The 57,671-nt window shown below is 38.7% G+C and carries 60 protein-coding genes and 1 tRNA gene (1 of these 61 running past the window's edge); 32 read left to right on the top strand and 29 right to left on the bottom strand.

Annotation, left to right across the window (positions count from 1 at the left end; translation table 11 throughout):
• From AWW67_RS06750 to aspS, 6 genes are all read right to left on the bottom strand, one after another.
• Nucleotides 1–287, bottom strand: the start of a protein-coding gene (locus tag AWW67_RS06750) for a peptidylprolyl isomerase (protein ID WP_053222190.1). Its footprint begins 589 nt before the window's first position; 287 of the gene's 876 nt are visible here — the first part of the coding sequence; its start codon is at nt 285–287; its stop codon lies off the left edge, out of view.
• Nucleotides 274–2,190, bottom strand: coding sequence for a peptidylprolyl isomerase (locus AWW67_RS06745; RefSeq protein ID WP_082793994.1), 1,917 nt, complete (start codon nt 2,188–2,190; stop codon nt 274–276). The genes AWW67_RS06750 and AWW67_RS06745 overlap by 14 nt, the downstream gene beginning before the upstream one ends.
• A 7-nt stretch (nt 2,191–2,197) precedes the next feature.
• The gene (locus tag AWW67_RS06740) at nt 2,198–2,617 is read right to left on the bottom strand and encodes an ATP-binding protein (RefSeq protein WP_071387068.1); all 420 of its coding nucleotides are present in this window, start codon (nt 2,615–2,617) and stop codon (nt 2,198–2,200) included.
• Nucleotides 2,607–2,951 carry an STAS domain-containing protein gene (locus AWW67_RS06735; RefSeq protein ID WP_062300797.1) on the bottom strand — a complete coding sequence of 115 codons (345 nt, stop codon included), beginning with the start codon at nt 2,949–2,951 and terminating at the stop codon, nt 2,607–2,609. The genes AWW67_RS06740 and AWW67_RS06735 overlap by 11 nt, the downstream gene beginning before the upstream one ends.
• A gap of 17 nt (nt 2,952–2,968) precedes the next feature.
• A complete protein-coding gene (locus tag AWW67_RS06730; RefSeq protein ID WP_071387086.1) occupies nt 2,969–5,011 on the bottom strand; it encodes a GAF domain-containing SpoIIE family protein phosphatase in 2,043 nt (680 codons plus the stop codon).
• 105 nt (nt 5,012–5,116) lie between these two features.
• On the bottom strand, nt 5,117–6,862 hold the full coding sequence (gene aspS, locus AWW67_RS06725; RefSeq protein WP_062300795.1) for an aspartate--tRNA ligase: 1,746 nt from the start codon (nt 6,860–6,862) through the stop codon (nt 5,117–5,119).
• Nucleotides 6,863–7,016: 154 nt separating this feature from the next.
• On the opposite strand from aspS, the gene AWW67_RS06720 reads away from it, so the two are divergent.
• Complete coding sequence (locus AWW67_RS06720; protein ID WP_260311354.1) at nt 7,017–7,466, top strand: nucleoside deaminase; 450 nt, start codon at nt 7,017–7,019, stop codon at nt 7,464–7,466.
• A 31-nt stretch (nt 7,467–7,497) separates the two neighbouring features.
• On the top strand, nt 7,498–8,103 hold the full coding sequence (locus AWW67_RS06715; protein ID WP_053222184.1) for a superoxide dismutase: 606 nt from the start codon (nt 7,498–7,500) through the stop codon (nt 8,101–8,103).
• 126 nt (nt 8,104–8,229) lie between these two features.
• On the opposite strand, the gene AWW67_RS06710 is transcribed toward AWW67_RS06715, so the two are convergent.
• The 14 genes from AWW67_RS06710 to rfbC all read right to left on the bottom strand — a co-directional run bounded on the left by AWW67_RS06710 (nt 8,230) and on the right by rfbC (nt 21,200).
• Entirely contained in the window at nt 8,230–9,465 is a 1,236-nt protein-coding gene (locus AWW67_RS06710; RefSeq protein ID WP_062300793.1) for a cysteine desulfurase-like protein, read from the bottom strand.
• An 85-nt stretch (nt 9,466–9,550) separates the two neighbouring features.
• Nucleotides 9,551–9,976 carry a DoxX family membrane protein gene (locus tag AWW67_RS06705; RefSeq protein WP_062300792.1) on the bottom strand — a complete coding sequence of 142 codons (426 nt, stop codon included), beginning with the start codon at nt 9,974–9,976 and terminating at the stop codon, nt 9,551–9,553.
• A gap of 1 nt (nt 9,977) precedes the next feature.
• On the bottom strand, nt 9,978–10,433 hold the full coding sequence (locus tag AWW67_RS06700; RefSeq protein ID WP_062300791.1) for a carboxymuconolactone decarboxylase family protein: 456 nt from the start codon (nt 10,431–10,433) through the stop codon (nt 9,978–9,980).
• A gap of 80 nt (nt 10,434–10,513) precedes the next feature.
• Entirely contained in the window at nt 10,514–11,119 is a 606-nt protein-coding gene (locus tag AWW67_RS06695) for a Crp/Fnr family transcriptional regulator (RefSeq protein ID WP_062300790.1), read from the bottom strand.
• 90 nt (nt 11,120–11,209) lie between these two features.
• Complete coding sequence (locus tag AWW67_RS06690; protein WP_062300789.1) at nt 11,210–11,980, bottom strand: hypothetical protein; 771 nt, start codon at nt 11,978–11,980, stop codon at nt 11,210–11,212.
• A 98-nt stretch (nt 11,981–12,078) separates the two neighbouring features.
• Nucleotides 12,079–14,100: an excinuclease ABC subunit UvrB gene (gene uvrB, locus AWW67_RS06685; RefSeq protein WP_062300788.1), complete on the bottom strand. Its 2,022-nt coding sequence runs from the start codon at nt 14,098–14,100 to the stop codon at nt 12,079–12,081.
• Nucleotides 14,101–14,175: 75 nt separating this feature from the next.
• A complete protein-coding gene (locus tag AWW67_RS06680) occupies nt 14,176–14,865 on the bottom strand; it encodes a hypothetical protein (RefSeq protein ID WP_062300787.1) in 690 nt (229 codons plus the stop codon).
• Between the two features lie 96 nt (nt 14,866–14,961).
• Nucleotides 14,962–15,729 carry a shikimate dehydrogenase family protein gene (locus AWW67_RS06675; RefSeq protein WP_062300786.1) on the bottom strand — a complete coding sequence of 256 codons (768 nt, stop codon included), beginning with the start codon at nt 15,727–15,729 and terminating at the stop codon, nt 14,962–14,964.
• On the bottom strand, nt 15,730–16,668 hold the full coding sequence (locus tag AWW67_RS06670) for a polyprenyl-phosphate transporter (RefSeq protein WP_053222174.1): 939 nt from the start codon (nt 16,666–16,668) through the stop codon (nt 15,730–15,732). It lies immediately after the preceding gene.
• Nucleotides 16,669–16,670: 2 nt separating this feature from the next.
• Nucleotides 16,671–17,432 (bottom strand): phosphosulfolactate synthase, encoded by a 762-nt coding sequence (locus AWW67_RS06665; protein ID WP_053222173.1) that lies wholly within the window; start codon nt 17,430–17,432, stop codon nt 16,671–16,673.
• The gene (locus AWW67_RS06660) at nt 17,433–18,836 is read right to left on the bottom strand and encodes a tetratricopeptide repeat protein (protein ID WP_062300785.1); all 1,404 of its coding nucleotides are present in this window, start codon (nt 18,834–18,836) and stop codon (nt 17,433–17,435) included. It lies immediately after the preceding gene.
• A gap of 96 nt (nt 18,837–18,932) precedes the next feature.
• Nucleotides 18,933–19,913: an SDR family NAD(P)-dependent oxidoreductase gene (locus AWW67_RS06655; RefSeq protein ID WP_062300784.1), complete on the bottom strand. Its 981-nt coding sequence runs from the start codon at nt 19,911–19,913 to the stop codon at nt 18,933–18,935.
• A gap of 4 nt (nt 19,914–19,917) precedes the next feature.
• Nucleotides 19,918–20,658, bottom strand: a complete 741-nt coding sequence (locus AWW67_RS06650; protein ID WP_071387067.1) for a tyrosine-protein phosphatase — start codon at nt 20,656–20,658, stop codon at nt 19,918–19,920.
• Nucleotides 20,655–21,200: a dTDP-4-dehydrorhamnose 3,5-epimerase gene (gene rfbC / locus AWW67_RS06645; RefSeq protein ID WP_062301509.1), complete on the bottom strand. Its 546-nt coding sequence runs from the start codon at nt 21,198–21,200 to the stop codon at nt 20,655–20,657. The genes AWW67_RS06650 and rfbC overlap by 4 nt, the downstream gene beginning before the upstream one ends.
• A 167-nt stretch (nt 21,201–21,367) precedes the next feature.
• On the opposite strand from rfbC, the gene hflX reads away from it, so the two are divergent.
• The 3 genes from hflX (at nt 21,368) to AWW67_RS06630 (ending at nt 23,987) form a co-directional block, all read left to right on the top strand.
• On the top strand, nt 21,368–22,567 hold the full coding sequence (gene hflX, locus AWW67_RS06640) for a GTPase HflX (RefSeq protein ID WP_062300783.1): 1,200 nt from the start codon (nt 21,368–21,370) through the stop codon (nt 22,565–22,567).
• 29 nt (nt 22,568–22,596) lie between these two features.
• A tRNA-Arg gene (locus AWW67_RS06635) sits at nt 22,597–22,668 on the top strand.
• A gap of 137 nt (nt 22,669–22,805) precedes the next feature.
• Nucleotides 22,806–23,987, top strand: coding sequence for a site-specific integrase (locus AWW67_RS06630; RefSeq protein ID WP_062300782.1), 1,182 nt, complete (start codon nt 22,806–22,808; stop codon nt 23,985–23,987).
• 24 nt (nt 23,988–24,011) lie between these two features.
• Here the strand turns inward: AWW67_RS06630 and AWW67_RS06625 are convergent, their stop codons facing one another.
• The 3 genes from AWW67_RS06625 to AWW67_RS06615 form a co-directional block, all read right to left on the bottom strand.
• Nucleotides 24,012–25,058, bottom strand: coding sequence for a DUF2806 domain-containing protein (locus tag AWW67_RS06625; RefSeq protein WP_062300781.1), 1,047 nt, complete (start codon nt 25,056–25,058; stop codon nt 24,012–24,014).
• Nucleotides 25,059–25,181: 123 nt separating this feature from the next.
• Nucleotides 25,182–25,646 carry a hypothetical protein gene (locus tag AWW67_RS06620; protein ID WP_062300780.1) on the bottom strand — a complete coding sequence of 155 codons (465 nt, stop codon included), beginning with the start codon at nt 25,644–25,646 and terminating at the stop codon, nt 25,182–25,184.
• Nucleotides 25,647–25,776: 130 nt separating this feature from the next.
• The gene (locus tag AWW67_RS06615) at nt 25,777–26,415 is read right to left on the bottom strand and encodes a helix-turn-helix domain-containing protein (RefSeq protein WP_062300779.1); all 639 of its coding nucleotides are present in this window, start codon (nt 26,413–26,415) and stop codon (nt 25,777–25,779) included.
• 126 nt (nt 26,416–26,541) lie between these two features.
• Here AWW67_RS06615 and AWW67_RS06610 point away from each other — a divergent pair, with 126 nt between their 5' ends.
• From AWW67_RS06610 to AWW67_RS06560, 12 genes are all read left to right on the top strand, one after another.
• On the top strand, nt 26,542–26,820 hold the full coding sequence (locus tag AWW67_RS06610; protein WP_062300778.1) for a helix-turn-helix transcriptional regulator: 279 nt from the start codon (nt 26,542–26,544) through the stop codon (nt 26,818–26,820).
• A gap of 61 nt (nt 26,821–26,881) precedes the next feature.
• The gene (locus AWW67_RS06605) at nt 26,882–27,238 is read left to right on the top strand and encodes a hypothetical protein (protein ID WP_062300777.1); all 357 of its coding nucleotides are present in this window, start codon (nt 26,882–26,884) and stop codon (nt 27,236–27,238) included.
• Between the two features lie 107 nt (nt 27,239–27,345).
• A complete protein-coding gene (locus tag AWW67_RS06600) occupies nt 27,346–28,752 on the top strand; it encodes a DUF3987 domain-containing protein (protein ID WP_062300776.1) in 1,407 nt (468 codons plus the stop codon).
• Nucleotides 28,749–28,880, top strand: a complete 132-nt coding sequence (locus AWW67_RS19190; protein WP_260311351.1) for a hypothetical protein — start codon at nt 28,749–28,751, stop codon at nt 28,878–28,880. Before AWW67_RS06600 ends, AWW67_RS19190 begins: the two co-directional genes overlap by 4 nt.
• Nucleotides 28,864–30,318: a DUF6965 family protein gene (locus AWW67_RS06595; RefSeq protein ID WP_071387066.1), complete on the top strand. Its 1,455-nt coding sequence runs from the start codon at nt 28,864–28,866 to the stop codon at nt 30,316–30,318. The genes AWW67_RS19190 and AWW67_RS06595 overlap by 17 nt, the downstream gene beginning before the upstream one ends.
• Entirely contained in the window at nt 30,315–30,539 is a 225-nt protein-coding gene (locus AWW67_RS06590; RefSeq protein WP_053222164.1) for a hypothetical protein, read from the top strand. The genes AWW67_RS06595 and AWW67_RS06590 overlap by 4 nt, the downstream gene beginning before the upstream one ends.
• A 19-nt stretch (nt 30,540–30,558) precedes the next feature.
• Nucleotides 30,559–30,795: a hypothetical protein gene (locus AWW67_RS06585; protein WP_062300775.1), complete on the top strand. Its 237-nt coding sequence runs from the start codon at nt 30,559–30,561 to the stop codon at nt 30,793–30,795.
• A gap of 108 nt (nt 30,796–30,903) precedes the next feature.
• Complete coding sequence (locus AWW67_RS06580; protein WP_062300774.1) at nt 30,904–31,557, top strand: hypothetical protein; 654 nt, start codon at nt 30,904–30,906, stop codon at nt 31,555–31,557.
• 3 nt (nt 31,558–31,560) lie between these two features.
• On the top strand, nt 31,561–31,950 hold the full coding sequence (locus AWW67_RS06575; RefSeq protein ID WP_062300773.1) for a hypothetical protein: 390 nt from the start codon (nt 31,561–31,563) through the stop codon (nt 31,948–31,950).
• A 98-nt stretch (nt 31,951–32,048) separates the two neighbouring features.
• Complete coding sequence (locus AWW67_RS06570; RefSeq protein WP_062300772.1) at nt 32,049–32,264, top strand: hypothetical protein; 216 nt, start codon at nt 32,049–32,051, stop codon at nt 32,262–32,264.
• Between the two features lie 106 nt (nt 32,265–32,370).
• Nucleotides 32,371–32,613, top strand: a complete 243-nt coding sequence (locus AWW67_RS06565; RefSeq protein ID WP_062300771.1) for a hypothetical protein — start codon at nt 32,371–32,373, stop codon at nt 32,611–32,613.
• Nucleotides 32,614–32,624: 11 nt separating this feature from the next.
• On the top strand, nt 32,625–32,876 hold the full coding sequence (locus AWW67_RS06560) for a hypothetical protein (protein WP_062300770.1): 252 nt from the start codon (nt 32,625–32,627) through the stop codon (nt 32,874–32,876).
• Between the two features lie 112 nt (nt 32,877–32,988).
• Here the strand turns inward: AWW67_RS06560 and AWW67_RS06555 are convergent, their stop codons facing one another.
• From AWW67_RS06555 to AWW67_RS18680, 3 genes are all read right to left on the bottom strand, one after another.
• On the bottom strand, nt 32,989–33,696 hold the full coding sequence (locus AWW67_RS06555) for a hypothetical protein (RefSeq protein WP_053222158.1): 708 nt from the start codon (nt 33,694–33,696) through the stop codon (nt 32,989–32,991).
• A 270-nt stretch (nt 33,697–33,966) separates the two neighbouring features.
• The gene (locus tag AWW67_RS18990; protein WP_176700003.1) at nt 33,967–34,119 is read right to left on the bottom strand and encodes a hypothetical protein; all 153 of its coding nucleotides are present in this window, start codon (nt 34,117–34,119) and stop codon (nt 33,967–33,969) included.
• Between the two features lie 31 nt (nt 34,120–34,150).
• The gene (locus AWW67_RS18680) at nt 34,151–35,314 is read right to left on the bottom strand and encodes an AbiH family protein (RefSeq protein WP_260311403.1); all 1,164 of its coding nucleotides are present in this window, start codon (nt 35,312–35,314) and stop codon (nt 34,151–34,153) included.
• Nucleotides 35,315–35,771: 457 nt separating this feature from the next.
• On the opposite strand from AWW67_RS18680, the gene AWW67_RS06545 reads away from it, so the two are divergent.
• From AWW67_RS06545 to qatD, 5 genes are read left to right on the top strand one after another with little or no spacing between them, the layout of a single operon-like run.
• Nucleotides 35,772–36,167, top strand: coding sequence for an SH3 domain-containing protein (locus AWW67_RS06545; protein ID WP_082793993.1), 396 nt, complete (start codon nt 35,772–35,774; stop codon nt 36,165–36,167).
• 8 nt (nt 36,168–36,175) lie between these two features.
• Complete coding sequence (locus AWW67_RS06540; protein WP_062300767.1) at nt 36,176–38,050, top strand: KAP family P-loop NTPase fold protein; 1,875 nt, start codon at nt 36,176–36,178, stop codon at nt 38,048–38,050.
• A gap of 3 nt (nt 38,051–38,053) precedes the next feature.
• Nucleotides 38,054–38,800 (top strand): Qat anti-phage system associated protein QatB, encoded by a 747-nt coding sequence (locus AWW67_RS06535; RefSeq protein WP_062300766.1) that lies wholly within the window; start codon nt 38,054–38,056, stop codon nt 38,798–38,800.
• Nucleotides 38,790–40,169, top strand: a complete 1,380-nt coding sequence (gene qatC / locus AWW67_RS06530; RefSeq protein ID WP_062300765.1) for a Qat anti-phage system QueC-like protein QatC — start codon at nt 38,790–38,792, stop codon at nt 40,167–40,169. The genes AWW67_RS06535 and qatC overlap by 11 nt, the downstream gene beginning before the upstream one ends.
• Nucleotides 40,169–40,897: a Qat anti-phage system TatD family nuclease QatD gene (qatD, locus tag AWW67_RS06525; RefSeq protein ID WP_062300764.1), complete on the top strand. Its 729-nt coding sequence runs from the start codon at nt 40,169–40,171 to the stop codon at nt 40,895–40,897. The genes qatC and qatD overlap by 1 nt, the downstream gene beginning before the upstream one ends.
• Before the next feature lie 124 nt (nt 40,898–41,021).
• Here the strand turns inward: qatD and AWW67_RS06520 are convergent, their stop codons facing one another.
• Nucleotides 41,022–41,921, bottom strand: a complete 900-nt coding sequence (locus AWW67_RS06520; protein WP_062300763.1) for a nucleotidyl transferase AbiEii/AbiGii toxin family protein — start codon at nt 41,919–41,921, stop codon at nt 41,022–41,024.
• On the bottom strand, nt 41,902–42,684 hold the full coding sequence (locus tag AWW67_RS06515; RefSeq protein ID WP_062300762.1) for a type IV toxin-antitoxin system AbiEi family antitoxin: 783 nt from the start codon (nt 42,682–42,684) through the stop codon (nt 41,902–41,904). The genes AWW67_RS06520 and AWW67_RS06515 overlap by 20 nt, the downstream gene beginning before the upstream one ends.
• 322 nt (nt 42,685–43,006) lie before the next feature.
• Here AWW67_RS06515 and dinB point away from each other — a divergent pair, with 322 nt between their 5' ends.
• From dinB to trhA, 6 genes are all read left to right on the top strand, one after another.
• Nucleotides 43,007–44,218 carry a DNA polymerase IV gene (gene dinB / locus AWW67_RS06510; RefSeq protein WP_062300761.1) on the top strand — a complete coding sequence of 404 codons (1,212 nt, stop codon included), beginning with the start codon at nt 43,007–43,009 and terminating at the stop codon, nt 44,216–44,218.
• A 24-nt stretch (nt 44,219–44,242) separates the two neighbouring features.
• Nucleotides 44,243–47,248 (top strand): DNA polymerase III subunit alpha, encoded by a 3,006-nt coding sequence (locus tag AWW67_RS06505; RefSeq protein ID WP_062300760.1) that lies wholly within the window; start codon nt 44,243–44,245, stop codon nt 47,246–47,248.
• A gap of 765 nt (nt 47,249–48,013) precedes the next feature.
• Complete coding sequence (locus AWW67_RS06500; RefSeq protein ID WP_062300759.1) at nt 48,014–48,463, top strand: hypothetical protein; 450 nt, start codon at nt 48,014–48,016, stop codon at nt 48,461–48,463.
• Nucleotides 48,463–48,864, top strand: a complete 402-nt coding sequence (locus AWW67_RS06495) for a hypothetical protein (protein ID WP_062300758.1) — start codon at nt 48,463–48,465, stop codon at nt 48,862–48,864. The genes AWW67_RS06500 and AWW67_RS06495 overlap by 1 nt, the downstream gene beginning before the upstream one ends.
• Before the next feature lie 200 nt (nt 48,865–49,064).
• Complete coding sequence (locus AWW67_RS06490; protein WP_062300757.1) at nt 49,065–49,883, top strand: ion transporter; 819 nt, start codon at nt 49,065–49,067, stop codon at nt 49,881–49,883.
• Nucleotides 49,873–50,532: a PAQR family membrane homeostasis protein TrhA gene (gene trhA / locus AWW67_RS06485; protein ID WP_062300756.1), complete on the top strand. Its 660-nt coding sequence runs from the start codon at nt 49,873–49,875 to the stop codon at nt 50,530–50,532. The genes AWW67_RS06490 and trhA overlap by 11 nt, the downstream gene beginning before the upstream one ends.
• On the opposite strand, the gene AWW67_RS06480 is transcribed toward trhA, so the two are convergent.
• Nucleotides 50,529–51,071 carry a 2'-5' RNA ligase family protein gene (locus AWW67_RS06480; RefSeq protein ID WP_053224003.1) on the bottom strand — a complete coding sequence of 181 codons (543 nt, stop codon included), beginning with the start codon at nt 51,069–51,071 and terminating at the stop codon, nt 50,529–50,531. The two genes, trhA and AWW67_RS06480, sit on opposite strands and share 4 nt — an antisense overlap.
• A 154-nt stretch (nt 51,072–51,225) precedes the next feature.
• On the opposite strand from AWW67_RS06480, the gene AWW67_RS06475 reads away from it, so the two are divergent.
• The 4 genes from AWW67_RS06475 to AWW67_RS06460 form a co-directional block, all read left to right on the top strand.
• Nucleotides 51,226–51,723, top strand: a complete 498-nt coding sequence (locus AWW67_RS06475; RefSeq protein WP_062300755.1) for a hypothetical protein — start codon at nt 51,226–51,228, stop codon at nt 51,721–51,723.
• Nucleotides 51,724–51,877: 154 nt separating this feature from the next.
• Entirely contained in the window at nt 51,878–54,412 is a 2,535-nt protein-coding gene (locus tag AWW67_RS06470; RefSeq protein WP_062300754.1) for a M14 family metallopeptidase, read from the top strand.
• Between the two features lie 138 nt (nt 54,413–54,550).
• Nucleotides 54,551–56,323, top strand: a complete 1,773-nt coding sequence (locus AWW67_RS06465; RefSeq protein WP_062300753.1) for a tetratricopeptide repeat protein — start codon at nt 54,551–54,553, stop codon at nt 56,321–56,323.
• Between the two features lie 134 nt (nt 56,324–56,457).
• Nucleotides 56,458–57,671 (top strand): hypothetical protein (locus AWW67_RS06460; protein ID WP_221405252.1); only part of this gene is annotated, 1,214 nt, incomplete at its 3' end.

Below are 57,671 nucleotides of genomic sequence, written 5' to 3'. Positions count from 1 at the left end.
TGAATTTCAGTCTGATCAATTTTGCTGTTGCTGGATGCTTCTCTAACAAACAATTCCTTCTTTATCCAAGTATCAATAAATCGCTCAGTGATTCTAGCACTGTCTTCTTCAGACATACTGGGGTCGGTTAAATCACTAATGTCTGTTTTATATAAAAAGGTATTGCCCACCCTTGCCACAAGGTTTTCGGTGTTGTCCATTTTGCTTTCAGATTCCATACCAAGAAACTCGCATGAGCTAACGGCAAGTAAAATGATAAGCAATATGTAGTATTTACCTTTTTTCATCAGAAGCAATTTGCTTCAATAGTTTTGTGTCAATTTCAATCCTATTGGCCTTTCTTAGAGATTTCACCCATTCTTTTTCTAACCAATCCTGATAGTCGGCCATAACAAGGCCTTTTATTTCTTCTAAACGATATAAACCTTTAGGGATTATTTCTTCAATGGCGTAAACTCGCTTTTCAGAAAGCTGACTGAAAAGAACATGTTCTTTCCAGTTTTGTGCGAAATTAGGTAAATCCTTTCGTTGATAAGTTCTTTTAGCAATTTTTAACGCACTAAATACTTCAGGCTCAAGCTGAGCTTTAAGTGCGTTTTCAAACGGAGTACTCTGATCCCATTTGAAAGTATCAACCACCTTTTCAAGACTTTCTGAATTGGCTGACTCAATAACCCAAACCGAAGCCCTTTCTGGAGCAACATAGTTTTTTTGGTTTGAGTTGAAATAGGAGTTAAGGCCGATGCTATCTTCTGCAGCTTTATTCCAAACCTCTTTTTCCATGATTTCGAAAAGCATTAAACCTTCTTTATACTCGTTGAGTAAAAATCCGTATTCTGGATATTTTTCTGGAGCGAGGCTGTCTTCGTAAAGAATGATTTGCTCGCGTTCAAACAACTTATAGCGGTTCCAAAGTGTGGTAACGGTAATTTGGTTTGCATTGCCCAACGATCTAAAGAATTCAGAATACAGGATTTCTTTATTGCCGATTTTAAAAACAGTTTGATTGTTGAGGCTGGCTAAATCTAAATTAGGTAAACCAACAGCAGCAATTTGGGCTATGGTATTTTGGAGTTTAGGTAAGTCTTGTTCAAACCCGTTTTCGTTTTTGAGTTTATTGACCAATACCTCTGGTGATAATTGATTTCTACCCGAACGTCTTATATTTTCAGAAATTTTCGTTCTCATTTCTTCCAATGAAGGCATTTCTTCTACGGCATCAAGGCGGATAATGTGCCAGCCATATGATGCCTCTAAAGGCGGAGCAATATCGCCAGGGGTTTCAATGCTGTAAGCAACTTTTAAAAATTCATCTGGTAATTCTCCAGTTCCCGCATAAGGTAGAGAACCTCCATTGAGCCGCGTTTGGCTATCATCTGTGTATTGTTTGCAAAGCGCTTTCCAGTCGCCTCCGTTTTGAATAGAATCGTAAATCGTTTTAATCAATTGGTTTCCACTTTCTCTTGAGCGGCCATTTTTAGTCAGAAAAATGTGTGAAGTTTTTACCCTGCCTTTGGCTAACCTCTTGTCGTTTACTTTAATGATATGATAACCGAACTGCGAACGGATAATTTTCGAAATACCACCTACGGGCGTTTCATAAGCCCCATTTTCAAAAGGGTAAACCATAGACATGGCAGTAAACCAGCCTAGGCTTCCACCATTTTTGGCCGATCCATCTTGTGAGTTGGTTTTAGCCAAGAGCGCAAAATCAGCTCCGTTTAGGGCTAAACTTCTTAGGCTGTCTGTTTTCTGATAAGCAGCCAAGGTATCCATAGGGTTGGATTCGTTGGCTATTCTGATAAGGATATGTGAAGCATTAACCTCATATTTTAGCCTATCATACACTTCTAAAATAAGCCCTTCTTCAGATACCGGGTTTTGTAAATAAGGCTTTTGAATTTGGGCGATGTATCCATTGTATTCATTCTGAAATGTTTCTGAATTACCAATACCAGCTTTTTTAGCCGCCAATACTTTCAGCTTAAAGTCAATATATTGGTTTAAATACTTTTCAAGCGAATCGTAAACTAAAGGTGTATTTGCCTTATGGTTTTTATTAAACTCATAAAGAAATTCGGCTTTAGAAATAGAAACACCATTGAGCTTAGCTATGCTTTGGCTTTCTTGAAAAGCCATAATTGGGGCAAAGGAATAGAAAAAGAAAGTGAATATTGCTAGAAAACGCATGACAGGGTTACTTTTCGAAAGTCACATTTTTGAACAAGCGCAAGGTGTTTTGATTCGGGCTTGAATCAAATTCTATTTTGTCCATGATTTTCTTCACCAACATAATGCCTACACCTCCCTTTTGTTTGGTACGGATTAAATCGCCCAAAATAGGTTCGTTGTATTTTATAATGTCGAAGGCAGCACCTTTGTCGATAATATCAAACCAAACACCTTCTTTATTAAAGCTGATGGAAATTTTGACGTAATCTTCAAGGTCTGAACATTGGCCATGGATAATAATGTTTGCACATACCTCATCCACTGCCAACACCATCATATTGGTTTCAATATCAGGCACAGAATGCTCATGTAACACTTTGGTTACAAATTTCCGCATTAACCTGAGTTTGTTTTTGCTGTAAGGTATGTTAAAACTATAAGCCATTTATTTCCGCTAAAGCTTCTTCTTTTGTTTTTCTAATTATAAGCAATTGGTCTAAGCCGAGTATGCCAAAAACTTTGAGCACTTTTTCGGATAGGCCGTAAATAATAAAGGTGGTATTGGTTTGATTAATTTCTTCGATGTAGGACATGAATACGCCCAGCCCAGCAGAAGAAATATAGTTAAGGTTAGTGCAATCTACTATGATATTACTATGGCTTTCGTCAAAAGCCGAGCGAAGCCCCTTGTCCAACTTTATGGAAGAACTGGCATCTGCATCTCCTGTTACGGCAATAGAGATATAATTGTTTTCATTGGTCTGTACAATTTCTAACATAAGCTTTTATACGTTCTTTATTTGAACTTGATCACCACCATAGTGTAGTCATCATTTAAATTTTTATCCTCGCAAAACTCAAAGAGCTTTTTAATAAATGTTTTTTGAATTGAAACCGCATCGTATTTGGCGTTTTCGGTCAATATTTTTTTCATCCTCTCGTATCCAAATTCCTCTCCAGAATGATTGGAAGCTTCAGAAATGCCATCGGTGTATAATACTATGATGTCATCTTTTTGGAAAGTCATTCTATTAACGAATACATAGTTTTTAAAACTGTCGTTACGTAAAATTCCTAACCCAAGTCCTTTGTTTTCAAGGAATTCGGCACTTGCGTTTTGGCTAGAATAGAAGAGCGTTGGGCAATGGCCAGCCCTAGAATATTCAACCGATCTACGCTCGGTATCAATCACAAAATAGGAAAGTGTGATGAATGAGGTTTTTTCTAAACAGCCACTCAAGGCTTTGTTGGCCTTTACCAAAAACTCATCGGGGGCAAGATCTAACTGAACCAAGCTTTGAAAAATGCCCTTCATTTGCGACATGTGGAAAGCGGCTGAGGTTCCTTTTCCAGAAACATCTCCAATAACCACAACAAACTTATGATCGCTCAGCTTAAAGGTATCATAATAATCACCCCCAACTTCATCTGGAGCCTGAGTATAAGCATGAATCTGGAAACAAGAATCGTGATCTAAGTTCTCGGGCAAAAGTGCTCGTTGTACTTTTTTGGCAATGTTAAGCTCTTTTTTATAACGTTCGTTTTCTAACGCTTCGCCTAATAGGCGGAAGTTTTCAATAGAAATGCTCGCTTGGCTGGCAAAAGTATTGATGATGTTAATCATCTCTTTGTTAAAGCCATCGCTCAGTTCGTTAAGCAAATACATGTGGCCTGCCACTTTTTCTTGAATTACTAAAGGAACAATAAGAACTGACCTGAAATTGGATTTCTTGAAAACAACTAAAGTTTGGTCTTGCTCTGTGGCCTTTGAAAGCGGGTTTTTAAGTACCGATTTTTGCTTACTTGTTTTGATTTGTTCTATTACCTCTAGTCGGTTTGTAGGGCTCAGATTTTTTCTTCTGATTTCTAACTCTTCAGTTTCTTGCTTGTTCCGATTGATTTCTAACCAGCCTGCATCAGCGTATACCGCACTCATTGAGCTGGTTAAGAGAATATCGAAAATCTGGTTTTCGTTCTCTCCTTGTTGAATAGATTGGCTTAAGCGCTGGAAGTTGATGGCTTCTTCCATCTTCTTCTCAAAAACAGATGAGGTAGGAAGGTTGAAAAGAATTACGAGAAGTGAGAAAATGCTATAAAAAAGCAAGAACACAAACAACGAAATAACAAAGAGGTTATCAATGGATTTTAGATTATCCATTGTGTCCTCACCGGGCACATAAATTGAGGTAAAGAAATAGCCAAGGTAAATCGTAATCAGTAAAATGAGCAAAATGCTTTTCCACTTTTGCTTAAAATTTAGGTAAGCTACCCACTTTAAGTTGGCCGATAGAATAAGGGCCATTAGCGTAATTATACCGAATAGAACTTTGAACAAATCACTGGTTTGAAGTTCTGCACCTGTGAGGTCGAAAAATATGGAAAGCAACACGATTCCTTCGAACACATTCCACCATAACACCAATCTTTTAGATTTTTGGTAGAGAATAAGCTTTTTCCATACAGTAAAAGTGGAAATCAGAAAAACAGAAACCATCCCAAACCTGAGGCTAAAAAGTACCTCCTCTAAGAATGGGTTTTTGGAAAGTGCAGAATCGGCAATAGAGCTGTTGAATAGTCCAATAGCAACGGAAACCAATGTGGCTACCAAGCCTATAGCAAACACTCGCCAGAGGTAATCTATAAAGTCTGTGCTTTCTAATCTTGTGATTCTAAGGCGGTAATACAGCACCAGAAAAACAAAAAAGAAGTCCATAATAAGGACAGGGACGACAGGGGAAATACCTAAATCGACATCGCTTCTGAAGGCCAAAACCTGCAAAACATCCAACAGCGTCATGATTAGCCAGAGCAGCAGGGCTACCACTAGGCTAATACGCATGTAGAATTTTTTTGTAAGCTTGGTTTTCATCAGTTTTTAGACGCGCCCGAATTTACGAATTTAACGCTACGGCCAAATCTTAAAACTAAACTTTAAGTAAACGGCTTATCTCAGGTTTATACCTAACTCTTTGAGTTGTGCTTCATCAATAGTAGAAGGCGAATCAATCATTACATCTCTGCCCGAAGTGTTTTTAGGGAAGGCAATGTAATCTCTGATGCTGTCTGAACCACCAAACATGGCGCACAGTCGATCGAAACCAAAGGCAATCCCACCGTGTGGAGGTGCACCATATTCGAAAGCGTCCATTAAAAAGCCGAACTGGGCTTTGGCTTCTTCCTCAGTAAAACCTAAGTGTTTAAACATCAGCTGCTGCGTTGCTCTGTCGTGAATTCTGATTGAACCACCACCAATTTCAACACCGTTAATGACTAAATCGTAAGCATTGGCTCTTACTTTTCCGGGGTCGGTATCGAGCAAAGCCATGTCTTCCGCTTTTGGCGAAGTGAATGGGTGGTGCATGGCGTGGAAACGCTCGGTTTCTTCATCCCATTCCAATAGAGGGAAATCGATTACCCAAAGTGGCTGAAAAGTATTTTTATCGCGTAAGCCCAATTCTTTACCCATGTGCAAACGCAATTCGCTCATTTGTTTACGGGTTTCGTTTGCGGTTCCGCTAAGTACTAAAATTAAGTCGCCAGCTTTTGCTCCAGCTTTATCTGCCCAAGCTTTTAAGTCTTCTTCAGAATAAAATTTATCTACTGAAGATTTGAAAGTGCCATCGGCATTGCATTTTACATACACCAAACCCTTGGCACCAATTTGTGGTCTTTTCACGAAATCAGTCAGGGCGTCTAATTGCTTACGGGTGTATTCGGCACAACCTTCGGCACAAATTCCAACCACCAATTCTGCCTGATCGAAAATGCTAAAACCTTTGTTTTGTGCTAGCTCGTTCAGTTCAACAAACTCCATCCCAAAACGGATGTCGGGTTTGTCGTTGCCGTATTTGCGCATGGCATCGGCATAAGTCATGTGAGGGAAGTCGCCCAACTCTACACCTCTTACGGCAGAGAACATGTGGCGGGTCATGCCTTCGAATGTATTCAGAATGTCTTCTTGATTTACGAAAGACATTTCGCAGTCTATTTGAGTAAACTCAGGCTGACGATCGGCCCTAAGGTCTTCGTCTCTAAAGCATTTTACGATTTGAAAATACCTGTCGAAACCAGAAACCATCAGCAATTGCTTAAAGGTTTGTGGCGATTGAGGCAGCGCATAAAATTCGCCTTGGTTCATTCTAGAAGGCACCACAAAATCACGAGCTCCTTCTGGCGTAGACTTGATTAAAACAGGCGTTTCAACCTCAATAAAGTCTTGTTCGGCTAAGTAATTACGAACAGCCATGGCCAGTTTAGAGCGCAATTGCAGTTTGCTGCGCACTTCGTTTCTTCGTAAATCCAAATAGCGGTATTTCATTCTGAGTTCTTCACCTCCATCGGTGTCGTCTTCAATAATGAAAGGAGGTACTTTTGAACCATTCAAAATTTCTAGGCTTTCTACTTTAATTTCGATGCTTCCTGTAGGAATGTTATCGTTTTTAGAATAGCGTTCCACCACGGTTCCTGTTGCTTTCACAACGAATTCGCGCCCTAGTTTTCTGGCTGTTTCCAACACTTCGGCAGGTGTACTTCCTTCTTCAAAAGAAAGCTGAGTAATTCCGTATCGGTCTCTTAAGTCGGTCCACATAAGGCCGCCTTTATCGCGCGACCGCTGTACCCAACCACAAAGTGTAACTTGCTCGTTGCAATTGCTTTCTCTTAATTCGCCACAGGTATGCGTTCTTAACATGGTATGCTTTCGTAAAATTGAGCCGCAAATTTAGTAATTGTTTTAGCAAATGGGGCTAATATTAGGCTTCAATCGAAAGAGACTTTTAATCTTTACTTATTCTGAAAAGATTTTCGCTTTCAATAGCCCTTTGGCTAAATAAAACGTTTGAACTTTGGAACTATCAGTACATAAAGACGAGTTTTTCATGGGTGAGGCTTTAAAGCAAGCCCAAATGGCTTTCGACAGGGGAGAAGTCCCTGTTGGAGCGGTGGTAGTCGCTGAAAAACGAATAATTGCTCGAGCGTATAATCAAACTGAGCAATTGAATGATGTTACTGCCCATGCAGAAATGCTGGCACTTACTTCGGCCTTTAATTATTTGGGGGCAAAATACTTAAAAGAGTGTACTTTGTATGTTACGTTAGAGCCTTGTGTAATGTGTGCTGGAGCTCAATATTGGGCGCAACTTGGCAAATTGGTATACGGAGCCAAGGATATTCGAAGAGGATACAGTATTCATGACAGAAACTTGCTACATCCTAAAACAGAAGTGGTAGGTGGCTTGTTTGCTTTAGAGAGCGAAGCGCTTATGAAATCGTTTTTCGCTAAATTGAGACCATAAATTTTTGTTCAACATATAATCATAAATAAACATGGCATTTAAACTTCCAGATTTACCATATGCATTTGACGCGCTTGAACCGCACGTAGATGCAAGAACGATGGAAATTCATCACGATAAACATCATGCAGGTTATACTAACAACCTGAATGCAGCAATTGAAGGTACTGAAATGGAGGGCAAAAGTATTGAAGAGCTTTTGGCCAATCATATGGACAATGCAGCAGTAAGAAATAACGGTGGTGGTTATTATAACCACGATCTTTTTTGGAAAGTAATGTCTCCAAATGGTGGAGGTAAGCCTTCTGGCGATTTAGCCGCAGCAATCGATTCAGCTTTTGGTTCTTTCGATGGCTTTAAAGATGCTTTCTCAAAAGCAGCAGCGACAAGATTTGGTTCTGGCTGGGCTTGGCTTTGTGTTCACCCAGGAGGCAAAGTAGAAGTTTGCTCTTCTCCTAACCAAGATAACCCAATGATGCCAAATGTAGGCTGTGGTGGAAAACCAATTTTAGGCCTTGATGTTTGGGAACACGCTTATTACTTGAACTACCAAAACAGAAGACCTGATTATATTAGTGCTTTCTTTAACGTAATTAACTGGGACGAAGTAACCAGAAGATACAACGAAGGAAAGTAAAATTCTAAAATCTTGATGAATTCAAAACCACCTCTGAAAAGGGGTGGTTTTTTGTTTTATTGCAAACCTTCTTGAATTTTAAAGTGGTCAAATTCCACCACTTTAAAATTTTGAGCAATTCATTTTTTATAAAACCACTTCCAAAACCCCAATCAATCTATCCACTTCTTCCAGTGTATTGTAATGCACAAAGCTGACGCGAACTGGGCCGCCTTTGGCTTCTAAGTTGAGAGATTGCACCAGTTTTTTGGCATAGAAATCACCGAAACGAATACCGATACGGTGCGGGTCAACTTGCTTAACAATGGCTTCGCTTTTTAAAGTATCATGATGAAAAGCAATGGTGGACACTCTTCTTTTCTGATCCCCATTTTGTACGCCAAGAATGGTAACCGAGTCTTTGGTTTTTAGAAAATCCATAAAACGATTGGCCAACGCTTCTTCATGGGCGGCAAACAAATCGAAGCTTTTCTGAAATTTCAATTGGTCATCTGCCTTGGTGTCATTTGTATAATGATGGTCGTGAACATCTCTCAAATATTCCGTAAGCCCAGCCATGCTGTAGGTCAGTTCAAAATTCTTATTGCCAGGCTGAAGTTTGTAGGGTACTTCTTTAATAAAGTAGTGGTTAATTCCTGCCATAGCCTCCAGAATTTCTAGTTTTCCATACATCAAAGCGCAATGTGGGCCATACACTTTATAGCAACTGAATACATAAAAATCGACATCCAAAGCCTGCACATCTACCAAACGATGAGGGGCCAGGGCAACGCCATCCACACAGAATAAAGCACCTGCTTGATGCACCACTTTGGCTACTTCGGCAATTGGGTTAATAGTGCCCAAAATATTCGAGGCATGCACCATGGTCACCAGTTTCGTTTTGGCAGAAAGCAATTGCTTTAAGTCTTCAATTTCAAACTCTAGGCTTTCTGGGTTTACCTCCCAAATTTTGACGACAATGCCTTTTTCTTGTAAATCCATCCAAGGAGAACAGTTAGATTCATGTTCGGAATTGGTGGTGATTACCTCGTCTCCAGCTTTCCATGCTTTTGAAAGCGTTAGGCTCAAAAGCCTGAACATCATGGTGGAGGAATGCCCCATCACGATTTCTTTAGGGTCTTTGGCATTCACAAGCTTGGCCATTTCGTTGGTAGCGAAACCCACTTTCTCTCCCGCTAGGCGCGAAATTTCATAAGAAGCTCCGTGCTGTACATCGTAGTTCAGCAGGTATTCAGAAATTCTTTCCACAACAGGTTTTAGGGTTTGAGAACCACCTGCGTTATCCATATAGACAAAACCACTGCTAAGCGCAGGGAAGTAACTTCTAACAAAATCGAGATCGAGTTGAGGATTGTTCATAGACTGGCAATTAAATCGATAATATAACAAAGGGTAGCGATCTCTGCTACCCTTTGTTTTTAAATGGCGAACAAGTTGAAACCTTTTACTTTTTCCCAGTTAATTGGTCTATTTCTAAAAAGGGTTCTTTGATTAAAGAAAGCCCAAATGCAGCAGCAGCGGCTGAAAACACTGAATAGTCAAGCGGGGCTTTTAGACCAAATGAAAAGACCATGGATAACCCAAAAACCAGAAGCAGAACACCACTCAATTGAGCAGTAAGCTTGGTTTTAAAACCTAGGATAAGAAGTATTGCAAATATGACTTCTAGAATAGTGGCGCTCCAACCCATAAAGGGCACTAAACTTTCGGGTGCCCATGGAACCATACTTCCTGTATAAGCCAAAAAAGCCTCCATATTTCCCCAAGTTGAAATTTCTTCAGGCCAAAACCCAAACCTGTCGGCTACTGCGGAAAGGAATGCCATGCTTAAGGCAAGTCTCAAGAATACTTTTATCCAGTGTGCTTTCATACTATTTTTGGTTTACTCGGTGTTTTCCAGGCTCAAACCTAAAAGCATCCATCAGTCTATTCCATGTATTGATCTGAGCAATGGCTAAGGTAAGGTTAGCAATCTCTTTTCTGGAGAAAAATTTTCCCAAGTTTTCAATATCCTCATCACTTACTTCATTCTTACTCAGCAGTGTTAGTTTTTCCGCATAGCTTAATACCGCCCTTTCTTTATTAGAATAATATGGAGCTTCTCTCCATGCCGAAATTGAATAGAGCTTGAGTTCTGTTTCGCCAGCGGCAATAGCTTCTTTGTAATGCATATCCAAACAGTATACACAATGGTTAATTTGAGAAACCCGGAATTTCATTAAGCCTAAAAGCTTCTGGTCAAAACCACATGATTTTAGATACTCTTCTATTCCAAATACTGATTCGTACAGCCCTTGGGGTAATTCTGAATGTGAAAATCGTTGCATAATTTCTAGCGTTTTGTGATAACACAAATCTCGCAACGGTGAGCTGGCTAATACTTAAACCAGTTTAAGAAAATAGATTTTCACTCTCCCTTCTTCTTTTTCTTGGCTTTAATCATGCTGAAGAACTCTGGGGTAAAGCCCAAATAGGAAGCCAGCATTTTTTGAGGTACTCGTTGAGCAAAAGGCCCAGTGGCATTATTAAAATTGTCGAGCATTTCTTCCCTACTCAGGTTGAAAATCAATTGTAAGCGATTAAGAGATGCAATCAATGTTTTTTCGGCTATAATCCTAAATAGCCTTTCTACTTTTGGCACTTTTAGGTAGAGTGCTTCCATTTTGGCTTTATCTAGTTTTAGAAGTTCGGCATCTTCTAATGCCTGAATATAATGTTGGGAAGGCTTTTCGTTCACAAAACTATCGTGCTCAGTAATCCACCAGTTTTCAATGGCAAAAAGAAGGGTTTGTTCAATGCCCTTTTCATTAAAATAGAAGGTTCTTAAACAGCCACTAAGAATAAAATATTGAGCGCGACAAACTTGATCGGGCTCCAAAAGAAACTTCTTTTTCTCGATTGTGACCTTTTCTAAATGCTTCAGAAATATTTCGAACTCATTTTCATCGAAAACTACATAGCGGTTAAGGTAGTTTTTGAGGGCTTCTTTTTCTGCTTCTGAAATGGAGTTCATGCCAACAAATTAAACAGAGTTTGGGTCGAAAAAAACAAAAAAAGGGATGCTTTTGACACCCCTTTCTCTCAAACAAAAATTCAAAACCTATCAGTGTAATTTCTTAGCTATCAAATCGATTTTGGGCTTTGCATCTTCTCTACCCAATTCCAGTGCTTTTTGATAATTTTCTAAAGCCTGTTTGTAGGTAGATTTTTTCTTGCTAGGCGCCAATTTTGTTCTCTGTGCGGCAAGAGCATAAGCCTCGCCTCTGGTGAAATAGGAGTCTGCCTCACTAATTTGGAAGGCCGATTTCATGGCTGAAATTTGCTGATCCAAAAGTTCTAATTCCATTGTTTTTGCTTCAATCATTTCATCTTGGCTTAAGATGGTTTCCGCCTGAATACTATTCAATGCTACCAACTTTTGATTGTTATTGGTTTCTGTATCTAATCTAGCCTCTAAAAGAGCAATGTCATTCTTTTGCGATTCAAACTCGGCCTTTAGCTTTTTTAAGCTATTGGCATAATTGTTTTGAGCCGTTGTCGAGTTTTTTAATGACTTTTCTAAACTTGAAATCTGCAAAGAGGTTTGCGCTATGTAAGATTTCAGTTCAGTTAAATGAGCAATGAAGTCTTCTTGAGAATCACTATTCTCTAAAGTTACTCTGAGCATTTTTCTACCCAAATCAATTGAATCCATTAATGTCATGGCCTTGAATAGAGTAGCAGATGTTTTTTGACTACTTTTTATTTCTAAAGAAAGGCTGTCTATTTTGGCAATAAGGCTTGAGTTTTCATTCATCAATACTTCTTTCTCTTTTTCATTAGAGCAACTGAACAATGTCAAGATGAATACTCCAATGATAATATGCTGTTTCATGTTTTATTTTCTGTGTTTGAGCCATTTGACGTGGATTTTACAAAAGGTCACAGAAAGAGAATGGAAATATTTTTGAATGAGAAGATGGCTGGAAATGATTATTTCTTTCTAAGTAATTCCTTCAGTTCAGCAAGTTCATCGCGCAATCTGGCAGCCTCAATAAAATCAAGTTCTTTGGCAGCCTTTTCCATCGATTTTTGGGTTTTCTGAATCATTTTTTCCAAACCTTCTTTGCCCATATAAGCCACGACAGGGTCGGCAGCTACTGAAATACTTTCGCTTTCAGCATAGTAGTTCTTTTTCTGTTTTCTTGAATCGGCCACCGAAGTTTGATTCATAATGGCTTCTTTCGATTTCTTGACGGTGGTTGGAGTAATTCCGTGTTCCTCATTATAAGCTTGCTGAATCGCCCTTCTTCTTCGGGTTTCGTCAATAGCGCGCTGCATGGAAACCGTGGTTCGGTCGGCATACATGATTACCATGCCATTTTGGTTTCGGGCCGCACGGCCAATGGTTTGCACTAAAGAGCGTTCGTTTCGCAAAAAGCCTTCTTTATCGGCATCTAAAATGGCCACCAATGAAACCTCTGGTAAATCAAGCCCTTCCCTTAATAAGTTTACGCCTACCAGTACATCGAAAATGCCTAGCCTTAATTCACGAAGAATTTCAACCCGGTCCAGTGAACTTACTTCTGAGTGAATATAACGCACCTTTACGTTGGCCCTTTCCAAGTATTTGGACAGTTCTTCTGCCATTCTTTTGGTTAAAGTTGTAATGAGTACGCGCTCTTCTTTCTTAACTCTAATATCAATTTCTTCCAGAATATCATCGATCTGGTTAGGGCTTGGCCTCACTTCAATGATAGGATCAAGTAAGCCCGTTGGACGAATTACCTGCTCTACTACTTCGCCTTGGGTTAGGTTGAGCTCATAATCGGCAGGGGTAGCGCTTACGTAAATGGTTTGCTTGGCCAGCCCTTCAAATTCGTCAAATTTTAGCGGGCGATTGTCCATGGCTGATGGTAGTCTGAAGCCGTATTCCACCAAGTTTTCTTTTCTAGACCTATCGCCTCCCCACATGGCACGCACCTGAGGTAAGGTTACATGGCTTTCGTCAATTACCATCAGGAAGTCTTCTGGAAAGTAATCGAGCAAACAGAAAGGCCGTTGCCCCCTTTGGCGTCTGTCGAAATAGCGTGAGTAATTTTCTACCCCAGAACAATAACCCAATTCCCTCATCATTTCCAGATCAAATTCAGTACGCTCTTTTAGGCGCTTGGCCTCTAAAAATTTACCGTCATCTTCAAACTGGTGGAGGCGCTCTACCAAGTCATTCTGAATTTCATGAATGGCTTGATTCAACACATCTTTTCCTGTTACAAAAAGGTTAGCAGGAAAAATAGTGATGATTTTTTCGTCCGAAATTTTCATTCCAGATACTGGGTCAATCATTTGAATGGCCTCAATTTCATCGCCCCAGAAGTAAATTCGATAAGCGAAATCACCATAAGCAATGAAAATATCTACCGTATCGCCCTTTACACGGAATGTGCCTCGCTTAAATTCCGCTTCGGTTCGGCTATACAGAATGTCAACAAAAGCAAAAAGGAGTTTGTTGCGCGAAATTGTATCACCTACTTGTAGTGTAATTACATTTTTACCAAACTCTTCTGGATTTCCTATACCATAGATGCATGAAACGGAAGCCACCACAATTACATCTCTTCGACCAGTAAGTAAAGATGAAGTGGCGCTGAGTCTCAGTTTTTCAATTTCTTCGTTTATGGAAAGATCCTTTTCTATATAAAGGTTACTACCTGGAATAAAGGCTTCTGGTTGATAATAATCGTAGTAGGAAATAAAATACTCTACAGCATTGTCTGGAAAGAATTGCTTGAACTCTCCATAAAGCTGGGCGGCCAAAGTTTTGTTATGGCTTAAGATTAGAGTAGGTTTTTGAACCTCCTGAATAAGGTTAGCAATGGTAAAGGTTTTTCCAGAACCCGTAACACCCAAAAGTACTTGGCTGGCCTCGCCTGCATTAACGCCTTCGGCTAAGGCCTTGATGGCCGCAGGTTGGTCGCCAGTAGGAACAAAGTCAGAGGTAATCTTAAAATCCATAGAGTAAAACTAACATCAATTATTAGTTTTGAGTTTACGAATTGAAAAAATACTCAGCTTTGGGCATTCACGAGCTTAAAATGTGTATTTCAATTTTGGTGTAAACGTTACTGTTTCAAACCAACCTAAGCTTGTAGTGTGATATATTCTCGATTGTATTCCCACTTGGAAATTTCCTGATTTATAGAAGTAGTACTCAGCGCCCACAAAAATACCAGCATCAATAAGGTTAGAGTTACTGGCGTTTCTTTCTTGAATAGAAATCAAATAAGCATCCATTTGTGAGTTGTTAACATTGGCTGCGTAGTAGTATTCTATTTCTTGCATTTGAGGACTAATGAAGAAAGTACCTGCCGTAAAAATGAGTTTTTCATTTATTTTTCTTTTGTAGAAGAGGCTGAACATTTCGTTAATATGGCGGAGCTTGAAGTCTGAGATTTCTACGAAGGTATTTTGGTTAATATATTGGCCGTATTTTTTCACACCAATATGAGACTCTCTATCGTAGCTTATTCCGATCGAAGCCTTACTAGACTTAATATTCCACTGGAATTCGATCCCACCAATGCTACCGAAGAATTTTTTATTCTTAATAGCCACGAATCCAGCTGGAACCTGATTAGGAGGTTGCTCATAATCTAACTGAAAGTTGCCAGCAAGACCATAATTCACGTTAAGTTCAAAAGTGTTTTTTGAATATTCTTGTGCGTATGATGCGTGACAAAGGATAAGAAGCAATACGAGTAAAAAAGATACTTTTGTCATTTATTTATATTTTTAATCAAATAAATAAAATTTGATTTAGTATCCAAAGATTTATTGCTTATCGATCGCGATATTCATCTTATATTGAGAAAGGATTTACCTATTCCAAATCTCCCATGCGGCTTCCGCTTGCCCGTGTAGCATTTCCAATCCATTTTTTACCCAGCATTTGGCTTCAATTCCTTTTTGCATAAATGCTGTTACTAAAGGATTATACACCAGATCATATAGGAAATGATCAGATGTCAATTGCTGGTAAGGTAAGTCAGGAAGCTCGTCTGTTTTGGGAGCCATGCCGAGTGGCGTAGTATTAATGATGAGTTGGTATGTGTTGAGGTGCTGAGGTGTTAAAGTGTTGGAGTGCTGGGGTGTGGATGTGCTGAAGTCTTGGTATGAAAGTTCATCTGTTTGTGGATTGCGGGAGACCAGTTTGAATTGAATATCTAAGTCTGAAAGGGTAGTTTGAACGGCTTTTGAAGCTCCACCTGTTCCAAGAATCAAAGCGTTTTCGGGCATAGGGTTGGCTCCGATAAACTTTACCAACGAAGTTTTAAATCCTAAATAATCGGTATTGAAACCCTTCAGTTTTCCATTCTGAATTTTGATAGTGTTTACTGCGCCAATTGCTGCCGCTTTTTCATCAATTTCATCAAGAAATTTCATTACCGATTCCTTGTATGGAATGGTAACATTAATACCTTCTAAGCCTTTAGTGTTTTTTACTAAGGCAGGAAATTCCTCAATATCTTCGAGAGGATAAAGCTCATATTCGGCCTTAATCCCTTCTTTTTCGAATTTATCTGAGAAGTGTTTTTTCGAAAATGAATGGCCGAGAGGGTAACCGATCAGTCCAAATTTCCGCATTTAATTTTTTGGGTTTAGTGCAGCTGCAACCCTATCCATTGCCAATACAACAAGAAAGCCCGCAGCAGCAAATAAAATAGCTTCTAAAAAGAAAGGTTCGGCACCAGTTTTTCCATAGTACTGGTTAGGCAAAACATTAACTTGAACCAAAGGCTTTAAGTCGCCATGGCGATCAATATACGTTTCAATGGCCTCTTTCCACGGCCATACTTTGTTAAGTGAACCAATCATAAAACCAGACAAAACACCAATTGTAATGTTGTGGTATTTTTTGAAAAGCCAACTTACCAAACGGGCAAAGCTTAATAAGCCTATTATACAGCCCAAGCCAAAAATGGCAATATCTACAACTCTAAACTCTTTAACAGCCGAGAGAATGAACTCGTATTTTCCGAAAATGAGCAAAATGAATGACCCAGAAATTCCAGGTAATATCATTGCGCAAATAGCTACTGCTCCAGCTATAAATAAAAACCAAGAAGATTCAGGGGTTTCAGCCGGAGTAGCCGAAGTAATAAAATAAGCAATAGCAATACCTAAGGCAATGGCTACAAAAACGCCAATATTCCAATGTTTAATTTCCCTAAGAATAATAAGGGCCGAAATAACAATTAGCCCAAAAAAGAAAGACCAAACTTGAATAGGGTACTCAGCCAATAAATGGGTAATTACTTTAGCTAAGGTAAGTACACTGGTGGCAATTCCGGCCAAAAGCGGTAACAAGAAGTTTCCGTTAACGTGTTTCCAAAGCGCTTTAATTTGAAATTTCTTCAAGTATTGTAATGCTTGAAGGTCGACACTGCGAATAGCGTTTAATAGTGTTTCGTAAATGCCAGTAATGAAAGCAATTGTTCCTCCTGAAACGCCAGGAACTACATCGGCACTTCCCATGGCAATACCTTTAAAGTAGAGAAGAATGAGCTCCTTAATATTCTTCATTCTTATTTATCCAGAAAGTGATTGAAAGTATCTCCTCTTAAACCCAAACGGATTGTTTCCAATGGAATTAGTTCTTCTGGTGCAATATTTCCAAGGTTTACATTGGCGCCCACCAGCTTAATAAAGTACACTTGTTGCGCTTTTTGTGGAGCTTCCCAAATAATTCTTTCAAAAGGAATCTTAGTTAGAATTTCTTGAACCAAGCCTGAACGAACCTCTCCGCTTGACCTGAAAAGACCAACATTACCTCCTTCACGTGCTTCGCCAATTACCTTCCAAGCACCAGCGTCTAGTTCTTTCTGCATCAGCTCGATCCATTTATACGGAGGAATAATTTTTTCCTCGTCTTTAGATCCAACTTCTGAAAGTACAGTAACTTGTTTCGATAGTTCAGTGATGTATTCACACTTTTTATCGTGATCCATTTCTACAGAACCATCAGAAACCTCGGCAAATGGTACTTGAAATTTGTCTAATAATTTTCTGTAATCGTCAAATTGGTTTCTTACAGCAAAGGCTTCGAAAAGCGTACCTCCAAAGTAAAAGGGAATTCCAGCAGCTCTGTATACATTCAGTTTATCTTGTAGGTTGGCAGTAACATATGAGGTAGCCCAGCCTAATTTGATAATGTCTACATGATTAGCTCCTACGCTAAGAAAATCTTCGGCTTGCCTTACACTTAGGCCTTTGTCCATTACCATGGTGAAGCCTTTTTCTCTTGGTTTTTGTGTCCTTTCGGGCACGTTCTCTAAAAAGTAGTGCATTTAAATTTTGTTTCGGTGCTGATCAATGATCTTAAATAATGCTTTTTGGGTTTCAATTTTAGGAAAGAAATCGAAAAGCACTTCGTGATTTTCAAAGTCCAAAATTAAAGCATTTTCTAGATAAGTAAAGGCTTCTTTGTATCTACCTGCCGATATTTGGTAAACTACCATTCTGTACATTAAATCAGAATTTTCTGGAAGTTCTTCCAAAGCCCTATCAATCAATTCGATGGCTTTAATGTGTTCGCCTTGCTCATAATAAATAAGCGACCAATCAAGCCAAATCATTTCGTTGTTGGGTTCTAGCATTGCCGCCTCTTGATAAGCTTCAAAGCTAGAAACTACATTACCCACATGCTGTTCGGCATCGGCTATGGCCAACCAATAATTGGCATTTTCTGGATCGAGCTTAAGTGCTTTGTTAAAGAAATGAATGGCCTCATAGTACTTGTCTTGTTCAGAGAGACAACAACCTATTCCATACCAAGCATCTTCATAAAACTGATCTAGTTTTGTAGATTTTCGGTAATACTTCATGGCCAACTCGTATTGCTCGAGTTTTTCATAGGCAGTACCAATGCAGCAATAAGTTTCTGCCGATGGCCCTTCATTTGTAAGCGTATTTTTATACGCCTCCAGAGCTTCATCAAACTTATCGAGGTTCATATAGGAGTTGCCCATATTGAACCAAGCTGATGAAAAAGTGTCGTCAATTACTAGGGCGTAATCATAAGCTTTTATCGCTTCTTCGTAGCGTTCTAGCTTATTCAATACAATTCCCAAATTGTACCAAGCATAGGTAGAATAGGGGTCTTGATCGATAAACTGCTTATAGTAGTCAACGCTATCTTCCAGCTTGCCAGTTACATCTAGGCAATAGGCAAGTTCATAAAGTGCGCTTTCGTGGTTTAAGTTTAGCTCGATAGCCTTTTTGTAATTACCAATTGCCTCTTCGTATTTTGAATTGGTTTGGTAGGTAAGGCCTATGTTATAATACACTTCCGATTTATCTTCGGCATAATCTAGCGTGTTCAGCAAGAGCTCAACGGCTTTTTCGTATTCTCCCAAAAAGGAATAGATAGTTCCTTTTACGGTGTTTAATTCCACATCATTTGGATGCAAATTTTGAGCTTCATCAATTACCCTAAGGGCTTCTTGATAATTTTCTTTACCAATGTAGCATTGCGACATTAGTAAACTTATTTCTTGAGAAAACGGGAATTGATCGATGGCAAGCTTGCATGCTTTTAAGCCCTTACCAAATTGAAGGTGATCGATATAATACTGAATAATAGTTTCGTATTCAGTGATATCGAAAAAATTATATGTCTTTTGCTTGAGTTGCTCTTCGAATTTCTTGATCAGCCCACGTTCCTCTTCTCTGCTAGGATAGTCTTCTTGCATCTATTTTCGAAAGGTTTATTCAAAGTAAGGAATAAATGAATGGCAAACTATGCGGCCCTGTCTTTTTTTTCCTGATCTGTTTATAACCGTGTTTTTTTAAAGGTTGTGCATAGATTTAAGTTCTCTAACGCTCCAATCTAAGGTTTCGTTCATAGGGCGAAACTCAAAGTTTAAAGCTTTTTTCACTTTATCATTTTTGAAGTGATAATGCATGCGTGACAGCCTAGCTGTATCGTTTGTGATTAGGGCGCTTTGGCGCATAACTCTAGATCGGATAAACTCTAATTTTACAGCTACTTTGAGCATCCAATAGGGTACTGGTTTGGTAGGTGGTTTTTTGCCAAAGCGGCTGGCTACTTCTTTAAAGAAATCTTTGAATTCTTTTGTGCCAGCATTTAGTACGAACCTTTCATTTTGAATGTTTGAATTAAGTAGCTTAACACATATTTCGGCTACATCGCGAACATCCACAAAATTGATGGTGCCCTCTGGATGAAATGTTTTGCTGTCGTAAGCATATTTAAAAACGGAGGTGCTTCCGCTACCCCAAAGCCCTGGGCCTAAAACTACGGAAGGGTTTACGATTTTTACATTTAAACCTTCTTGGGCCCCACGCCAAACTTCTAGTTCTTGCATGTACTTAGATCGGGCATAAATAGAATCGTATTCTGTGCCCTCCCATTTATCTTTTTCGTCAATAAATTTCTGGCCGGGTTTTCTGCCTATAGCGGCTACTGAACTTATTTGCACAAAGTTTTTCACTCCTGCTTTTAAGCAGGCATTTACCAAATCGGCTGTTCCTTGCACATTGGTTTTGTACATTCTGTCTTCATCTCTTTTATCGAATGAGATGATAGCCGCTCCGTGAATAACCCCATCAACCCCATTTAATGCTTCGAGCAGAAAAGTGGTATCGTTCATGTCGCCATTCACCCACTCAATCTGATCGGCAATATCTTCGATCAAAGTCAGTTGGCTGCTTTCTCGCTTTACAGCGCGAATGGACTGGCCATTTTTAATAAGTTCTCTACAAATAAAGCTACCGAGCAGGCCAGTAGCGCCAGTAACAAAAACCATAGTTCTAAAGGGTGTTATTTAGAAGATCTAAGTTCATTAATTTTTTAAAATACTTTGTTTTTACTGCCTCTTTCAAAAGGTTAATGTGCCCTATGTTATGGCAGTCTGTACCAATAAGTTGCACAGCTTTCATGTCGATAAGCTTTTCTGCAAACTTTTGAACAGGTTTAGAATAACAGCCGGTTAGGGAAATTACGTTCAGCTGTAAAATAATATTTCTGTCCATCAACTCATCCAGTAAATACTCGCTTTGCATAAGGTATAAATAACGTTCTGGATGGGCGAAAACAGGTTTGTAACCTTTTAAACTCAGTTTGAAGGTGACCTCTTTTAGCTGTGGGGGCATGTTCATAAATGGGGTCTCAAACAAAACGTATTTTTTTCCGAAAGTCATTAATGGAGCGCCTGAGTCTATAAGCTCTACGAATGATTCATCGAGGTAATATTCTGTGGCGGCTTCTAATTGAATATTGATGCCCTCTTTTTTGATGGCTTCGCGCATGATTTCCAGCCCCGCATAAATATTCTCGGGCGAGTTGTCATAAGTGCCAGGCATTGAATGCGGAGTAGTAATTACCTTCTCATAGCCTAATGCTTCCATTTCGCGCAAAACCGTAATCGATTCTTCAATAGACTGCACACCGTCATCAATCGCAGGGATTAAATGAGAATGGATATCTGTTTTGATTGGCAAAACGGAAGCTGGAGAAGTATCCTTTGGCTTTAGAAAAGAAAGTATACTCAAAATAGAGGTGCGTTTTTATACGCTGCAAAATTAGGTAAAAGTTTATCCTTTTCAGACACGATTGGATTTTCTATTTGCCAATCAATATTTAATTCAGGGTCGTTCCAGAAAATACCGCCTTCAGACGCTTTATTGTAGTAGTTGGTACACTTATATGAAAATACGCTGTCTTCCAAAGCTAAAAAACCATGCGCAAAACCAACGGGAACTAGAAACAGGTTATGCTTTTTGGCATCTAAAATAACGGTATGGTGTTTTCCGAAAGTTGGCGAATTTGGCCTTAGGTCCACAGCTACATCCATTACTTTACCCAAAGCAACTCTTACAAGTTTTGCTTGTGCATAAGGCTCACTTTGGAAATGAAGCCCTCGTAATGTACCCTTCACCGAAAACGATTCATTGTCTTGAACAAAGTCTGCTTGTATTCCGAGCTCTTCAAAGGTCTTTTTTCTATATGACTCAAAAAAGTACCCTCGGTCATCTCCAAATACAGTAGACTCAATTTCGTATAGGCCATCAAAGCCAGTTTCTATAATTTTCATTGCGTAAAAAATTCCTTTCAAACTTAAGCCGTTAAGCTGTCTTATCAAACCATAAGATTATGCAAAACTATTATACCCTTATATGGTGTTTATACTTTTTAGTTTGATGAAGCGATTTATAAGTTGAATTTAGAAATGGTTTCGATAAATAGTAATTTTGATGCTTTATGGGAGGATATTTAACAACTGATACTGAGAAAGAAACCGCAGTTTTGGTGGCTTTGATTAATAGAGAGCAGCCAGAAGAAAAGGTAATCGAATATTTAGATGAATTGGCTTTTTTAGCCGATACAATGGGGCTTGAGGTTAAAAAATCGTTTACGCAACGGCTTGATAAACCTGAAATAAGAACTTTTGTAGGGAAAGGTAAATTTGAGGAAATCCATACTTATATTAAGGCTGAAGGTATACAGGTAATTATTTTTGATGACGACTTGAGCCCTTCACAGCTTAGAAATATAGAGAGAGAATTGCAGATCAAGATTTATGATCGAAGTTTACTTATTCTAGATATATTTTTGAAAAGAGCACAGACTGCTCAGGCTAAAACGCAAGTGGAACTGGCAAGGTCTAAGTATTTATTACCTAGGCTTACACGACTGTGGACTCACCTCGAAAGACAAAGAGGAGGGACTGCCACACGTGGTGGTGCTGGTGAGAAGGAAATTGAAACGGATAGAAGACAAATTCGAAACCAAATTACCGTACTGAAAAAGAAGCTGGAGAAAATTGAATTACAGAACGAAGTTCAGCGAAAATCCAGAACTAATATTGTACGTGTGGCTTTGGTAGGCTATACCAATGTTGGTAAATCTACCCTTATGCGTTTAATGACTAAGGCAGATGTATTGGCCGAAAATAAGCTTTTTGCTACTGTAGATTCTACCGTGCGAAAAGTGGCTATTGATGATATCCCGTTTCTATTGTCCGATACCGTAGGTTTTATCCGAAAACTACCAACACATTTGATTGAATCTTTTAAATCTACTTTGGATGAGGTAAGAGAAGCCGATATTCTTTTACATATCGTGGATGTTTCACATCCTTACTATCAGGATCAGATGGAAACGGTAAACCAAACTTTGATAGACCTTGGTGCGGCTGATAAACCAACGATCATTATTTTTAATAAAATTGACAAATTGGTTGAGTCTTTAGACCCTGAAATAGAAGAGGAAATGGAACATCCGCCCATGACGCTAGAAAGGTTGAAAAAAACCTACTTAAATGCTGAAGGCGAAAGCGTAGTTTTTATTTCTGCAGAACAAAAAGAGAACATTGCTGAAATGCGTGAAGTGATTTTCGAAAAGGTGAAAAAACAACACATGACCATCTTTCCAAATTACTTGAAAGACACATATTATTAATTAATTTTGCCCCTCTTAAAAAAGGGAATGGTCCCGTAGTTCAACGGATAGAATAGAAGTTTCCTAAACTTTAGATACAAGTTCGATTCTTGTCGGGATCACATCTAACACTAACTAACAAGTGTAAACAAGAGATAAGCCACTGAATAACAGTGGCTTATTTGGTGTTAAGGCATGTTAGTTCTCTTGTCCTGTGTTGTTAGTCCCCGTAAATTGTTACCCGAAATGTTACACACTTATGGGAGTCTCTTTTAAACCTATCTTCAATCGAAACTATATAAAAACAAAGAGTGGCCGATACTCAATTCACCTACGAGTAACGATTGATAGGGAGGTTCGCTTCTTTGACCCCAAACTTCCAAAGCTGGAGAGCAAGTATTGGCAGGGGCGTGAAAATAAATGGGTGAAGGATAGCCATCCGCAAAATCACCTATTCAACAAAGCGCTTATGGATCGAATGAGCGAGCTTCAGGAGTATGTGAATAAATTACATTTTCTCGATCGGCCAGTAACTTTCCGGCAGCTGTCAGAATTCTTTGAGAGGAAAGGAGACAAGGAATCATTCAATGATTACATCGATCATTATTTGAAGATCACCAAATTTAAATCACCGAATACACGTAAGAAATACAACACCTTCAAAAGGCATATCAGCGAGTTTAACCCAAAAATTAAATTCAAAGAACTTGGTGAAGGCCTTATTCTGGAGTATAGAGATTTTTTGTTGAGCAAAGGTTTAGTTGGCTCTACTGTAACTAAGTACTTTGATCCCTTTAAGAAGATTGCCAGGCATGCGCTTAAAAACGATTATTTAATTCGTGATCCGTTTTTTGAGGTCAGGCTAGAGGTGCCAGTATCTGTGGTGAAAAGAACAGCTCTTACCATTTCAGAAATTGAAGCATTGGTAAACCTTAAGTTCGAGAAAAAGGAAGATCAATATTTAGAACTGCACCGGGACCTATTTGTCTTTCAGTGTTTGACTGGGCTTTACTACAGTGATGTACGTGGTTTGACGGCCGAGAATTTTATAAACTCTGAAGCTGGGCTGTTATTGGTAAGTGAGAGGTTTAAAAATGGCTACCGTTATATTGTGCCTTTGTATAAGTTTCCTGAAGCAGTTAGGCTTTTGAATAAGTACAAAGCTGAAAATTCTCCTTTAGTATTTCCAACAGTTGTAGACCAGGCATTTAATAGAGCACTTAAAGTAATTGGGCCAATGGCCAAAATAGAAAAGGTGCTTTATAACAAGGTTGGCCGCCATACATTTTGTGAATTGTTAATATCAAAGGGTTACCCTAGGGAATACGTGGCTAAAATGGCTGGCCACCAAAACTCAAAAACCACCAAAACCTATTTTGACATCAGTACTAGCCACTTTATTAATGAGTTAAATGGGTTTGAAAACGTTAACTTTAAATGAGAGGAATAGTTCGTTGGTTTTGAGTTAGTCTTTGTCTGGGTACTCTAATACATAACCCATTTTTTTCCGAAAATAATAATCTAGTTGCTCGCAGTATTCTTTAAACGCTGGATTGGGCTTAATAAAGGGAAGTAACTCTTTGCCCGCAGTTGTAAGCTCCATACATTCCAAACTAAACGACACATCATCTTCGTCCATTAATTCAGGTCTGAATCGAGTTAAGTAAACCTCTGTTGAACCAATATGGAATTGCCTTAAATCAGAAAACGGAATTTTTTTTGAAATTATTATAGGTCGTAGAATCCCAACATCTATAAGAAAAGAGAAGTCCTCTAATGTGGGAATCGATTCTTGATTGACAGCGTTCATCACAAACTGAGGAATAGCCGTTCTTAGGACTTTAGTATAGGGGCTTTGATAGTTCTTGTAAGCCAATATAATGACGCTATCAGTAAATGTAAGACTGCTACAGTAGCTTAAAAATTCACTGAATTGATCAGCAGCGCGCTTATCCATTCTTTCAAGTACTTTCAATGTCATTGTACTAAAAGAACCAGGTTTGGAAATCTCTCCAGCAAGTATCTTGGCCAATATGAGTTGCACCTCTTCTTTGGAAACATCATTGGCTATTTTGGCAAATCTGGAAAGCCAATCTTCATCAATTTGTTTATTGGTATCCTCTGAATAGGTCTTATCCCCCAACTGATAAATAGCCTTTTCTAGAATGGCCTTTCTGTTTCCGGCCTCTTTGTATAATTGTATCGAGTAGTAATTTGCAGTGCTTGCAATGAGCTCAGAGTCTTTTTTATTAAAGTTTACTATACTTTCGACATTGGCTCTTGAAAGAATATCCAAGGCTTCTGTTTCCCTTTCTATTCGTCTTTTATATTCATGTAAATATGCAGCTGGAATATCCGTCAAGCCTGTGAGTAACTTACAAGTGGACCTGATTAGGTTATCCTCAATTACTGAAGGAAGTTCTATGTGCTTTAATTCTACTAAAAACTGACCTAGCCAAGTTTTGACCTCATATTGTTTTTCTGGCAAGTTTGAATTGTTTCTTGAGTTCATTTATCTGCTAATTGCTTTGAAGTTTGTAGGGAGTCTCTGAATATACTCAGCCACCAAAACCTAGGTTAACTTAAATACCTACCATTTTGAAGGTAATTTAAAAGAACTGTTGATAGTTTCAGATTACGGCTTAAACCAAGATTGGGGGTGGATTGTATTTACCAAATCAGCTAAGTCCAATCCCAACCACGTAGATTTAGAACTGCGGATAAAATCCATTTTGGTTCGTCTATATTTTAACCATTCATTACGTTCATAGACGAAAATGAAACCTTCTTTCAAATGAGGTAACCGCTTAAATGCCAAATTGATTTTATCTTTATCACCTTGGAGCAGGCCGCGTTGTTTTTTACATACTTCAATCCAGATTTTTTCACTGTTAGAAGTGCGTGGGTCGAATATTAGTACATCAGGTTGCTTATTATCAACTTTGGGCACTTTAGTTTCTGCAGAACAAATATTGTTTTTGAATTTAAGGTTCTTCGAAAAAAAAAGATTGTTATTAATGTTGGTAACTAAGTAGGCTATATGAATTTGATGCGGTATTGCTGCATTACCTGATAATCCTTTTTGTGCTTGTTTGGCCATGATAGACAATTTAACACAAAATATTGAAGTAACTATTAATACGGATAAGACTTTATTAACAGTGAATGAGTTGATTAATAGTTTTTTCTTTCAATGAAGAAAGCTGCCAGATAAATCACTTAATTCAAACTCACAAATCCTTACTTTGCCTGATTAGTTTCTCGGTTAATTCGGCTGCATTTTCCATTTTTCCTAAAAGGTCATCCCAGAGGTCTGATTCAATAGAATCGTCAACGTCTAATCCAAAATGCTGTCTTAGGGTCTCTATGTGACTGTCAAGTTGTTCATTTGTAAGGCCTGGATATAACTTATGGAGCTGGTCTTCTCCAGCTTCTGAAAGTTTATCCAGCCAATTTGATATAAACTCTTTGAGCCTTTTATTATTAGCCGCTTGATACTTGAGAAGTGTCCTTAGCTGATTTACGATTATATCAGATTGTTTTTCCTGTTGGCCATTGAGAGCAAGGATTTTCAATAACTGCTCATTTGACATTTCCAATATCTCAATTTTCTTTTCTAATGCTTCAATAGTAAGCTCCGTTTCCTTATCAAAAATCCGTTTATCATCTTCATCATCAAATAAAATACTGAATGCAGGAACTTCAAGTTTTTCAGCAATTTCTATGAGCTTATTGACACTTAATTGATACTCCCCTCTTTCAATTTTACCATAGTTACTTTGATTCATACCTATCATATTGGCAAACTCTGATTGATTCAATCCTTTGGTTAATCGAATTTCTTTAATCTTTTTCAGGAAGTCACTCATGTATATTTTAAGTCTTTATTGACCTTAACTGTGTACGCAAGGTAATAATTTTAAACAATTCCCTTGCGTATTAATTAGGTATATGTTAGGTTTGTTTATCTACTTAAAAGTCTAATATATACTATTATGGAAACTCAGTTTTTAATTATTCCCAAGAGTGAGTTTGACGAACTCAAGTTTGGTCAACAAAGGATACTTGAAGCAATACGAACAAATCATGATTCGACTAATACGGATCGGTCTGAGTATCTCACTTCGAAAGAGTTCATGGAGAGGATTAAAATTGCACGATCCAAATTCGATGAATTGGTTGCTGATGGGAAGGTAAAAACAGTCAGACCAAATGGAGGTAGAAAAATTTATGTGCCAGCTTCAGAGGTTGCCAGATATTTTGAAGGAGAATAAAAAAAGCATGGACTGGACTCCATGCTTTTTCAATTATGTATTCACATTAATAACTTATATCATGTCAAATTTAATTAAAAATTTGGAAAGGTTAAGAACCTTGGCCAATGACCTACCGGAAAATCAGAAAAACGTAATTCTTGAGTCTATCAAAGAGATTCAAATCTCCCTGCGCATTAGTCATCATGTAGCAGAACATGTAGAAAGCCTTAGGCAGAATAAAAACATGACTGAGGATGATGAAAGGATTATTCATCAATATGAGGCAATGTCCTCGAAATTTAAAGAGCAAGAACAATCTGACTTTCAAGAGTTCATCACAATGCTGAAAAAGGAATTAGTTCAAGCAGAAAAGGCGCGTGACAAAATGAAAAAGAAATACTTAGACTTTAAGAAAAAAGTAGCAGACGCTGCATAGGAATTTAAAGGGGCTTTTCGGTCCCTTTTTTCTAATTCCAAAATTTTAGTCAGCCGCGTGAGTATTAAACCAATATTCATATTTCACAACTAATTCACCATTCCCCTATGTCCATCGAGCCAAAGCACGAGAGCCTAGAAGTACCTGACCCCTTGCTTAAAGAAATAGAGAATTTTAAAGGTGTACTCAAAAAAGTAGAAACTCCACTATTTCCTGAGCATATCTATAAGCTACTCCCTAAGTTTCTTAAAGAGACTTGTGCCTTTTTTGATAATGGCAGAGACAAGGATGTTTTTCTTGCCAGCACAATTACAGTTTTAAGCGGCTGTATGCCCGGTGTTAAATTTCAACATGATGGTAAGACATATTGGAATAACCTTTTCTTATTCATTATTGCTCCAGCAGCTAGTGGAAAAGGAAAAATGAACTATGGTAAATTTTTGGCTCAGCCTATTCAAAGAAAATACATAAAAGAAAATGACAAAAAAAAGGAGGACTATCAGCTAGAGATTTCTCGATATAGAGCCACTCCGGCAAAGGATAGACTATTTATAGATGAACCATTGGAGCCAGATTATCAATACCTATTTATCCCTGCGAATAGTAGCAGTGCTTCTTTTGTGGAAACTATGGCGCGTATGCAAAGTTCTATTCTTTTTGAGTCTGAAGCCGACACATTAGGGAATACACTAAAACAAGACTGGTCTGGGTATAGCGATGTGTTGAGAAAGGCTTTTGAACATGAAACGCATTCTCAAAACCGAAAAGGGTCGGGTAACTATAAAGAAATTGAAAATCCATGCCTTTCAGTAGCGCTTAGCGGAACGCCTGGCCAGCTCAAAGGAATAATCCCCAATACTGAAGACGGCCTGTTTAGTCGTTTTATGTTCTATTACTTCGAAGGGGATGAAGAGTTTAGAAGTGTATTTGGCACTAAATCAAAACCAATACCCTATGCTGATCAATTGGAGCCTTATTCAAAAGAATTACTACAGATTTACGAAAAGTGTCAAAGCTGGGGCGAGGTTCACTTTTCATGGAAGCCTGATCAGGAAGATGAACTACAGGATTTATACGCAAAATGGACTAAGTACTATGTCCGATCTTTCGGGTCTGATGTCAAAAGCATCATCTTCCGATCCGCAATTATCATCACTCGAATAGCCTCAATACTTACTATCCTTCGTACTTGGGAGCATCAAGACTATTCTAATAAGCATCAAGTTTGTTCAGGTAAGGACTTTGACATTGCAGTAGCACTTGCGAAAACATTCATTGATCATTCTTTGCACATGCATTCGCACCTTTTGAAGAAAAACCCAACTGAGCACCTTGATACTAAAAAGAGAGAGTTTTACACCTCTCTTCCGTCAGAGTTTACAAGACGAGAGGCTGATTTTGAGTCAGATAAACTAGGTCTACATCAGAGAACCGTAACCAACTATTTAAAAGACTTCACCAAGATCAAATTAATAGAAAAGCTAGAACATGGGCATTATAAGAAGCTTGTATGATTCCATTTGCCATTTATTCCATTCATGCCATTTACATATTGAAATGGAACATATGGAAAGAATGGAAAATTGACTTTTCCTTTAAAATGGAACAAATGGCAAATATGGAAAATGGAAAACGGGAGTAAGATATACCACTTAGAGCCAGGCAGTAAGAAACACCTCTGCCCCAGTTGTGGCAAAAAACGTTTTGTTCGGTACGTTGAGAAAGCTACCAATGACTATCTGCCAGAACAGTATGGCCGCTGTGATCGTGAGGCTAACTGTGGCTATCACCTTAACCCTTATAAAGATGGTTATGCCAACCCAGATCAAGACCTTCAAGAGGAAAAGAAGGTAGGTATTGGTAAATCAACCCCCGTTCGCGCGTTTGCGGACGCGTTCGTTCCTTTTTCTGTGCTTAAGCGAACGCTATTAGCAAACGGGTACGAACGCAACATATTCATCCAAAATCTAATAAAAGGCATCCCCTTTCCCTTCCCTGAAAAGGATGTGGAGAAAGTGGTAGAGCTATATTATTTGGGCACACTAAATAAAGGGTATATGTCGGGTGCGCTCACCATTCCCTACATAGATCGTAAGGGGAATGTTCGGGCGGTTCAGGTAAAAACCTTTGATCAACAGAACCGCACTATAAAAACAAACTTTCTGCATTCTATTGCCGAAAAGCATTATCTAAAACAGGGTCATGAAATCCCAAAATGGTTAGCGGATTATTTAAAGAATGAAACAAAGGTGTCTTGCCTGTTTGGGGAACATTTGCTCGATAAGTACCCAGTTAATCCAGTGGCTTTAGTTGAAGCCCCAAAAACCGCAATCTATTCAACACTTTATTTTGGGTTGCCTGATCAACCAGGTAATCTTTTGTGGTTGGCAGTTTTTAACCTTAGCAGCTTAAAGCTGGAGAAGTGTAAAGTACTGCAAGGGCGTAGGGTAGTACTCTTTCCGGATCTATCTAAAACGGGCAATGCTTTTAAACTGTGGAGTAAAAAGGCTGTAGAATTTGAAAAAGCAATGCCAGGCACCAAGTTTACAGTTTCAGATTTGCTTGAACGCAACGCGAACGACCAAGAACGGGCTAAAGGACTTGACCTTGCCGACTTCCTTATCAAACAAGATTGGCGAGCCTTTAGACCAAAGCAAAGAGAAATACCTTCGGTTCCTGAGCCGATGGTTCAGCCCAAAGGTGAAAAAAGTGAAAAAGGTGTAGCCCTAAACAAACCTTTTTTTCAACAGCCAAGAACTCCAGATGCCCAACCATTGCCTAAGCCAGAACCCAAATGGCAGGTAGAAAGCTTAGAGCGCTATTTCATTAAGGCCAAGCTTCCACAAGAGCCAATTCAACTTGAGCCAGCAACCAACATTACGAACGTGGTCAAAATGGTTGAACGCCATATGGCCATAATTAAAGCCCAAAGAGATAAGCCAAGGTTCAAACCTTACTATAACAGATTGATGGATTTGAAAGCATTGCTTCAGCAATCGAAGAAGGCCAATGCTGGACGGTTACCAAAGGTCAAAAAGAGAACTCAAAATAATGTCAAACTCAAAATAAAGTCAACATGAAAGAGAACAACAAAAAAGTAATTAGGTCAGGGATAACGCGGCTACAGCTGGCAGATGTTTATAATATTTCCCCTGATGTGCTCAGCCAATGGTTTCACGCAATTGGAGTAACACACTCCAGAACCTTAAAACCTAAAGAGGTTGCCCTTTTGGTAAGGGCCAATGGCCTACCAGAAAATTGTGAAATGCGAATTCCAGTATTAGACCCTTTAAATCAGTAATCAACTTAAATCTATAAAAATGAAAGAATCAATAACAGGGGGAATGAACCCCAAGAGGGAGAAGCTTAAGCCCTTTATTGGCTTTGCAACCAGGGAACATTTAAGAAATGCCTATCGCCTTGGAGCAGACTCCTTTAACAAGGTATTACTAGAAATAGAATTGGAACTAGGTTTTGAAACCAAGGGGAAAAAGACGTTTTCACCGAAAGAATACACCAAAATATTCGAAATTCTTGGACATCCGTACCACGAATAAATTTGATAATGTCAGTTTAAATCAGATAATCAAAGGTCATGTACTATCTGTTAAAATAATAAATAAATGAATTATTAATTTTAAAGTATAACAAAATCTCAAAATAAAATGAAAAACGAAAAACAAAAAGTAATAGCTGTAGGGCTATTCGATGCAAGTTGGGACAATGAAAGTGTTGCCGACTATTTGGAACTAGACGAAAGCCTAGTAGAACAATGGAGGGATGAATATGACACCCTCAATGGTATTGCGGAAGATCAAGCACTGACTCAGGAAGCTATCGACTTAAGAAAAAGCGAACTGGAATTCCAAAAGTTAAAATTTGAAGTTGAGCAACGTGAAAAACAGGATCAAGAACTTCGTGCCAAGCGTGGTAAAGTCATTAGCATGAAGAAACTGTTCGTTTTCCTCAAATCAAACAGTCAGGGCTTCAAATGGAAATTTGAAGAACTTAGTTTGTACATCCGCAAATTAAGAACGCTACAAACTCAAGTAGAAGAGCTTTGTGGCCATGATGTAGAGGTCTTCGAGAATCTCTTCATGTGGCACAGGCTTCAAGACTTGATATACAAGCTTCAGGAAATTCTTCAGCAATATGAAGAAGGCGACATCATCAAAATGAATTTTGATGAAAATGACATCCTGTTTTTGGATGAAGCCCTTGAAATCGAAGACTTCGATGAAGAAGTTGAAGAGGAGATTGAGGAAGAAACAAGCCTGTCCGGCCTCTTAGAAGATGAAATAAAACCTTCTAAATACTAGGTCATGTACAATCAATATGGACAGTATGAAAATCCAGAGACTACTCTAAACGGTGGCGAATGGATAGGCAGCGGAATTGATTTTGTCTCCAATCTAATTGGAGGCAATCAAGCCAAAAAGCAATCTGAAAGAGAGATTGCAGCGCTCAGGATTCAGCAAGAAATAGCTCAACAAAATAATGCGGCCGCACTTGAGGCCGAAAGGTTGAGGATTCAAAGAGCACAGGTTGAAGCCTATACCCCAGGTATACAATCAAATGGAATGAGCAATGGTTTAAAAGCAACCTTGGTTATTTCAGCAGTAGCATTAGCAGCTTTGGGTACCGTTATGGTTGTAAAGGCCAAAAACGGTGAAGACAAATCACTCAATGGTTTGGTGAATACTTTAGAGTGATTCTTGTTGATTTGGGAGGGGCATCTTGGCGTAGATGCCCCTATTTTTTGCTTATTACTATTGGAGAACTCTTTAATGATTGTTCGTAAATTGTAGTAATGAACAAGATCAATTATCCGGTTACAAGAAGGAAGCTGGCCAATATTTATAATAGCGATAGAAGAACCCTTGCTTATTGGCTTGAAGAAATTGGGATTACCCACAAAAGGACACTAAGTCCTAAAGAACTTACCTCGTTTATTCATGAATACGGCCTACCTGATGATTACACCTGCCCAACATACGAGACGAATAGAGCCATTTTCAACGCATGAGAATAGGCGTTTGGTGCGTTTGTTAGGCCGTTTGGGCTATTGCGAACGCGGTACGCCAACGCGTTCACCCCGTTTGCGAACGGCATCGAACGCCTAAAACCTTCAAATGAAACGCTATAACATGAAGCAAAAAAGAACAATTAGGGTAGGTACTACACGCCAACAACTGGCCAAGCTTTACAATTGCGATGTAGATACGATTATCAATTGGCTCAAAGAAGTGGGTGTAAACCATCAAAAGAATCTTCAGGCAATTGAGTTGGCAGAATTTATTGCCAGTGTAGGGGTTCCAGATGTTGACGTAGAAATCAGAGTCCCATACCTCAAAACTTTACCTCTTACAACTTAAATTGAAATGATATGAAAGTAATATCTCCAGGAATCACTAAGGCAGAACTTGCCGATATGTATGGTGTATCTCTTAGAACGTTCAACGGCTGGCTGAAGGATGCTGATATAATAGAAAACACAGGGAAGAAGCAGAAAAAGCTAAATCCTAGGCAGCTGTACGAAATGGTAAAACAACTTTACCTACCAGTTGGGGTAACAATTTCCATAACTGAACCAGATTTTCTCGTGCGTGAAGTAGATGCCAATAACAAAAAGATGTAGTATTTGGGCGTTCTGGGTCGTTCGAAAACGCGTTGCACAATTAGATTCTACCCCGTTCGGGCGTTTGCGAACGCCTTGTAACCCCGTTTGTAAACGGGCAAACGCCCTGTTATCATAAAGCGAACGCCTTAACAAACCCCACATTTTGGCTGGCCAGTAACTCCTTATGCCTATCATCTGGGCACACCACCACATACTTACCCGGCTTATAGCTCTTGTAGAAGTTGATTTGCCTAAGCAGTGCCCCCACTGAAGGTATTTTGGTTTTTACTTCAAAGAATACTTCATCATCATTAAAGTATGAGAATAGATAGGGCAACGAATACTCTTCAATCTCTTTTTTTTGATTTGACCCTATTGGGATGCCTTTTATCATATAGCCCATATAGGAAAATGCAACATGCATGTCTATAAATCCGAGCGTGTATTTATCTCCAACCCTTCGTCCTTCTCTCTCAACCGTCATTTCCCATTTAACACTATGAGAAGTAATTAGTGGCCGCTCGATAGCCTGTTCCAAAATTTCTTTTCCAGTCCAATTCTGGAGTGAGTCAATTAGTTTTTGATGTTCCTCAAGCTTGTTTCCACTCCATTTTAATTGTTGAATCATTGGTGGTAATAGCCTTTGAAGTTCTTCCTTGGTTGAATTAACCATTCTCTCAACCTCCCAGCGTTCAAAAGGTGTATAGTAAAGGTTGTTGAGAACCTGGTCAATATTCTTCTGAAGCCAGATCATTATATTGTCGTGAGTACTAGAGTTGAGATCATTATCAAAAAATCCCAGCTGCTGAATGTGGGTTTGTGCTTTGGGTTCTGCCATAGTAATAGCCCGTTCGGGGGCGTTTGCAAACGGGGGTGCCTAATTTCGTGCCAAACCGAATTTTTGACTCATTAACTCCTTTCAGTTAAGGGGCATAGTTATTTGGCAGAAACTGCCTTTTTGAATGTTTTAAGCACTTATTGAATGGTTAAAAGCTGCGTTGTAACCGATTATTACCCCCGTTCGCTGGCGTTTGGCAGGGGCGTTTGCGCGTTTGCGAACGGGGGGTAATCCTTTAAAAAGAGCTTCAAGCAGGGTAATAGCCAAATACTAAGAACATGATTTAATAATGAATAGAATAATAACCACACCCATTATGAATGGACCTACTTTATCCCAAAAACCATCAGGTCTATTTCTTCTTGCTCTTTGCTCGTTACTTATTCCCCAATCGTAATCAATTTTATCATTAGCCTTTCCCATAGAGTTTTATTTATTAAGGTATATGTATTCATTATTTATCATCCCACTGAGGGCAGGGCGTTTTTGGATCAAATGGGAGAACTCTTTGCCTTAGCAGGTGTTTTTTATCTTTATTAAAATGCCTTGAAACATGCATATAAGTTTCAGTATAATGGTTGATATTCTTGTAGTGGAATATCTTGATGCGGTCACAGTTATCATGTTCGAATATTGTATTTAACAATACTCGATCTGTCATACCGCAACCATGGCCTACAATATCTATTTGGAATGGACCCATTTCGATAAAACTGAGTAATCGATGGTAATTATGTGTCTTGGAGTACTGAGTACTTTTAAAATGTCTAAGTACTTCATCTTCTTCTAATGACTCTAGTTGGTGATAATCATCATCCATTTCATCACCATAACCAAAAATGATTGGGTTATTTTGATTGTGATTGTCTAAATCCCCATGAATGTTGATTATGGATGTTTTCGGTTTATCAGGAGAATTATTCAACTGATAGACTCTTTCAGGTAAGGAAGTATAATTGAAATTAAGAATTAACTGGAACTCTGCCTGATTATTTCTATAATCAAGCCGCTCACCTTCCCTTTGGTGTATTCTGCCTTCGTAAAGATAATTTGAATGACCAGGAGTGCCTATTGAGGGAGAAATATTCAAAGTTTTTAGGTAACGAATAAACTCGGATTTGATCTTATTAAATTGATCATTAAGAATTTTTACTTCTTCAATTCGATTACTATGGAAATGGCCAGTAGTATCTTTACAAAGTTCCGTCAATCGTTTGTAATATGCTCGTTCGAAATTTATCCATCTGAATTGATTAGTGTCGCATAAAGCTCTCCAAAATAGATGGTTATTTTCGAAGAGTAAATTAGGATACGATCCATATTTTTCCTGTCTTAGGATTGGCAGTCCAGTATGTTGAGATGCGTCTGGGTTTGAACTCCAGAATCTGGTCATCATTCTATTAAATTGATTGAATTGGGATTTAACTAATATGTCCCAGTCAATGCTTTCCTCACTGTTAAATTGACTAACCACCCAACGAAATGCTGGTGCCTTATTTTTATCCAATAATGGACTCTTTTCCTGAAGATCGTCATCAAATAATTCCTTAACCAAAAAGGTCACGAAGTCTTCGAGACTTGTGGGTAGCTTATGGGATAGATCAAACCCATTACCCAAGAGAATAATTTTATTTTTTGGTATTGAGCTCAACGAAGTTTTTGTTTTAAGTTATGAAAATATATCAAATGGGGAGATAAAATGTTGAATAAAGAGTTGTTTTACTGATGGTTAAGTTAAAATATACCTATATATGGGTATTGTTTCTTATTAGACAAAAGACTTCATTTAATGAATTAATAACCAAAACATTTATATTATGCCAGTTAGACACATACCAACAAAAGAAGTACATAAAGGTACTAAAGGTGGAACTACCGGATGTGGAGTAAACACTAATACTCATTCATCTCATTGGGAGAATACTTCAGCTTCATTGACGTGCGATAAAAACGGATGCAAGAATTAAGCTTCAGTTAATTACTGAAGCTTTTTCTATTCTATACAGTCACCCCTATTCTCTCTTGCAGCCAATCTAAAATTGACCGCAATAAACTCTTATTTCAAATTTTCAAGTATGAAATTTATCATTGCTTTAGCTCTTTGCTTTATACACTGTGCCCTTATGGGCCAGAGCTATTATGTGTCTTCAAGCTCACTCAACTTAAGGGTTGGGCCAAGTATAGAATCAAAATCTATCCAAACCCTTTCGCAATACGACAATGTCACTATGCTAGAGGAATCAGGCGAGTGGTATAAAATTAAATTCGGTGACAAAACTGGATACGCTAGCAAGAGTTTTCTGAAAGAGGGTAAAGCAGTAACAAGCATTTCTTCTTATAGAATTGGCGCCACGTGTAAAGATGGAACGAGCTCTAGTGCTACTGGCCGCGGTGCATGTTCCCGTCATGGAGGAGTTTCTAGTTGGCGAACCAAGTCTACAAAGGTTCTTTTGAGGGTTGAAGGCAAATAACATTAGATATGTGGTCAGACAATGAAACTACGGAAGATCTCTTAGGCTATGATGTACATGCTAAGCTGATTACCGAAGTATTAGAAGATAACAACTTATTGCCAATCACTATTGGTGTATTTGGTGATTGGGGCAGTGGCAAATCTAGTATTCTTAAGATACTAACCAAGAATCTTGAAAATAAGGATGAGGGTACGTTTGTTCTTTATTTCAATGGTTGGCTCTTCGAGGGCTATGATGACGCTAAGGCAGCTCTTCTAGAGTCGATCTTGAAGGAATTTGAAGAAAATAAAAAGTTTGACAAAAAGGTCAGAGACAAAGCCTCTTCAATGATAAAGTCTGTCAATTGGCTTCGTATTGCTGGCTTGGGATTCAAAAATGTAGTTATTCCAGCTGCCACGGCATATGCCACCGGAGGAGTTTCTTTGATACCATATCTAACACAGAAATTGGGTAGCTTGAGCGCCTCCGACATTTCGGACAAACTGAAAGGAGATAAGCCTGAAGAATTTCTTAAATCACTTTTGAAGGACTCCCCAAATGAGGACTATGGAACTGTTCTTATTCGAGATTTTAGGGAAGAATTCAAAGAATTGATCGAGACTTCAAAGATAAAGAAGCTTATAGTTGTTATCGATGATTTGGACAGATGCACGACTGACAGAATTATTGAAAACTTGGAAGCAATTAAACTTTTCTTAAATGTTGACAATACTGCTTTTGTAATTGGTGCTGATCCAAGAATCGTACGACATGCCATACGTGCTAGATATCGATTAAATGATAATGAAGAAGGTGAGGTCAGAAACAATACTCGTATAGTTGATGACTATCTGGAGAAGTTAATACAAGTACCATATTCATTGCCCAAGCTCTCTGACTCTGAAGTAGAGACATATATTTCCCTTTTAATCTCAAAGAGAGAATTGGAGCCAAAAAGCTTCGAGAAGGTTCTTGTCTCTTTTAAGGATTTTAGATCAAAAAATAGGTATGGAGTCTTTGGCCTGGTCAACTTAAAGCCCATCGTGACTAATGAGGAATATGAGCAATTAAAATCAAGCCTAGGATCTATTCCCGCTCTAGCCCCAATAATCACACAAAGTCTTTATGGCAATCCCCGTCAGATAAAGCGATTTTTAAACACCTTCACTTTAAGAAATAAGCTGTCCAAAATTGCATCTATTTCAGGCTTTAATGAGGCTGTTTTGGCCAAATTAATGATTCTTGAATACACTGAAATAGATCTTTTTAGACAACTCTATGATTGGCAGTCTACTCAGGAAGGTAAGTCAGTTCAGCTTCAAGAATTAGAGAAAAAAACGCTGGATGTTAGTTTTTCTGAGGCAAAGGAAGCCATTAATTCAGGTTATAAGTTATGGGCTAAAGATAAGGTTATAAAGTGGTTGAAAGTCGAACCTTACTTCAGCGAAGTTGATTTAAGGGATTATTTCTGGCTTTCAAGAGACAATGTAGCATCTACTATCACAGGGGCAAGTCTTATTTCACCGATTGTAAAAATGGTGTATCAGAAACTAGATCAGGAAAATATTAGTGCCTCCGTTTCTAGAAAGATAATTGGAGATGAAATAAAACCAATGATAGACCATGAACTTGAACAGTTCCTTGACTTTGCAATCAATTCAATTAAAAAACAGCCTGACAGTCACCGAGCGCATGAAATATTCATCCTTCTTATGGAAGAAGGTATACCTGGAAGTATAGGGTTGTATAGAGAGCTTCTAAATGTAATGAGTCCTGCAAAGATGCCAGCCGCTATTGGTTCAAGTTTGTCAGAGTTTAAATCTCATCCTGATTTAGGTGAGCCACTTACTAAGTTCTTTTCAAATTCAAAAGGAAAAGCAGCCAAAGCATTTAATCTATAAATTATGGGTACTTCAAAGTCATATCGAGCTAGAGTTAAAGGGCAGCCTCAATGGGGCGATCTGAGTAGTTCAGTAACCAGAAGTTGTACTACCGGTGAAATTGCAGAAAGAAATATTGGCTCAATTTTAAGCAAGTTTGTCAATGTGGTTGGGGGAGCATCAAATGCAGGCAGAGGCAAATCCAAAATAGCCGGGCAGGGAGGAGCAAGATCAGCTCAAAAGTTAGGTAGCTTTTTAGGAGGCTTTTCGTCATCCGGAGGAGATTTAACACAAGCTCTTGCAGATACTGGGTTAACTGATCTAACCGGTAAATCAGCGGAAGACATAATTAACCATCTGATTGACTATTGTAGCGGCTCTGCCAGATCGATAGATGACAAAGCAGCTAAAGAGGCAACGAGAAAATTACTTGAGAAAATTGCTGAGGACGCAAAGACACCAGATGAATTGGAAGAAGCCCTGAAAGCTACTCTGGAGGAGAGTTCTTTAGAAGAGGTAGTTATTGATTATTTTGGACATTATGTGTTTGAGCATCTCTCTGTAATGTTCTATGAAAAGTTAGTGGAAGAGAAAGGTAAAGCAGAATGTTCAAACTTATTCGGTCAAATAAAGAAATTCATTGATAACAGACTTACAAAAATGAACAAGACTAATCCATTGAATAAGGTGGATTGGGGCTCTAGTGATGGGGAAAGAATAATTTTTAATATCCAAGAAGACGTCTTAAAGGTATTTGGGGATGATGATTAAAATTAAAGTAGAAGCTTCCACTCCTATTGTAAAAGGGCAGTTTGGGGATGTTAAAATTTCATATTTGGAAGATGGTGTAGAAACTAAAGCAAGTCTATCCTTTCCTGATTTTGAAAGATTATATGACTTTACGAAAGAGACAGATTCAATAGAGTTCGATCTGTTTTTGATCTCTTCCATAATATATGCAGTTGATGATTTGTTTGCCCGAAAGGTATGGTCATTCAATGGATGGACTAGAGATTTTGAATTAGAGATTCCAGTGCGGCACACTAACAAATGGGCCTCAGTCAAATCGGAATTTGAAGATATGCTAAGTTTCTTAACTGGAGATTTGTGGACCCTGACATTTAAACCTCTACTTGTTTCTAATTTATACCTGGAGCGAACTAATCGAAGAAAGAAATACATCCCAGTCTTTGACTATGATCAATATAAGTTCGCAAGTCTTTTTTCAGGTGGCTTAGATTCATTAATGGGAGTAATAAATGAGCTAAAGAAGTTAGGTAACAAAGAAAAGGGAGTTTTAATATCACATTTTGATTCCACTTACTCTGGACCTAAGACAGATCAAGACCAGATTCTAAGCAAATTTGCAAAACATTACCCCGGTAGATATGAGCATATAAGAACTAGAGTCAAAGTTGAAAGTAAGCTTTCGACTGGAAAGACAGTTTCGAGAGATCTTAACCAAAGAAGCCGTTCATTATTATTTATTAGCCTGGGTTTATATCTAATAAGGAAAATGCCAAAAGTAAATGAACTTATAATTCCGGAAAATGGCACCATTTCTCTTAACCACCCTCTTACTCCTTCCAGATCCAGTTCACTAAGTACTAGAACCACCCACCCTTTCTTTCTTAGCTCTCTTGAAAATATTCTCCTAACGGTTGGAGTCACTACGAGACTCTTCAATCCTTTCGAGTTTATGACAAAGGGTAGTATGGTTGATAAATCCTCAGATAAGACTGTTTTGATGTCAACTTATAAGGATTCAAAGTCGTGTGGGAAAAGAGGCCATAAGTATCATTGGGATAATAGGGAAGCGGGACAATGTGGTGTTTGTATGCCCTGTATTTACCGAAGAGCTGCCCTTCATGCAAAATTCTGGGATAATGAAGATTTTGGAATTGATCTGCTAAAGGCGACAGCCTTTGATAAACTTAGGCCAGACATCAAAGCACTATTTGATTTTCTCAAGACAGATTTAGATAATGGTAAAATTAAGAGGAATCTCTTAGTAGATGGAAATATTGAGCAGTCCAAACTAGATGTTTATGCGGATGTAGTAGTGAATTCCAGGAAGGAAATCATTAAATGGATTTCGGATAAAGGCAATTCGAAATTAAAAAAGCATCTTGGCCTTTAATGATAGATACCCATTGTCACATTGACTTATACCCAAACCCTGAACGACTGCTCAAAAAAATAGATAGAGCTCAAATTACCGTTATTGGGATGACTAATTTACCTAGTCATTTTGAAATGGGCTTTAGATATGTTAGACCATACAAGAAAATCCGATTGGCGTTAGGTATGCATCCGCTTCATGCAGATCAACACCAGCATGAGTTTGATGGTTTTCTGAGATTATTGCAGTACACTTCTTATATTGGTGAAGTTGGTCTGGACTTTTCGTATGAAGGAATTAGAACTAAGGACATTCAAATAGCTAGCTTCAAAAGAATCCTGAATAGCATCAGTGGTGAGAGAAAAATACTAAGCATACACTCTAGAAAGGCTGAGAGTCAGGTCTATGAACTCTTAATTGACCATAATATTCAATCGGCAATCTTCCATTGGTATAGTGGTCCGTTAAAATTAATTGATAAAATATCAGAGAGTGGGTTTTATTTTTCAATCAATCCTGCCATGATAAAGAGTAGGAACGGACAAAAAATAGTTGAAAGAATTCCTCTTGAAAATGTATTAACAGAAACTGATGGGCCTTTCATCGAGAATGATGGTGTACCTATTGAACCGGAAAATGTGAGTCTTGTTTTGGACTATTTGGCCAGCACATGGAAGTGTTCTATTGATCAAGCTGAAAAAGTAGTCGATAGAAACTTTAGTAAGCTGATAAATTATATTCGTTAGATTATGAGCCCTTTTTTAATACATCTATCTTTATTATTAAGGAGAGAAATAGAAATTGGCTAATTGGTAATTCAATCAGCATAGCCACGATTCAAAATTCTAAATAAACGCAGAATTAGTTTTGCTATGATAACGCAGAAAAAAGAATACTGTATTGTTCTTGATGCTTCTCAGCGCTATCTGTTTTCAATTTTATCAGATTCTGCAATTTCCACTGGACTGAAGGAAAACGTTCAAAGTTGTATATACTCCAGTCTGGTTCAGCATTACTAATGCTTAAAAGAAACTCCTTGTCCTTGTCTTCTAAGTTGCTCTGAACAGTTTTTATCAATTCTAGTCTCGTTGCCTCATATTCTTGATAAGTGAATGGGTCAATGGTCATTCCTTCAAATTGATTAATAAACGCCTGGCTTTGGTCGAGTAGGTTTGGGCTTAAAAGCTCATGAATAGGTCGATTGCTACTAAGTATGCAAAGGATCAAGCCTATTTTGATCTCTTCGGTAAGACCTTCGTTTTCCAATAACAATTGGACATCAAACAAATCTCTGGGATGTTGCCTGTCAAGGGCAGCGCAGATTTTTCCGCCATAAAGCTGACCTAGAGAAACTACTTGCATAGCACAAAAAGCATCGAATTCTTCCTGAGCACTATTACATAAAACCAGCTTGGCAGGAGGCTCTAGTAGTCCTCGATTCGTTTGATTAACCTCTATCTTGATTTGAACACCTCGATTGACAACCTGAAGCTTTGAAATATCTTTTTGGAACTGAATATCTGCTGAAGGTAAAATATTCGTAATGTTTCCCTTTATGCGTAATAGGGCTTCGGCAATTCCTTTGAGGGATGTATTTCTATCTTCAATAGGGATGTAAGTGAGGTCTATATCTACCGAAAGACGGGGCATGTCTCTTACAAAAAGGTTGATGGCCGTGCCTCCATGGAGTGCAAAATATTCTTCTTTGGCCACTTCAGGAAGTACTTGAAGCAGTAGTGAAACCTGAGATTTATAGAGTGCTTCCGCCATTACTTTCCAATGCTTTAGGTACTGTGATTTTGTATTTGCTTACATAAGCACCATTTTCTACAAGACTTCTTTTTCCGTGCCCTAGATCTATTTTCTCAAGGTTCAAGTACTCAAACCAGCTGTGCTTTGCTTTTTCGGCCATGTAGAGAAATAACCGCTTTACTTTTACGGATGTACAACTTTCCAAAAGTTCTTGCACTTGGCCAGGCCTTAGATTGTTTAAAGGCTCAAATAATTCATAGCATTCTGTAAAGTCCTCATTGTTTGAGCTTAGGTAAAGGCATTCCATTAAAGCTCTAGCTGGACTGGATATTTTTATAGTGAACTCTTTGACCTGAAATTCAGTGAGCCCTAAGGTACTATCTAAAAACTTGGTAGAGAAGTATTCTATCTGGGTTCCCCAATTATGCTGAATGAACCAAGTGGGTAAGTTTTCTCCTTTGGTTCCAAATAGGTAAACCCTTTTACTTGAAAGCTCTAAATAATGGGCTTTGCCTTGCATAGCTAAGGCAGACTTGCCTCCAAAGTGAGTTGATAACCCCAGTTGAGTTTGAAGGGAATAGAGAGCGCCTGATATATTTACATGGTCGCCTGTGCGTATCATGGCCCCAGATCCTATGGACTCTAACCATTGACTTTCTCGATACCTTCTCTGGAGGTCGAAGCTATATCCTTTACTTACAAGCCAAGAGGCAAGAAGTACAGTTCCTCTAGGTTGTATTTTAAGAAGTTGGTTTATTTTAGATGTATTAACAGTACTCACAGTACGAATATATGATTTATTTTAAACCAACGCTATTAAGTGGTTTATAAAAATATACAGAACAGTACTTATAGTACGACTATTGATGTCAAAATAAACCAACCACTCTTCTTCCAAGTAGAGTATTCTTATTTAAGATTTTGGTAAAAAACTTAAATAAGGAAGAGTGTTATTTAACATTTTGATAAACCAACAATATAGGTATCACGCTCTCTCATAACTAATAACCCTTAACCAATTTAGTATTTCCAATCATAAAATCTAATAATTTTAGTTAACTAAAATTATTAGATTTGCGTTAGCTTTTGGAAAGACTACTGAATTGGAAAAAACGATCCTTCATCTCGATCTGGATACATTTTTTGTGTCTGTTGAACGCCTGCTCGATAATAGACTTATTGGCAAGCCTGTGCTTATTGGCGGGGTTACCGATCGCGGGGTAGTGGCGGCTTGTAGTTACGAGGCGCGGGCTTATGGTGTGCATTCGGCCATGCCCATGAAACGAGCCAAAGAGCTTTGTCCCGATGCCATCCAAATCCGTGGTAATTCCGCTACTTATACCAATTATTCCGAGGACGTAACCAACATCATAAAAGAGACAGTACCGCTTTACGAAAAATCATCTATCGATGAGTTTTATGCTGACCTAACAGGTTTAGATAAGTTTTACAATAGCTATACCATGGCTTCGGAACTACGTAAACGGATTATTAAAGAAACCGGGCTTCCTATTTCTTTTGGTTTATCGAAGAATAAAACCATTTCTAAAATAGCTACAGGCGAAGCAAAGCCCAACAATCAAATTAAGGTAGAGTTGGGCACAGAAGTACCCTTTATTGCTCCGCTTTCCATCAGTAAAATCCCGATGGTGGGTGAAAAAACTCAACAAACCCTATACAGTTTGGGAGTAAAGCAAATCAAGACCATTCAGGAAATGCCCATGGAGCTGATGGAAAAAGTGCTGGGCAAAAATGGGGTGAGTATTTGGAAGAAGGCCCAAGCGCTAGACAATTCGCCAGTGATGCCTTACAACGAACGAAAGTCAATTTCTACCGAAAGAACTTTTGACCGAGACACTATTGATGTGGTTAAACTTAAAGGCATACTGCTGGCCATGGCCGAAAATCTTGCTTTTCAGTTACGCAGGGGGCAAAAACTCACCTCTTGCGTTACTGTCAAAGTCCGCTATTCTGATTTCAATACTTATACGCTTCAGTCTCGAATTCCATATACCTCTGCAGATCATGTGTTGATTGCGAAGGTATTGGAGTTGTTTAATAAACTCTACCATAAACGACTTTTGGTCAGACTGATTGGAGTCCGCTTTAGTCATTTGGTGGAAGGAAGTTACCAGATCAACCTTTTTGAAGATATAGAAGAGCAACTCAATCTGTACCATGCCATGGACAAAATGCGCGATAAATATGGTGATAGAGTGGTAATGCGCGCAGCTGGAATGGAAGCTAGAACCATCAGTCGTTTCAACCCTTTTAATGGAGAGCCACCTCCGCTGTTACCGAACAGGAGACAATAGTCTATCACTGAAAATTGGTTTAATATGTACCTCAACACCCATTCCTATTTTAGCTTTAAATACGGCACTATAAAACCTGCCGAACTGCTTGCTCAAATGCAGAAGGCTGGAGTGCGTACTTTTGCATTAACGGATATTAATAGCACGGCTACCAGTCTCAATTTTGTACGAATAGCATCTAAACATAACATTAAACCAGTTTTGGGAATTGATTTCAGAAATGGAGCCGACCAGCTGTTTGTAGCCATTGCCAAAAACAATGAGGGGTTTAAAGAACTCAATGATTACCTCTCTCAGTTTCTTCATTCGGGTGAATGTATTCCAGATCGTTCTCCAGCTTTTCAGCATGCTTTTGTGGTGTACCCTTTTCAGAAATATACCCATTTTCAGCTTCGCGAAGATGAATTTATTGGTATAAAGCCAGCCGATTTAATTAAGCTGGTTTATCCACCACACCAGATGGAAAAGACCAAACTGGTGATGTTGCCAACGGCTACATTCAGAAGTAAAATTGATAAAGAAACGGGGGAAAGGGTTGTTCTGAAAAAGGACTTTAATGCCCATCGTTTGTTGCGGGCGATAGACAACAATACACTGCTGAGCAAGCTGCCTAAGACAGAAGAAGGCAGCGCAGAGGATTTCATTCGACCAGTGGGTGAGTTGAGGAAACTGTATCGCGATCATCCTTATATGATTACCAATACCGAAAAGCTATTGGATGAATGCAGTGTCCATTTTGATTTCGAAGGGGAAAATCTGAATAAAAATCAACGCACTTATTGCGGTAGTCCCGAGGCGGATTATCAAATGTTGGAGAGGCTTTGTAATGAAGGTTTTGATTACCGCTACCCACAGTCGACCCAGAAAATTCTAGATCGTATTCAAACGGAATTAGAGGTGATCAAGCAACAGGGTTTTATGTCTTATTTTTTAATCAATTGGCGCATTTGTCAGTATGCCCGAAGCAAAGGCTATTTCTATGTAGGTAGAGGCAGTGGAGCCAACTCTGTAGTGGCCTATTTGCTGCGCATTACCGATGTAGACCCCATAGAACTCGACCTTTATTTCGAGCGTTTTATAAATCTTTATAGAAAAAATCCACCTGATTTCGATATTGATTTCTCCTGGAAAGATAGAGAAGACATTACCAACTTCATTTTTTCAGAATTTAAGAATGTTAGCTTATTGGCTGCTTATAGTACTTTTCAGTTTAGGGCCATTGTGCGTGAACTGGGCAAAGTACTCGGTGTGCCTCCGCACGAAATAGATCATATCCAGTCGGCTAAAGTGGAGGACTTGGACGAGCTACATTTACTGGTTTTGCGTTATGGAAATTACATTGAAAATTTCCCCAGTCACCTGAGTATTCATGCGGGCGGAATTCTGATTTCAGAAAAACCCATCCATTATTATACCGCTACCTATCTTCCCCCCAAGGGTTTTCCTACCACCCATTTCGATATGGTTGTGGCTGAAGATGTGGGCCTATATAAATTCGATATTCTGAGCCAGCGCGGTTTGGGAAAAATCAAGGAGAGCTTGTCAATTATTTCCAAAAACCATCCTGACGACCCGCATTTCGATATTCATAATATTGCTCAGTTTAAAAAAGATCCAAAAATCAAGGCCATGCTGCGCGAAGGGCAGGCGATCGGTTGCTTTTATGTAGAATCGCCCGCCATGCGCATGCTACTCAAAAAACTGAGGGTGGAAGAGTACCTGGGCCTGGTGGCGGCCAGTTCGGTCATTCGGCCTGGGGTGGCTAAATCGGGCATGATGCGCCAATATATTCTGCGTTTTCGTGAACCCGAAAAACGGAAAGAAGCTCACCCCACCATGTTGAGCATTATGCCCGAAACCTTTGGCGTAATGGTGTATCAGGAAGATGTAATTAAAGTGGCGCATTACTTTGCCGACCTTACTTTGGCCGAGGCCGATGTATTGCGCAGGGGCATGTCGGGGAAATATCGTTCACGTGAGGAGTTTCAAAGCGTTCGTGATAAGTATTTTGAAAACTGTGCGGCTAAAGGGCATTCTCATCAGTTGGCAGCAGAAATATGGCGGCAAATTGAAAGCTTTGCGGGCTATGCTTTTGCCAAAGGGCATTCGGCCAGTTATGCTGTAGAAAGTTACCAAAGCCTTTTTCTGAAAGCCTATTATCCGCTGGAATACATGGTAGCAACCATGAACAACGGGGGTGGTTTCTATAGTGTGGAGTTGTATGCGCACGAGGCTTTTATGCACGGAGCCGATATTCAAGCGCCTTGTGTAAATCAAAGCGAACAACTCTGTACCATTTATGGTAACACCATTTTTATGGGCTTGGCATTTATTGGTGCGTTAGAACAAAATACGGTACAGGAAGTGCTCACAGAAAGGCAAAAGAACGGAGTATTTATGAGCTTCGATCACTTCTTGAAAAGGGTACAGATTTCACTCGATCAGCTAAGCTTGCTTATCCGAATCAATGCTTTTCGTTTTACGGGCTACACCAAAAAGGAATTGCTTTGGGAGGCTTACCTTAAGTTAGGTCAGCAGAAAAAAACCAAACCCGCCAAAATGCTTTTCGACCCAGAAGTAAAACACTATAAATTACCTGAACTCAACTATGATCTGTTGGAAGATGCTTTTGATCAAATTGAATTACTTGGCTTTCCGCTTTGCAACCCTTTCCATTTATTAAAAGAGCAGCCAGAAAACGAGGTGATGGTAAGAGAAATGGAGCAACATAAAAACAAGCTGGTAAAAATGGTGGGCTACTTAATCCACGTAAAAAGCACCACCACTTCGGGCGGAAAACGAATGCAGTTTGGGACATGGATTGACTGGGAAGGCCACTTTATAGACAGTACCCACTTTCCTCCAGTTGCAGCAAAGTATCCTTTCAGAGGAAAAGGTATTTATGAAATTACAGGCAAAGTGGTAGAAGAGTTTGATTTTTTCAGTCTGGAAGTGGTAGCTATGCAAAAGCTTCCATTTATCCATGACCCTCGCTTAGCATTGGCCTCAAGACATGCGAGTAATGGATAATCCTTGTGGAAAATCTACCCAACCTCCTACATTTTGTTTCGACAGCTCCAGAAAATAGCTAAGCATATACAGCTTAGTTTAAGCTCGTGTTATTGATCAGTTTATAAAAACGTACAGAACAGTACCTATAATAAGGTTTTTAATGAAAAAATAAACCAATCATTACTGTTGCCATTGTAGTTACTCTAACACCTATTAATTTGTTACCCATAATGTTACCCAACTTTCTTATATTTAACTGTTAGTCAATCGGTTGATAACTCTTGTCGGGATCACTTTTAACAATAACTAACAAGTATAAACAAGAGATAAGCCACTGAAAAACAGTGGCTTATTTGCTGTTATCGCGTGTTAGTTCTCTTGTCCTGTCTTGTTAGTCCCCGTAAATTGTTATCCAAAATGTTATACAAATTATGGGAGTCTCTTTTAAGCCAATTTTCAATCGAAACTATTAATGAACCACAAGGAATACGATAACTAAAGATAAAGAGGAGTCCTTAAGTTGGAATCTCCTGATTTTCCTTCATATGAGGGTTTTGAAGTAGAGATCAGGTATTGTAAAGTCTGTGGTAATTGTTGTTGGGATGGGTGCGTGAAGATGTGTGGGTGTAAGGTTTAGTGTCAAAGTAGCGCGGCTTAGTTTTTGTTAAACTATTTTTCACACCTTGACGTTGTAGCTGTTCAAAGTAAGGGCTTAATTGTTTAAGCCTCTTAACTATTGATTGTAGATATTATATACTTATATTTCAGGCAGCTTAGGACAGTATGGAAACTTTAGAGTTTAGAACTAGAATAGAAGAAACGTTTGAAGAAGTGCGTTCTTTCTCATTTAGAGAAAAGAAAGAGCAGAGTGTTGACGGATTTTTAGATGCTATTTTGGATGTTAAGAGAAGGCTAAAGGAAAAATCAGATAAGATTATTGACATCTCAGAGAGAATGGAGGGCATAACTTGGTTTTCAGGTTTAGATAATGATAATCTAATACGTATAAATGATTTGATTTCATCTGCCAAAGACGCCCACTCTACTTTAATAAGACAGTATGTTTCTTTAAATCATTTGAAAGCAAAGGGTATCGCAAAAAAAGAAATCAAAAACTTCAAGTATTCTATAGATACTTTAAAGGAGGCATATGAAGATTTGGAGTCTGTCTTTTTTTTCTTACCGGAAGTGCCTGATTTTGTTGAAACTACAAAGAAGCTGTCCTTGATATAATGAAAATTTTGTGTCTTGAAGATTTCAAAGTTGAGTTTGAAAAGCTCAAGGACAAAAAATCTTACAAAGACTTAGAAAAGTTGCTGATAGACTATTTTTTCAATAAGTCTGTCGATGAATTGATGTCTGGTACAAGGCTTAATAATTCAGAAAACACACCATATATAAAGAAAAGGTTGAGTGGTAGCGGTGGCTATAGAGCTTACTTTCTGTTGTTAATAAAAGATGAACAGCTTATTCTGATGTTTGTCCATCCTAAAACTGGCTCAGTCGGTTCTCCAAACATAACTGATGAATCAAAGGCTTATCTGTATAAGAAAGTGCTTTCGACTATTGAATCAAATGATCTTTACGAGTTAAAACTAAATGATAAGAAAAATCAGATAGTGTTTAGCAAGTGAGGTGACAAACTCAGGTACAATAGATGAAACAGGTGGTACGAACGGTGGTACAATAGCTCTAACATTAAACAAGAAGAGATCGTAATTTTGGCTTTGACAAATCAGCAGCCTAAGCTTTAACTAAACTTCAGTAGCACGATACCCAAATCTTGTAAAGAATATCTTCAAGTTCTTTCTACAAATAATTATTACTTTTGAGTATGACCAAAAGTATTCGGCAACGACTCTATATCATAATTTTTGAAGCAGATACTCCCGCTGGAAAAGCCTTTGATGTGGCCTTACTTTGGGCTATCGTAATCAGTGTTTTAGCTGTAATATTAGAAAGCGTAAAATCGCTTAACGAGCATTATGGTCAGTTTTTTAAAATAGTAGAGTGGGTACTCACCATAGGTTTCTCTATTGAGTTTATACTACGCTTGTACGTTTCTGAAACCCCCAAAAAGTACGCTTTTAGTTTTTACGGAATTATTGATTTACTGGCAGTATTACCGGCTTATATCAGCTTGGTTTTTACAGGAACTCAATACCTACTTATTATTCGTGCATTAAGATTGCTGAGGGTGTTCAGAATTTTAAAACTAGGCCGCTTTGTGGGTGAAGGCGAGCAATTGGCTAGGGCTTTAAAGGCCAGTAGGCATAAAATTACAGTGTTTTTAGGTTCGGTACTTACGGTAGTAATGATTACCGGAACGGCCATGTATATGATTGAAGGAGGCGAAAACGGCTTTACCAGTATTCCAGTTAGTATGTATTGGGCCATTGTAACACTTACTACGGTAGGCTATGGCGATATTGCCCCGCAAACTGTAATTGGTCAGTCATTGGCTTCGTTTATTATGATTATGGGTTATGCAATTATAGCCGTACCTACAGGTATTGTAACCGCAGAACTGACTAAAGACAACGCTGAAAGAAAAAAAGTAAAGTGTCCGAATTGCCATCAATCGGGGCATGACGCAATTGCGCACTACTGCAAATTTTGTGGCACTGCGTTAATACTTCCAGATGAAAAATAAGCAAAAATTAGAAGCATACTCTGCCGAAGAAGAATTGGCTAACGCATGGACGCACGGAATTGGGGCTGTTTTAGCGATTGTTGGGACGGTATTCTTATTATTCAAAACCCCAGCAAATGCTACTGAAAAACAAGTTGGATTCTTAGTGTTTGGCCTAAGCATGGTTTTGCTTTATGTTGCTTCAACGGCTTATCACAGCGTTAAATCCCAACAGCGAAAATCATTATATAAGAAACTAGACCACATTGCCATTTACTTTCTCATTGCTGGTACTTTTACCCCTTTTTGCTGGGTGGTGCTTCGCGAAGAGGCCTTGGGGGTGAATGTGCTAATCGCTGTGTGGGCAATTGCTTTTGCAGGCACCATTTTCAAGATTTTCTTTACTGGAAAGCTCGAAGTGCTTTCTCTCATTTCTTATTTGGGAATGGGCTGGTTGGGCTTCATGCTATTCTCGCGTTTGTCAGAGTTGATTTCTACAGAAGCTGTAAACCTGATGCTTTATGGCGGATTGTGCTACACGGGGGGCGTGGTTTTTTACCTAATGCGTAAACTGAAATACCATCATGCCATTTGGCACATTTTTGTTATGGGCGGAACCGCATTTCATTTTGCAGCAGTCTATTTGTTCGTGCTTCCCTTCGGGAATTAATTTTCAGCCTTGAAAACAAATTCGTGAAACGGATGCCACTGTTTGCCGTCATGTTTTAATAGCCAAAAAGAATTGACTTCGATTTCGCCCTCAAAGCTTTTGTGCTCAAATTCGGGCCAAGCTTTATAAAAACCTTCCTTCTTTAAATCTCGAAAAGCCACGGTTATGTGCGGATGAAAGCCACGGTTATGTGTGGGGTTAAAAAGCTTCATTTCGCGCCAAGTAAAGCGGGTAAGTTGCTCTTGAAATGCACTTAATTCGGCACAAGTTTTATTTTTAATGAAAACAGCTTTCGGGGGGAAAGCTCCAAAACCATCCAGTTCAATTTTAAATGAATTTACATTAGTTGTCTGTGCAAGTAAATCAATCAGTTGAGCTTCTTTTTTTGCTTTCCATAAAAAAGGCATGTGTAATGTAAGGTGCGCTGGCGACCGCAATGCTCCCTTACTTCCATAAGCTTCCACAAAATACTGTTTGACTTTCATGATTTCAGAAGCCAAAGGTTCGGTGGGAAGAATAGCGATGAAGTAGCGGTTCACAGTTGTGGGTTTAGTATTCAAAATTAGGTTTACTTTTTTTGAACAAGAGTCTTTGGGCGTAATAATTCTTTCTTAAAAGAAGAGAGGTGTCAAAGTACAATTTTAAGGTTTATGGCATAACCTTTGGTAACGACTGCTTAAATTTGAACCCTTTATGCAAGCACCAAAATACTTTTTAGCCATACTACTTTCTTTTACCTTTTTAATGGGTTGTAAAGACGATGATGACTCCCCAAAAATTAAGTTCTCAGCAGAACAACTAAAAATGGTATATGGCGACTCTCAAAAGTCATGGAGAGTGACTGCTCATTATGATAATTATGCCTATACTCAATTTAGTGCTTTTAATGATTGTTATAAGGATGACATCTATACTTTTAAGGCAGAAACCGAAGAGGTAGAGGTTACATTAGGCAGTTTGGGCTGTTATTGGGCGTCCCCAGATGAACAGGTAGCCACGGTCTCTTACTTCTATGTTGAAGATGAAGGACGGTTTTACCTAGAACATGGAAGGGGTGAGGGGAGTGGAGTTCATTTTGCATCTAAATTCTTTATTCTTGAATTAGAAGAAATAAGCGAAACGCGTTTGTTATTTGCCGCTGGCGAAAAAGGAAGGTATTCAAAGGCTCTAATTTTAGAAACTGTTAACTGAGAATTGGCTTATAATATGGCCAAACAATAAGAGAAGCCAACCTTATTATGAGTTATAGAAAGGAGGTTTCTTAATTTTGATTTTACCAATCAGGAAAATCAAGTTTGGCAAGAAATTAATTAGCCGTAAATTCCTCGCTGTTAACTCTACATTTATGAAAAGAACACTCCTCTGCCTGTGCCTTTTGGCATTCACACTTTTTCAAACCCAAGCGCAATCGCTTAAAAGCCCTGATGAATTTTTGGGCTACAAATTGGGTACACGATTTACACCTAATTATAAAGTGGTAGACTACTATGAGTATGTTACCAATCAACTGAGCAATGCAAAAATTCATCAGTACGGCCAAACCAATGAGCTGCGTCCTTTGGTTGCCGCAATTGTATCGTCTCAAGAAAATATCGATAACTGGGAAACCATTCGTACCGATAACCTGAAAAGAGCAAAGCTGATGGAAGGCGAGCCTTCTGGGAAGAAAATCGGGATTGTATGGTTAAGTTATAACGTGCATGGCAACGAAGCGAACTCTACAGAAACGGCCATGAAAACGCTTTATGAAATTGCAAGGCCAGACAATACAACCTCAAGAGAGTGGTTGAAAAATACGGTGGTGATTTTTGATCCTTGCATCAACCCTGATGGTCGTGACCGTTACTCTAACTGGATCAATCAGGTAGCAGGAACTACGCCCAATCCAAATCCAGAGGCTGCCGAACACAACGAGCCTTGGCCAGGAGGAAGAGCAAACCATTATTTGTTTGATTTGAACAGAGACTGGGCTTGGCAAACTCAAGTAGAATCTCAGCAGCGTATGAAATTCTACAATACTATAATGCCGCATATTCATGTGGATTTTCATGAGCAGGGTAGCAATAGCCCTTATTATTTCGCGCCAGCTGCAGAGCCAGTTCACGATCAGGTAACGCAATGGCAAAGAGATTTTCAAGACATTATTGGTAAAAACCACGCCAAGTATTTTGACGAAAACGGTTGGTTATTCTTTACTAAAGAAAGCTTCGATATGCTGTACCCAAGTTATGGTGACTCTTATCCGATGTTCAACGGAGCTATTGGAATGACTTATGAGCAAGGTAGCAGCGATTTGGCCATTCTTACAGATGAGGGCGACACCTTGAAACTAGAAGATGCAATTGCGCACCACTATACTACTGGAATGTCTACGGTAGAAACGGCTTCTAAATACAGCGAAAAAATGGTGGATGAGTTTGCTAACTTCTTTAATAAATCAGTAAACAACCCTAAAGCCAAGTATAAAACTTATATCGTAAGAGGAACGAACCACCCAGACAAACTTAAAAAGTTGACTGACTTTTTAGATAACCAGCAAATTGTTTATGGCATTGGTTCTTCTAGCAAGGCTGTGTCTTCATTTAATTACCTAACAGGTAAAACGGATAATGCTGGTGTTCAGAATGGTGATATTATCATTAGTGCTTTTCAACCTAAAGCAGTTTTGGTTCAGGCATTTTTCGAACCAAATACTTTTGCCAGTACTTCCGATACCTATGACATTACCGCTTGGGCTGTGCCATACATGATGGGATTAGACGCCTATGCTACTGAAACCAAAATGGACGTAAAGCCAGCTAAGTACTCTAAACCACAAGGTCAGGTAAACGTAGGCAGCAAACCAGCCGCTTATTTATTGAAGTGGGAGACTTTAGAGGATGCTAAGTTCTTAGGGCATTTACTTAAAAACGACATTAAATTAAGATTTGCAGAAGAGCCGTTTTCAGTAGCAGGCAACTCTTATGCACCTGGAACGCTAATCATTACCAGAAAAGGAAACATGCACATGGGCAGTAAGTTTGACAACATTGTGAAAAATGCCGCAAAAACTTACGACAGAAATCTTACTTCTACCCCAACTACTTTTGTGGAAACGGGTAAAGATTTTGGTTCGAATGGAGTGAAATTTTTGGATGCGCCTAAAATCTTGGTATTAAGAGGAGATGGTGCTTCTTCACTTGGTTTTGGTGAGTTTTGGTATTTTATGGAACAAGAGTTGAACTACCCAATCACTATGGTAGATGTAAACGACTTCGGGCGTATTAACCTCGACAACTACAATACTTTGGTATTGCCAAGTGGTTCTTACGGAAGTGCTTTGGGCGGTAGCCGAATGGATGACGTGAAAAGTTGGGTACGCGGAGGAGGAAAGATCATCGCTATCGAACGTTCAATAAACACTTTTGCAGGAAAAGATGGTTTCAGCTTAAAAACTTATGCCAGCGATTCTGACGAGAAGGATGCCAATAAGAAAACGGATGAACAAAAGGAAAAAGAGGCATTAACACCTTATGCCGATAGAGGTGATCTTTTCGCAAGCTCTCGTTTACCGGGCGCAATTTTTAAATTGAAAGTGGACAATACTCATCCACTTGCTTTCGGATATCCTGATTACTACTTCACCTTAAAAAACAACAGCAGCCGTTATGCTTACTTAGCTGGTGGGGGTAATGTTGGAATTATTGAAGGAGTTGACTCTTACGTTAGCGGAGTAGCTGGAGATAAGGCCAAAGAAAGACTAGCCAAATCTGTAGTCTTCGGTGTTGAAAGCTATGGTAGAGGTTCTATAGTTTACATGGCCGATAACCCACTTTTCCGTGCCTTCTGGCAAAACGGAAAGCTGTTCGTTGCCAACTCAATTTTCTTTGTAGGGCAGTAAACGCCATAAAACATTAACAGGCCCCATTGCTCAATAAAGCATTAGGGCTTTTGTTTGAGATCAAAATAAAATAAGGTGTCTCTCAAATTATTATTTTGACTGCGATAGACTTATCGTTAATTTCGGAATCTTTAAAGCATGTTGAGAGCAACTATATATTGGATAATATCCTTTTCACTTCTATCTCTAAACCTTTTTTCACAACAGGCTAGAATTGATAGTATAAGAAAGCAAATTCCGTTACTTGATGGTAATGAGAAAATCGATGCCATAAACAGTCTTACCCGAGGCTTGATGTATAATACCCCAGATGAAGCAATGGATTTGTCCAATCAAGCGATCCAGTTGTCCGAAGAAACAGACTATCCAGAGGGAAAAGTAATGGCTTGGATCAATCAGGGAGTGATTTTCAACCAGAGATCTTCATTTCAAGAGGCCAAGGATATTCTAAACAAAGCAAAGACTACTTCAGAAGCTCTTGATTTTCAATATGGATTGGCATATTCCAATTTAAGCTTAGTAGCCATCAACATAAGAGAGAATAATTATGACAAAGCGATAGAGTTATCTTTTGCTGGAATCGCGGCTGCTAGAAAGATCAACAATGTTGACTTAGAAGTATCAAACCTTATTAATATCGCTTCTGTTAAGCAAATTTTAAAAGACTATTCTAGTGCGGAAGAGTTTCTCTTAGAGGCCAAGAAATTGGTAGAAGACCACCCAGAAATTCCAAAGATTAGGTTGGGTCAAATTAATGGTAATCTAGGCATAATCAACACTACAAATCTTGATTATGGAATTGCATTAGAGTATTACAAGGAGGCCTTAGTCGTTTTTGAGTCTACAGAATCCCAAGCTCAAGTTGCCAATGTGCTGATGAATATTGGATATGCTTATGCGCAACTGAAAGATTTTCCCAATGCAAACAAGTATTATGATAGAGCCGAAAAGATATGGATTCAATTGAATAATCAACGCAGTCAGGCTTTTGTATTTAAAAATAGAAGTGAAATGCTGATTGAAATGGCTGATTTTCAGTCAGCAATTGACTATTTAAATAAAGCACTTGAAAAGGAGGTGTTTTTGGATTTAGCCCTGAGAAGTCAAATCTATGACTTGCTATTTAAAGCACATGAATCATTGGCCATCTACGATAAGGCCTTGAATTATTTTAAACTTCATGTGGCTCTTAAAGATTCAATCGCTAGCAAATTGACTAAACAGGAGGTTGAACAAATGACAAAACAATTTGAGTTTGAGAAAATAAAGAGTCAACAAGAAATTAGTCTTCAACAATTCGAAATAGAGCATCTTAAAGTGATAAAAAGTAGGCAAGTAATTTTTGTAATATCAATTATTCTGTTGCTACTGGTTATTTGGTCAATGTGGAATCGCAACAAGTTGAAATTGAAACTTTTGATAAATGAAAAAGAGAAGCTTTTGGTACAGCAAGAGGTAATGCTCAATCAACATAATTATGAATCCGAAAAGGATAAATTGGTGATTTATGCGAAAGGGCTATTGTCGAAAAACGAAAATCTAGAGAAAAATATAATTGAATTAGAAGATAAGCTACAAGCTGACGAACACAATAGTCCTGATATCAATGACCTTATATCAAAAATGCACAATGCGATCAATGGAGATAGAGACTGGGCAGCTTTTGTAATGTACTTCGAAGCGGTTTATCCCAATTTTTTCTCATTGATTGAAAATCATAAGAAAATCAAATTAACCACCAGCGAACAAAGGATATTGGCGCTTCTAAAAATCAACCTTTCCAATAAGGAAATTGCTGCATTGCTCAATATTTCGAGTGACAGCGTTATTAGGTCGAAGTACCGACTTAAACAGAAATTAGGATTTGTGGATAGCAAAGAAATGCTCGTTTTTTTATCGAATTTGGCGTAGTCTGCTATTTGTCTAGTTTTCTCGTCCGCCTATTGTCCACCTGTAGGCTAACTGTCATCACCTTACATTCTGCTTAATTGTCTTCTCTTTATATGTCATAGTGACTATACAGCATTTTAACTTTCAAGAAGACCATGCTTACTGCTCGTTTAAGTCGGAGAACATTTTCCCTAATCGTATTTTTCTTTCTATCACTACTATCAACATTTCATCTTTCTGCTCAAACACTCGATGCCACGTTTAGTGTTGAGCCAGGTGAATTAGGTAATTATAGATTAAAGATGGTGTTGAATCAACCAGCTACCTTTCAGTTTTCTGGAAACTACTCAAATGTTCAAAACTCTTTTAGTGTTATTGTTAAAAATTTGTACAACTCTGCTCCTACAAAGGGCGGAGTTGGAACTGCCACTGGGCTTTCTTACACAACGTCAGGAGGTAAATCAGGTAGTGTAACTTTAATGGGGACTTACGCTGCTACATATGGTCCATTTATCCATACAACTGATGATGTAATAGTATTCTCTTTGGCGCCTTCTACTACAATTGCGTCTGGAGAAACACTGACTATTCCAGCTGGTACTGTTATTCAAAGTTTACCAGGTAATTATGGGGCTGGTCAAACCTTTAATGCTGGGCCGTATACAGCAATAATAGCGAATAGTGCTTTTAGCGGTGTAGGAGCTACAATGATAGCCACTCCTTCATCCAACAATGCCCCAACCATTGGAGGCACCACTGCTGGGCAGAACGTAAATGACAATGCAACCATTTCTCCTTTTTCGGGAATAACCATTGCAGATGCTGATGGGGATAATTTAACGGCAACAATTACTTTAGATGATAATGCCAAAGGTGTAATTACAGGAGCCTCTTCAGGTTCAGGCCCATACACAATTTCAAGCCGTAGTCCTGCAGCCATGCAAACAGCCTTAAGAGCTTTGGTGTTTAACCCAACTGACAACAGAACAACTACTTCAGAAACAACCACCTTTACAGTGGTTGTTAATGATGGAACAGATACAGACACAGACAATACTACCACTGTAATTGCTAGTGCGGTTGCGCCAACGGTTACAAGCGTAAATTCATCTACGAACAATGGCGCTTACAAAGTAGGTGATGCAGTAGCGGTAACGGTTACATTTTCGGAGTTGGTTACGGTAACAGGTATACCTCAAATAACATTAGAAACAGGAGCAACAGATAGAGCAGCAGACTACACTTCAGGCTCAGGTTCGAATACATTGACCTTCAATTACACAGTACAATCAGGCGATGTTAGTGCTGACTTAGATTACGTTGCAACCAATTCATTAACATTGAATGGAGGAACGATAAAAGATGGAGC

Source organism: Roseivirga seohaensis (assembly GCF_001592945.1).
Lineage (GTDB): Bacteria > Bacteroidota > Bacteroidia > Cytophagales > Cyclobacteriaceae > Roseivirga > Roseivirga seohaensis.
This window is presented reverse-complemented; position numbering and strand designations above follow the sequence as displayed.

Coding starts and splice junctions, on each gene's coding strand:
- AWW67_RS06465 (WP_062300753.1), top strand. CDS start 54,551: ATGTTGAGAGCAACTATATATTGGATAATATCCTTTTCACTTCTATCT.
- AWW67_RS06605 (WP_062300777.1), top strand. CDS start 26,882: ATGTCAAATTTAATTAAAAATTTGGAAAGGTTAAGAACCTTGGCCAAT.
- AWW67_RS06580 (WP_062300774.1), top strand. CDS start 30,904: ATGAAAAACGAAAAACAAAAAGTAATAGCTGTAGGGCTATTCGATGCA.
- AWW67_RS06675 (WP_062300786.1), bottom strand. CDS start 15,729: ATGCGGAAATTTGGACTGATCGGTTACCCTCTCGGCCATTCATTTTCG.
- AWW67_RS06545 (WP_082793993.1), top strand. CDS start 35,772: ATGAAATTTATCATTGCTTTAGCTCTTTGCTTTATACACTGTGCCCTT.
- AWW67_RS06590 (WP_053222164.1), top strand. CDS start 30,315: ATGAAAGAGAACAACAAAAAAGTAATTAGGTCAGGGATAACGCGGCTA.
- AWW67_RS06495 (WP_062300758.1), top strand. CDS start 48,463: ATGAAAATTTTGTGTCTTGAAGATTTCAAAGTTGAGTTTGAAAAGCTC.
- AWW67_RS06680 (WP_062300787.1), bottom strand. CDS start 14,865: ATGACAAAAGTATCTTTTTTACTCGTATTGCTTCTTATCCTTTGTCAC.
- AWW67_RS19190 (WP_260311351.1), top strand. CDS start 28,749: ATGATTCCATTTGCCATTTATTCCATTCATGCCATTTACATATTGAAA.
- AWW67_RS06625 (WP_062300781.1), bottom strand. CDS start 25,058: ATGAACTCAAGAAACAATTCAAACTTGCCAGAAAAACAATATGAGGTC.
- AWW67_RS06715 (WP_053222184.1), top strand. CDS start 7,498: ATGGCATTTAAACTTCCAGATTTACCATATGCATTTGACGCGCTTGAA.
- AWW67_RS06620 (WP_062300780.1), bottom strand. CDS start 25,646: ATGGCCAAACAAGCACAAAAAGGATTATCAGGTAATGCAGCAATACCG.
- rfbC (WP_062301509.1), bottom strand. CDS start 21,200: ATGAAAATTATAGAAACTGGCTTTGATGGCCTATACGAAATTGAGTCT.
- AWW67_RS06710 (WP_062300793.1), bottom strand. CDS start 9,465: ATGAACAATCCTCAACTCGATCTCGATTTTGTTAGAAGTTACTTCCCT.
- AWW67_RS06745 (WP_082793994.1), bottom strand. CDS start 2,190: ATGCGTTTTCTAGCAATATTCACTTTCTTTTTCTATTCCTTTGCCCCA.
- AWW67_RS06540 (WP_062300767.1), top strand. CDS start 36,176: ATGTGGTCAGACAATGAAACTACGGAAGATCTCTTAGGCTATGATGTA.
- AWW67_RS06655 (WP_062300784.1), bottom strand. CDS start 19,913: ATGGTTTTTGTTACTGGCGCTACTGGCCTGCTCGGTAGCTTTATTTGT.
- AWW67_RS06575 (WP_062300773.1), top strand. CDS start 31,561: ATGTACAATCAATATGGACAGTATGAAAATCCAGAGACTACTCTAAAC.
- AWW67_RS06470 (WP_062300754.1), top strand. CDS start 51,878: ATGAAAAGAACACTCCTCTGCCTGTGCCTTTTGGCATTCACACTTTTT.
- AWW67_RS06695 (WP_062300790.1), bottom strand. CDS start 11,119: ATGAACTCCATTTCAGAAGCAGAAAAAGAAGCCCTCAAAAACTACCTT.
- AWW67_RS06585 (WP_062300775.1), top strand. CDS start 30,559: ATGAAAGAATCAATAACAGGGGGAATGAACCCCAAGAGGGAGAAGCTT.
- AWW67_RS06490 (WP_062300757.1), top strand. CDS start 49,065: ATGACCAAAAGTATTCGGCAACGACTCTATATCATAATTTTTGAAGCA.
- AWW67_RS06670 (WP_053222174.1), bottom strand. CDS start 16,668: ATGAAGAATATTAAGGAGCTCATTCTTCTCTACTTTAAAGGTATTGCC.
- AWW67_RS06660 (WP_062300785.1), bottom strand. CDS start 18,836: ATGCAAGAAGACTATCCTAGCAGAGAAGAGGAACGTGGGCTGATCAAG.
- AWW67_RS06565 (WP_062300771.1), top strand. CDS start 32,371: ATGAAACGCTATAACATGAAGCAAAAAAGAACAATTAGGGTAGGTACT.
- AWW67_RS06730 (WP_071387086.1), bottom strand. CDS start 5,011: ATGCGTATTAGCCTAGTGGTAGCCCTGCTGCTCTGGCTAATCATGACG.
- AWW67_RS06705 (WP_062300792.1), bottom strand. CDS start 9,976: ATGAAAGCACACTGGATAAAAGTATTCTTGAGACTTGCCTTAAGCATG.
- AWW67_RS06520 (WP_062300763.1), bottom strand. CDS start 41,921: ATGGCGGAAGCACTCTATAAATCTCAGGTTTCACTACTGCTTCAAGTA.
- AWW67_RS06475 (WP_062300755.1), top strand. CDS start 51,226: ATGCAAGCACCAAAATACTTTTTAGCCATACTACTTTCTTTTACCTTT.
- AWW67_RS06700 (WP_062300791.1), bottom strand. CDS start 10,433: ATGCAACGATTTTCACATTCAGAATTACCCCAAGGGCTGTACGAATCA.
- AWW67_RS18990 (WP_176700003.1), bottom strand. CDS start 34,119: ATGGGAAAGGCTAATGATAAAATTGATTACGATTGGGGAATAAGTAAC.
- AWW67_RS06740 (WP_071387068.1), bottom strand. CDS start 2,617: ATGGCTTATAGTTTTAACATACCTTACAGCAAAAACAAACTCAGGTTA.
- AWW67_RS06690 (WP_062300789.1), bottom strand. CDS start 11,980: ATGAAACAGCATATTATCATTGGAGTATTCATCTTGACATTGTTCAGT.
- AWW67_RS06535 (WP_062300766.1), top strand. CDS start 38,054: ATGGGTACTTCAAAGTCATATCGAGCTAGAGTTAAAGGGCAGCCTCAA.
- AWW67_RS06665 (WP_053222173.1), bottom strand. CDS start 17,432: ATGCACTACTTTTTAGAGAACGTGCCCGAAAGGACACAAAAACCAAGA.
- AWW67_RS06610 (WP_062300778.1), top strand. CDS start 26,542: ATGGAAACTCAGTTTTTAATTATTCCCAAGAGTGAGTTTGACGAACTC.
- AWW67_RS06595 (WP_071387066.1), top strand. CDS start 28,864: ATGGAAAACGGGAGTAAGATATACCACTTAGAGCCAGGCAGTAAGAAA.
- AWW67_RS06560 (WP_062300770.1), top strand. CDS start 32,625: ATGAAAGTAATATCTCCAGGAATCACTAAGGCAGAACTTGCCGATATG.
- trhA (WP_062300756.1), top strand. CDS start 49,873: ATGAAAAATAAGCAAAAATTAGAAGCATACTCTGCCGAAGAAGAATTG.
- AWW67_RS06505 (WP_062300760.1), top strand. CDS start 44,243: ATGTACCTCAACACCCATTCCTATTTTAGCTTTAAATACGGCACTATA.
- AWW67_RS06630 (WP_062300782.1), top strand. CDS start 22,806: ATGGGAGTCTCTTTTAAACCTATCTTCAATCGAAACTATATAAAAACA.
- AWW67_RS06570 (WP_062300772.1), top strand. CDS start 32,049: ATGAACAAGATCAATTATCCGGTTACAAGAAGGAAGCTGGCCAATATT.
- AWW67_RS06500 (WP_062300759.1), top strand. CDS start 48,014: ATGGAAACTTTAGAGTTTAGAACTAGAATAGAAGAAACGTTTGAAGAA.
- qatC (WP_062300765.1), top strand. CDS start 38,790: ATGATGATTAAAATTAAAGTAGAAGCTTCCACTCCTATTGTAAAAGGG.
- AWW67_RS06555 (WP_053222158.1), bottom strand. CDS start 33,696: ATGGCAGAACCCAAAGCACAAACCCACATTCAGCAGCTGGGATTTTTT.
- uvrB (WP_062300788.1), bottom strand. CDS start 14,100: ATGGATTTTAAGATTACCTCTGACTTTGTTCCTACTGGCGACCAACCT.
- qatD (WP_062300764.1), top strand. CDS start 40,169: ATGATAGATACCCATTGTCACATTGACTTATACCCAAACCCTGAACGA.
- aspS (WP_062300795.1), bottom strand. CDS start 6,862: ATGTTAAGAACGCATACCTGTGGCGAATTAAGAGAAAGCAATTGCAAC.
- AWW67_RS06615 (WP_062300779.1), bottom strand. CDS start 26,415: ATGAGTGACTTCCTGAAAAAGATTAAAGAAATTCGATTAACCAAAGGA.
- hflX (WP_062300783.1), top strand. CDS start 21,368: ATGGGAGGATATTTAACAACTGATACTGAGAAAGAAACCGCAGTTTTG.
- AWW67_RS06600 (WP_062300776.1), top strand. CDS start 27,346: ATGTCCATCGAGCCAAAGCACGAGAGCCTAGAAGTACCTGACCCCTTG.
- AWW67_RS06735 (WP_062300797.1), bottom strand. CDS start 2,951: ATGTTAGAAATTGTACAGACCAATGAAAACAATTATATCTCTATTGCC.